This is a genomic window from Pseudomonas sp. K8 (genome assembly GCF_014889455.1).
In the GTDB taxonomy this organism is placed as follows: domain Bacteria; phylum Pseudomonadota; class Gammaproteobacteria; order Pseudomonadales; family Pseudomonadaceae; genus Aquipseudomonas; species Aquipseudomonas veronii.
This window is the reverse complement of the sequence record NZ_VJWO01000023.1, coordinates 1-57,671: the sequence shown is the minus strand read 5'-3', so window position 1 is coordinate 57,671 and position 57,671 is coordinate 1. Positions and strand designations below refer to the sequence as shown.

The window sequence follows — 57,671 nt, the reverse complement described above, 5'->3', positions numbered from 1 at the left end:
TGCAGCAGGAGCGTCAGGCGGCGTTCTTCCTGCCCCAGCCGCCGGCTGACCTGAGTATCGACCTGGTGGTGGTTCGCACATGATCAATCCCCGCCTGGCTGACTGCTGGATGTCGAGTTTCGAGGCTGCCAAGCGCGGCTTCGTTGATCCGGCACAGTCCTATGAGACGCTTGCGCCGGCGCTCATCGTGCAGCTCGATGGCGCCGCCAATCGGGCCCGCGAGCTGCACTTTGCCGAAGCCGAAGTGCGCGAGGCGCTGTTCGCGGTGGTCGCCTGGATCGACGAGGCGGCCATGTCCGGCGAATGGCCCGGGGCGGCCGAATGGCGGCGGGCGCCGTTGCAGCGCCACTATTTTTCCACCAGTCGGGCCGGTGTCGAGTTCTTCCAACGCCTGGAGGCTTTGCCCGAGGCGGCGGTCGGTGCCCGCGAGGTCTTCGGCCTGGCCTTGCTCGGCGGTTTCCAGGGGCGTTACGCGACCCGCCCGGGTGGTGAACTGATGCAATACCGCCGGCTTTGCCTGGAGCGGATCATTCTCGATCGGCAGATGGTGCCGTTGGATGCCAACAGCCATCTCTTCGAACAACCCGAGGACCACCTGCCAACGCGCCTGCGTGTGGTGCGCCGGGGCTTGCCCGGTCTTTCGCTGCTGTTGCTGATCGGGGTGCCGTTGATTCTGTTGACCGTGCTTTACATCAGTTTCGATCTCTCGCTGGGTCGACAAGTCAGCCAATTGCTGGAGATGCGCTGATGTTGAAGAAAGCAGGGGTGTTGTTGCTCTGGGTGCTGCTGCTGGCGTGCATCGTGCTATTGCTCTGGGGCCTGGCGCTCTACAAAAGCTGGCCATTGTGGTACGTGCCGCTGATTTGCATCGTTACGCTGTTGGTGGTTTTTTGCCTGCGCGGGGTAGGGCGACGCTGGTATGCCTGGCGCTTGCGTCGCCGGATGAACAGCGAGTTGCCCCAGAGTCGTCGCGATGAAGCGCCGGCGCTTGATCAGGACTGGAACAGCGGCGTGCAGATGTTGCGCCAGTCGCGCCTGAGTCGATTGGGTTCACCGTTGTATGTGCTGCCCTGGTTCCTGACGCTGGGCGAGAGTGGCAGCGGCACCCGGCGCTTGCTGGGCAACAGCGGGCTGACCTCGGCCTTGCGTTCGACCCGCGGTGGAAAGCCGGCGGCCTCGACTGGCACGCTGGACTGGTGGTTCCTTGAGCGTGGCGTGATCATTGACCCCGCCGGCCGCATGGCGGAGGGCAACAGCGACGCCGGCCCGGAATGGCGACGGTTGCTGTACTGGCTGTTGCGTTCGCGGCGCCGCGAACCCCTCAACGGTGTACTGCTGGTGATCGACTGCCAGCGCTTGTTGAGCGACTCCGATGCGCGCCTGGCCGAGCAGGGACACAATCTGCGCCGCCGCCTGGATGATCTGGTGAAGGTCTTTGGTGCCCGTCTGCCGGTGTATTTCATCATTACCGGTGCCGAAGCCTTGCCGGGTTTCACCCAGTGGGCTTGCGCTCTCACGCCGCCACAACGCGAGCAACCGTTTGGCCTGCTCAGCCAACAGCGCACGGGGGCGGCGCAGGTGTTTCTCGAAGAGATGTTCAGCGGGCTTGGCCAGCGTCTGTTCGACCTGCGCATCGAGTTGGGCGTGCGTGGCCTGCCAGATGAAGAAGCTTTCAGCCTGCCGGAGCGCATCGTTGAACTGCGCTCGCGTCTCCAGCATCTGCTGTTACCCGCGTTTGACGCCAACCCCTACAGTGAGTTACCGCTGCTCTGCGGGCTGTTCCTGACCGCGCAAGGGCAAGAGGCAGACGGCACAAGCGAAGGCTGGTTCAGTCATGAGTTGCTGGGCAGCCTTTTGCCTGCGCAACGCCACGCCTATCAACCCATCGATAGCTGGCATCGCTGGCGCAGGCTGTTGGCCCACGCCGCAGTCATCGGCTGGCTGGGGCTGTGTATCGGCTTTGGCGCCTTGCTGGCGTATGCCGACCACCACACTCAAGCTGTGCTCACCGACGCGCTGGACGAGCCGCCAGCGGCCGAGGACTTCAACGGTGGGCTGGAGAGCGACCTGGATGCGCTGCGCCGGTTTCGCCAAGCGTTGATCAGCTTATCTGACCAGCAGCAGGGCGGATGGCATGGTTTGCTGCCGTTCTCACGCCATATCGAACAGGTCCAGGAGCACTATCGCTCTGACTACGTGAGGTTGTTCGACAGCGAAATACGCACGCCGGTATTCGATGGTTTCATTTCGCAGAACCTGCGCGGCGCGTTGAACAGCGGCGATCCACGGCTGATTGCCGCTTATGCCGAATTCCTCGTGCGCCGGATCAACCTGCTCGATGCCCGCCTGAATAACCAGTCGATGGATAACTTGCCGCTGCCGGGTTCCGAGGTGGGTTTCCTGAACTTGACCTACGGTTCCAAGGAAGCGACCAGCGCCGGGCAACTGGTCACCCTGGGGAGCAGCTATCGCTCCTATCTGGAGTGGCAAACCGATATGGCGCAGATGCAGGGCCAACGCGCCGCCTTGCTGGGCCAGCTGCAGAGCATGGGGCTTGAAGGACGCCCCCTGACGTGGCTGAAAGCCTGGGCGGAACTGCAGGGCAATCTGCAACCGATCCGGCTGACGGAATACTGGAGCGATAGCGATAACCCAGGGTTGAGTCTTTCCGGTGCCTATACGTTGCAAGGGCACAGCGCGATTTTTGCGTTCATGGATGAACTCGGCCTCGCCAGCCGTGACAGCGCGTTGTGGAAGACACAGCGGGTGAAATTCCTCGATCAGTACCAAAGCGATACCCAGGACGCCTGGTATCGGTTTATCCAGGGCAGCCTGCTCAGTGCACAGACACGCTTGAAGACGCGCAGTGACTGGCAATTGGCCCTGAGTGTGGTCGGTACGCCCAATGATCCGTTCCTGAAGCTGTTGCATCGCAGTGCCGAACGGTTTGCCTTGATCCCGCCCGAACAGCGGGCACCTTGGGCGAGCCGCGCGGTGTCGCTCGATCGTTTGCTTGAACTGGCCAGTGACAACGATCTGCATGCCGAAGCGGGGGCGCTGGGCAGTCTGAAAATCACCAATGCCCTGGGCGGCGACATGCTCAAGGGCGTGGCCAGTGGCGGTTCGATCGAGAGTGGCGTCAACGGCTTGCGCGACGAGTTGACCCAAGCCCGTGCCTTGGCCAGGTTCCAGCAGTTGATGAAAGGTGTGGTGGCCGATCTGCAGAAAAGCGATGCGCAAGCGTTCCAGGTGGCCGTGGAGACTTGGGGCTTCGGCGCCGATCCTTCGGTGAAGTCCGCACCGCTCTGGGAAGCCGACAGCGTGCGCAGCGCCTTGATCCAGGCGCTGAAGGGGCCGGACCCGCGTGAAGATGCGGTCTGGGCGTTGGCCACCGGCCAGTTGGATTTCTCCTCGCATTACGCCGCCGAAGTGGCGGCCTGCCGCCTGCAAGGCGACTGGAGCGGGCAGTTGCTCAGCTCGATTCAGGGCGTGCAGGACCCTGTCATGCTCAACGAGCTGCTGTACGGCGAGCGCGGTCAACTGCCGGCCTTTATGAGCGGAGCGGTGAAAACCTTCGTGCAACGCGATGTGCTGCGCTACAGCGGACGGGAGGCGCTGGGTGTGCAAATTCCGCTGACCGGTGCGTTCTACGCCTATGTCAGCCGCATGCAGCATGCGCGCAACGATCTGCTCGGTGCCGAGCGACAGAGTCAGGCCCAGCAGGCCACGGAGCAGCAAAGCCGACAGGCACTGGAAGCCGAGCAAAAAGGCCTTGTGGCGCAACGGGCGGAGCTCAAGCAGAGCATCGCCATACTGCAGGCCACCGCGGCGGTGGTGGAACTGTCCGCCGCGCCGTCGCAGGTCAACCTCGGTGCCCGTTCGCTGCCCCAGCAGACGCGCCTGACGCTGCAATGCAGTGGCCGTTCGACGGTACTGGACAACTTCAACTTCCCCACCAGCGCCAGCTTCGTCTGGGCGCCGGGGGCCTGTGCCGATGTCGCCCTGGAGATCAGCTTCGCCAACTTCAAGCTGACCCGGCACTGGACCGGAGACCGGGCGTTCGTGGACTTCCTGCGGCTGTTCCACGGTGGGCAACACACCTTCAGCGCCGACGATTTCCCCGGCCAGCGGAATTTGATGGGCAGTGAGAATCTCATCGGCATCCAACTGACGTCCCGCCAGGAAGGCGAACAGGTGTTGCTGGACAAGTACGACCAGGCCGACCAAATGCAGCGCCAGGCCAATCTCATCGATGCACGCTTGAGTGCGACCGCCGAACAGTTGGCGGCGATGGATACCCAGGCCGCCGCGACGAATGTGCGGCTGGCTGCCCTCGGTTCACCGGTCGAACAGGGTGTCGCGAGTATTCAACCGCCGACCCAGATTGCCTGGTGCTGGACGCCCCGGCCCGTGGTAACGGGGCTGTCGGCAGGTGAAGGGCTGCGCTTGGATCTTGGCACCTATGGCAACGAGACGCGCTTGAAGAACCTTGAGGAACAGCTGCGTATCCTCGGCTTGACCAGCCGGCGCGAAGCCACGCAGGCGATAACGGGTGACAAGGTGACGCGGTTGCTGGTGGTGGCGCTGCGTGACGACGCGGCTGCGCAACGGGCGATCCGCGATATTGGGCGCAAAATGGGCGTGGCCGCCACGCTCGACAGTGCCGCCGCCAGTAAGGTCGACCTGTAGTGAAGGGTGGGCACGCGTCACTGGCATTAAGTTGGTGCGTGGCCGCCGGGCTTAGCGGCTGGCGCAGCGGAGGAGGGCGCCAGACGACTGATGTCACCAGGCCCAACGTATTGCCAGGATGGCAGATGCTCGCAATATTTGGTTATGCGCTAGTCTCCAGTCTAATTCTGAACGACACTTTGAAGGTTGCGTTGAGCAGATGGCGAGTTGCCAATGCAGCTTCAAGACAACCAGTCACCGCGCCGGCGGCACCGAAAGGCGGAATATGAAAATAAATTCGGCGGATTTTAGAGTACGGGAAGGCGACAAGGTCAATCTCCACAAGTGGCCGACCAAAGTGGAACCTTTCTACAAGTCAAAGCAACAATATCGCAAACTTCTGAGAGCGCATGTTGCGCAATTGAGCGCGCAGCAACAGCTTCTTTACGCATCCAATCGCTATGCCATTCTGCTGATTTTCCAGGCGATGGATGCGGCAGGAAAAGACGGTGCCATTAAACATGTGATGTCAGGGGTGAATCCGCAAGGTTGCCAGGTATTCAGCTTCAAGCATCCCAGCGCGGCAGAACTGGAGCACGATTTTCTATGGCGAACCACACGCAATCTACCGGAGCGCGGGCGGATTGGCATATTCAATCGGTCGTACTATGAGGAGGTACTGATTGCGCGTGTCCATCCGGAGATTCTCCGAAGCGAGGGCCTCCCGGATGCTCTTGAAAACAACAGTACTGTCTGGCGGGAGCGATATCGTTCAATCTCCAATTTGGAGCGCCACCTGTCAGGTAACGGAACACGCATCATCAAATTTTTTCTCCATCTGTCGAAAGAAGAGCAACGAAAACGCTTCCTGGATCGCATCGACAAGCCGGAAAAAAACTGGAAATTCAGTGCTGCGGATATCGAGGAACGCAAGTATTGGAAAGACTATATGCAGGCCTACGAAAAATGCCTTAGTGCAACGAGCACGACTGAGACGCCTTGGTATGTTGTGCCTGCCGATGACAAGAAAAATGCCCGACTGATCGTATCTCAGATATTTTCAGATGTGCTGGATGGGCTGAAAATGTCATATCCAAAGACCAGTGAGGAGCGTCATCAAGAACTGCTGAATATTCGCAAGCAGCTTCTGGAAGAATGAATGAACGGTGCCGCTTTATCAGCATGCATGAGAGGCTGATGGATGCCAGTTCAAAAAAACATGCTTTGGGACCTGGTTGAAAATCTGGCAGAACTTGGCAGGCTTAGAATTGAGCAGTGTGGTTTGTCCCGGAGCTGGTCGCTCATCATTCACTTCATGGGGACTCAGCGGACATCTCCATCTCTGGGCTGAGTGTGCCGAGCCAGGCAACCAGGCCCATAATGATCACCGCGACCGAGAACTCTAGAATCATGCTGCGCCGTAAAGCGTTGATCGCGACGGTGTGAGTATCTGCCTGAATGGATCGCTCAAGCAGCGGGCTCAGGTGAAAGCGGTTTACCGCCGCAAATACCAGCATCCCCGCGAACAAGAAGACCTTCAAAGACAGCAGGGCCCCATACGTGCTGGAGGTCAATGTCTCGAATGCTGGCCCGACAACCATCAGATAGTTGACGATCCCGGTGATAGTCAGGGTTGCGACGATAAGCGTCCCCGCTGATTCGAAACCAGTCAGCGTTCGAGCCAGCAACCGTATCTGCAGATCGCCTGTGAGGTTGGTTGAGCGCAATAACAGCGCAAATGCAGCGAGAGCGCCCAACCAACTGCCTGCACCCAGAAGATGGACAATATCGCTGGTGAAGTGCAGGTAGCGTCGACTGCCTTCATCCATGGCGCCATGTCCCGTCCAGGCGAGCGTCGCGAGGGCGATGGCCCCACACAATGTGGCCAGCCAGAGGCTCAATGCCGGGCTTCGTCGATTGAGAGTCGCGGCGATGACCGCCAAGGTCAATGAGGCTATTCGAACCATCCAGGTCAACCCGACGTCAGTGTCCATCAACATCATCTGCAGGATGTGGTGATGCAGCTCCATGACGCTGGACACGCCGCTCATCGTCTTGGCCATCTGTAGCATGGCCACCATCGATAGCAGTATGCCGATAAGGGCCGTTCCCACCAGCAACGACCCAAAATTCAACACGGCACCGTCTGCACGTTCCTTTCCTCTGAGACTGTACAGGCCAAACAGTGCCAGCCCGAAGAGCAGCATCAAGTCGATATAGAGCGCGAAGCGAAGGCTAATGTAGATGGAGTCGTCCATGGATCACTTGACTTTAAAGGTCACGGTACCTGTGATCGGGTGGGTATCGGAAGAAACCGCCCTCCACTCGACCTTGTATGTGCCAGGTGTGAGCGGCGCTGCCGGGGTGATGACCATCATTTTCGGATCGTCGCTACCCGCGACACTCGCTTTGACACCCATGGGGGAGTGGGCGGACATGCCCGGCATTTCGGTCATGATCAATTTCGCGCCGGAAAACTGGGTGGTGAGCTTTTCCGAGAAACTCAGTTCGATTTTTGCCGGTGCAGCCACGGTGGCGCCATCGACCGGGGTGGAGGACAGTAGTTTTGGATGCGCCTGGGCGGCAGTGCTCAACAACAAACCGATGCTGAGTGCAGCGACAGCACCGAGGGCTTTAAACGATGACATGCAAGGCTCCTGACGGCCTGGGCCGTGGGTGGGGTGTTACTGTTAGAATGGATGTATCTTTCGGTCAGGTTTAGAACCACATTCGCACACCGACGACAAAGCGCGTATCGCTCTGGTCTTCGCCTTCTTCGAGGCGGTAATCCGCCGTTTTGCCGTAGGCGCGGTTCCAGGTCACGCCGATGTAAGGTGCGAACTCGCGGCGTACTTCATAGCGCAGTCTCAGGCCGACCTCGGTGTCCGACAGCCCTGAGCCTGTGGCCCGTTGCGGGTCGTTTTTGCCATAGAGGTTGATTTCTGCAGTGGGTTGCAGAATCAAACGGTTGGTCAGCAAAATATCGTAGTCACCCTTGAGCCGCAGCGCGGTCTGGCCGGCCTCGCCCAGGTAAGCGGTGGCTTGAGTTTCAAAGTCGTAGAGCGCCATGCCTTGCAGCCCCAGCGCCGCCCAGGTCTGCGGTGCGCCAGGTTTGAAGTCTTGTCGCACACCACTGACCACGTCCCACCAGGGACTGACGGCGTGTCCCCAGAGTGCCTGAAGCTCAGCGCTTTCGGTCACGCCATTGGTTCGCTCGCCTTCGGTACGCAGCCAGAGACGATCCGTGTCGCCGCCAATCCAGCCGTTGGCTTCCCAACGTAATGCGCTGCCCTTGTCAGCGTCTTGCCATTCGAGTTGATCGATCAGGAAAAATGAGTTGATGGCGCTGTCGAGCATCTGGTGGCCGGCATGGCTTTCAAACACCGCCGCGCGATCGGCATCGGTGAGCGCCGGAATGGGTGTACGGCTTTGCTGGAGCGCTGCGGGTTTCATACCCTGCATCTGGGAGTGATCCATCTCCTGCATCTGGTTGCCGTCCATACCTTGCATGGGCTCGGTCTGCCCATAAGCAAGCGTCATGACACCCATCCCGAGGATGGCCAGGCCGGCGAGTAGCGGTTTAGCGGTTCTATCGAAGTTCATGTCTGGCTCCTACTCTTGTACACGGACTTCGCGGAACATGCCCATTTCCATGTGGTACATCAGGTGGCAGTGGTACGCCCATCGCCCCAGGGCGTCGGCGGTCACGCGGTAGCTGCGTTTGGTGCCGGGCGGCATGTCGATGGTGTGTTTGCGAACCATGAAATCACCGTTTTCATCCTCCAGGTCACTCCACATGCCATGCAGATGAATGGGATGCATCATCATGGTGTCGTTGACTAGAACCACTCGGATGCGCTCTCCATATTTGAGATGAAGTGGTTCGGCGTCCGCGAATTTGACGCCGTCAAAAGACCACGAGAACTTTTCCATGTGTCCAGTCAGGTGCAGCGTGATGGTGCGGCTGGGTTCCCGACCATCGGGATCCTGGAAGGTGCTCTTCAGGTCTGAGTAGGTCAGCACCCGGCGACCGTTGTTTCTCAGTCCCATGCCAGGATCGTTGAGTTTCGGTGTGGGACTCATCGTCTGCATGTCGACCAGCGGGTTATTCGCTTCCGAGGCCGGGTGAGGCTCCATCGAGTCCATGCTGCTCATGCCCGGCATCGAGTGCCCCGACGTGTCTGCCGAGCCTGGCGTCTGACTGTGATCCATGCTCTGCATGCCGTTGTCCTCGCCGGTCGCCATTTGGCTGTGATCCATACTCTCCATGCCTTGCATCGAGTCCTGGGTCATACCCGTCATATCGCCATGATCCATGCCGGCCATATCCCCCATGCCCATGTCGCTCATCGTGATCAACGGACGTGGATCCAGGGGCGGCACAGGGGCCGAGAGCCCTTCATGTACAGCCAATGTGCCTCTCGCGAAACCGGTGCGATCCATCGACTGGGCGAACAAGGTGTATGCATTTTCGGTGGGTTCGACGATCACATCAAAGGTTTCGGCCACGGCGATGCGGAACTCATCGACGCTCACCGGTTTCACGTACTGCCCGTCTGCGGCGACGACAGTCATTTTCAGCCCAGGAATACGCACGTCAAAGTAGCTCATCGCCGAGCCGTTGATGAACCTCAGGCGCAGCCGTTCGCCGGGCTTGAAAATGCCTGTCCAGTTGCTGTCGGGAGCCTGTCCGTTGAGCAAGTAGGTGTAGGTGGCGCCGCTAACGTCGGCAAGATCGGTGGGGTTCATGTTCATTTCAGCCCACATTTTCCGATCCGCGACGGTGGCAGACCAACCGTTCTTGCTGACGTCATCAATGAAGTCGCCGACGGTGCGCTTGTGCAGGTTGTAGTAACTGGATTGTTTCTTGAGTTTCTTCATGACCCGCGCTGGGTCTTCATCCGTCCAGTCGGACAGCATCACCACATAGTCGCGGTCATAGCTGAAGGGTTCGGGATCCTTTGCATCGATGACCAAAGGGCCGTAGACGCCGACCTGCTCCTGGAACCCGGAATGACTGTGATACCAGTAGGTGCCGTTCTGTTTGACCTTGAACGAATAAACGTACAGGCCGCCCGGTTCGATGCCGTGAAAACTCAGACCCGGTACACCGTCCATGTTCACCGGCAGAATGATGCCGTGCCAATGGATCGAGGTGTTTTCCTTGAGCCGATTCCTGACCCGCAACGTCACCGTATCGCCCTCGCGCCAGCGCAGTATTGGGCCGGGGAGGCTGCCGTTGATGGTCATGGCGGAGCGGGGCGTGCCCGTGAAGTTCACCCCCGTTTCACCGATAGTCAGATCGAAATGAGTGCCAGCGAGCACATTCGGCTGCCCCGGACTGGTAATTGCCCACACCGGGCTGCGCCACAGCCCAAAGCCTGCGAGTACCCCGCCTGCCGCCAAGGCTTTCACGAAAGTGCGTCTTGATGTTCTGGAATGCATGGAGGGGTATCCAGTCAGTCGGAGTCCAGGCAGATACGAAAGCGCTGCCACAGTAGGGCCATGGCTCGCTTCAGAGAGTCGGTGCCAGCTGCCATTTTGCGAGCAAGATGTCACATCATCAGCCCGCGCGTGATTACATTTCCGTCAGGTTGGCGGCGGCAATTTGGCTGCGCTGCGATAGGGCAGCATCGATAGAGTTGTCTTGTTGTGATAGGCCGTGTCAGGTTAGCGCTGACGTAGTCGTCACAATCGGTAAGTGCCATGAGAAAAAAACCAGAGCATCACCTTCAACTTCGAGTACGCGAGCTTGGGCAGTTGTTTAACTCGATGGATCCGACACCTTTTCTTAACAAGGATCTCGATCGCGAAGCTGAAGCGTTCATTGAGACTTGGGCGGCGGAATTTTCGTCGGACAGCCGGCTTCGTATCACAATCCACCTTGAGCACCTACCAGCAGAGGGCGATCCAAGTGCGATCATGATCGAGGCAATCCACAATTACTTTGATCATAAGGCAGGCCTCACGCGCAGTGAGTTAAAACACCTCCTTCGAGATGGCCGCATCAGCCTGGTGATCGGCATCGCCTTTGTTACCCTTTGCCTGATTGCAGTCGATGTCATTGGCCAACTGGGCACTGGCGCTGTAGTCGGCACAGCGCGCGAAAGCCTGATGATCGTTGGCTGGGTGGCAATGTGGCGACCGCTGCAGATTTTTCTATATGACTGGTGGCCGCTTTTAAGATTGATGCGTGTCTACAAAGCCATCAGCCATGCACATGTTCGAGTGGTGCAAGGTAAATAATTTCTGCCGTAAGCCGAAAGAGGCCGGTATCGGCGATGTATCTGCTAGTCCACATTTGCCGCTATCAATAGTTGAGCATCTTTTCTAGCCCCTGGATGCAAATAGGCCGCCAATGACTGTAGGGAGGAAAGATTGGGAATGGGATGAATGGCCGCGTCATTGGTGAACCCGCGCTAGAATCTTTGCGTGGTGCATTTACGTTTAGCAGACGTACTGGGTGCTAGCGAGTCACCAAAGCTTCAGATACGGAAACGGAGATTCCGTGACAGGGCGACCTAAGGGCGGGTGTGAGAATGGAGCGCCAACAGCGCTGATTTTTCAGCAACCGGGGTTTTGTGGAAAAGCGACTGCACCAATCGCGATTTAAGTGGAAAGCACCAAAGTCCCGTATTTCCTAGGCCAAACCGAGCCCTTCGATAAATGAGTGGAATCATTTATGGTTTTTCCGCTGAAGAAACAAAATAAATCGTGATTTTCCACCAATTATTTTCACCAGATTCGTGATTTTCCGCTGATTGATTTAAGCGATTTTTGAACCAATATGTACGTAATTCGCGTGAAGTTTTCAGCTGGACGAGATGGGGTAGAGCGGGTCACTGCCACGCTTTTCCCGGAGCTGGCTTCCATCTCCCAGTGATGACATTATTTCGCCATCTATAAATATCGTTGGTGGAGAATGGACTTGCTGGATCTTAAGGATGACGAACAGCTGAGGACTGGGTGTATTAGCCTCCAGGAGCAGGTAATGTCCTTGACTGGTAATCAAAGCTGGATCGCCGAATTCCAGAAATGGTTGGTGCGTGTCAGGGATGTGTCTCATGAGGAGTTCCTAAGCAAGGACTTCCAGCTGGCGCTCTGGGACACCGAGGCTGTTTCGGCAACAGGCATGGGGCGCATCAACATTTCTGCGGTCGCCGATAATCCGGCAATCGCAGAGAGCCTCTGGCATCTGAAGCAAAAGTACGCGCAGACAAACGATTCTTCTGAGAATGAGATGCTCATCGCTGACGCCTGGGCTCAAATTGCATCCGCGGTTGCTGGGCTGACCAAAAGAAACCCTCGACTCAAGATGTACCGTGTTTTCGCATTGCTTTGTCCTGGCGCTTTCACGTCGATAGCGCATCATCGAAAACTGCGCGAGCTGGCTCATGCCTTGGGGCTTCCACTGAGCGGTCAGAGGCGTCATCTGCACCGCCTCGTATTGAACCGGTTAGATGACGTGCTGGGTGAGGTGGCTGACGTCTATTCCAGGGAGGGCGTCTCACGTTTGACGCTGCCTTGGCTACTGTTTGTCAACTATGTTCAGAACCCAGAAGGCGAAGCCACCGAAATATCCGACCTGGAGACAGGTGACGAAGTACTCAAGCCCTTGCCTCCTGAGAGAAGGAGGCGCGGTCTGCTGGCGATTGGCGGAGGCACAGCCACCATTCAAAGCATGATCGACTTTGCAACAGATGGATGTACACGTGAAGACTTCATCCAACACTTGCAATCGATCAGCCCTCAATCGAAAACGTCGACTTGCAATACTCAGCTGAACGCTCTGATCGCCGAGTGGGGCGTGTTACGTGCCAACGCAAATAACCTGCAATTAACGCCTCGCGGCGAGGCATTTCTGGAGTCGGGTGATCCAGATGAGATCATTGACTGGATGATCACCCGCATCTTGGGGTTTGACTATTTGCTAGCGGCATTGCGTGACTCACCTTTATCTAACCGTGATGCCATCCTTACACTCAGAAAGGCGAACCCTGGATGGACGTCTGACTTTGCCCCATCAGCAATTATTGGTTGGTTCAGGTACCTTGATCTGGCCACGATTCACGAGAAAGTGCTCAGCCTCACCGAAAGGGGTAGGCAGTGGGTTAATCGAATTGACTGGGAGCCTAAGGGCCTTGCGGGCATTCCAGGTATCGGCCCGTCCTTGGCTCAAGTACCCCCAGTAAAGCTCGATATCGTAATTGAGAGGCCGAAGCTAGGCGCCCTGATTGCTCGATTTGATCAAGAGTTTCGCTTTCCAGAAGAGCTGATCGGACAGCTTGATGCTGGATTGTGGGGGCATCCGAGGCGTCATTTCGCGGTGCTCACAGGCTTGAGCGGTGCGGGAAAGACGCAACTTGCACGTAACTATGCGCTGAGTCTGTGGCAGGAGGATCCTGAGCCAAGTGAAGGCTTGCTGATTGTGCCTGTCCAGCCAGGCTGGCACGACTACACGAGTCTGCTCGGTTATGTTAATCCGTTGGAGTCGGACGCGTATGTTCGTACCGGCGTTCTGGATTTCCTCCTTCAGGCAAGCGCCAACCCGACGAAGCCTTACACACTGGTTCTTGATGAAATGAACCTCTCTCATCCGGAACAATATTTGGCGCCTCTGCTTTCAGTCATGGAGACCGGCGAGACGATCGTTTTTCACGGTCAAGTCGACGAGATCGATGGTGTTCCTCCGGGCATTCCGTATCCGAGCAACCTCGTGATTATCGGCACCGTGAACATGGACGAGACCACTCATGGATTGAGCGACAAGGTGCTGGATCGAGCCTCTGTGATCGAATTCTGGGATATTGAGGTCAAAGCATTTCCTGGCTGGCAGAAGAGCTCTCTTGATGATGAACAGATTGCGCTCGTCAGAAATCTCATGTCCTCACTCATGGATGTGCTTCGTCCAGTTCGACTGCATTTTGGGTGGCGCACGATCAACGACGTGATCGGCTATCTGCAGCAAACACAGGCCGGTGGTGTCATAGAGTTCTCACGTGCACTCGACCATGCCATTTATTCGAAAATACTCCCCAAGTTGCGCGGTGAAGACAGCCCTCGACTGCAGGAGGTCTTCACATCGCTCCATACCACGCTCAAACAGGCTGGTCTGGAAATGTCTCTGCGCAAGGTCAAAGAAATGGCTGACGACCTGGCTCACTCCGGTTCGACCAGATTCTGGCGGTAGACCATGTCGATCATCTTGCAGGTAGAGCACGGGGATGCTCGATTTGAAGTGCACCCAGGTCAGTTGAGCCCAGGTTTCATGGAGAAGAAGGCTTATCGTTTTACCGCGCTTCAAGGCTTTTCCTTCTACATTGATGACGTTTTGGTCGAGGCGGTCGACCAAAACGGGGCGTGTGCGTGGTTATGGTCGCCAGGCTTTTATGCGGGAGAGGTCGCGGCCGAGCTTCTGGATGGTCAGGGGCGGACTGCCGCCAGTTACCGGCTGGACGTCTCAGCAGCTGATAATAAGCTTGGAGGACAGGTATTCGCTGCCATGGTTGAGGCGATTCTGGATTTCGACCCGGCTCTCGTTCTGGGGACAGAAGAGGCTCAGTTTGGAATTGGCCATGATGGAGCACTAACCAGCCCGCATCTGCAGTATGCGAGGCTGAGACGCTATGGGGATCGACTACACCGCGCGCTCAAACAGATATCTCAGCGGCCGTTAACAACCTTGAAGAGCGATCGCACGTCGGTGAGTGCGCACACGGTCAAGCGGTTGGATTCCGCATCCGTGCGCAAGGCACTGAGAGGGCCGACCGGGCAGGCACTGTTGCATCCTGCTAGCACTCAGCGTCCGGTCTTGAACACTGTTCGCTTTGAGGTCAGCAGATCTTACGAGGAAGAGGACAATCCCGCGAATCAGACCGTTGGGCTTATTCTCTTTGATGTACTTAGACGTTGCCGGCAGGTGGTGAGGGGGCTTCAGCACGCAGCTGCCACTGAAGTGGTCAGTGATACCCGATCAGCGTTAACGCCAAGGCTCGTACGCCGAATCGCATTCACCGAGTCGCTTGCTCGCAAGCTAGAACGTCTTCAACGCGCAAGACCTTTCTGCATCGTGACTGCCAGACGTCTATCGGCTGCGGGATTGAATGCGATCTCTGCTCACCCTGCATATGCACGAGCTTATCGGTTTGGTTGGTACGCGTTGCGTTCAGGGTGGTTGGGGAAGGATCCTGATGAGACTCTGTGGATCAGCCCAACATGGGAGATCTATGAGCGGTGGTGCTTTGTGACGGTTGTCTCACAGCTGCAACGTCAGTTTCCTGAACTCGTATGGAGTCGTGAATATCGATCGTTGGGGTTAAAAGAAATCGTATGGCGGGGGAAGGCGGCTGATGTGACCGTTGAGGTGTGTTACCAAGTCCGATGCCCAGCGATTGATCAACCTGCGCATCGCGGTTTCCAAAGCTTATCGCGAGAGCGATATCCGGACATCGTCGTGACGTTGGACTCGCCTTCGGCGAAGCGCTTCGTGGTTTTCGACGCGAAGTATCGCAGCGCCCGCGCCAGCGTCCTGGATGCAATGGAGTCAGCGCACATATATCACGATAGTCTCCGGTGGAAGGGCATCAAGCCTGACGTTTCGTTGCTGCTGATCCCTCGGGCAGACAACGTAACGCTGCTTGCCAGCCCGACCTATCATGCGGACCATGGGGTTGGAGCTTGGCAAATCGGAGCTGAATCAGAAGGGGAGGCGCTGGGGGTCGAGATCAAACGTATTCTGACTGCGGTACCAATCGCGGCCGCTCCGGTGTGTTCGATTGTTACTGGAGCGACGACGTAAGCGATCGCGCGCGCCCAGCCTGAGTGCAAATTCCTACCGGCTCCTGTGAGAGCTCAAAATACGTCTTCGCGCGGACGACACTGGGCAACGGCTTGATGCGGTAGCGGGTGCACCGGATACCGATCTGCTCTGTCCATCGTCTTCTTTGCCATCAAAATCGGGCAGGATGTTCAGTGTAACGGCAGCAGATCAGATCTGCGCAAATGACAGGGATTAGTGCTCTTCATGCACGGGGCTCTTGAGGATCTCGGCGCTTCCAGCCGCCGGGATATCTCATTCTCGTCCAGTGACAGACCAGGCTGAATACGGTTGCGCCTCAGTCGCCCTGCCAGGGAATTGCTGTCGCTGAACCCATTTGATTTCGGAGAGTTCTACTCCCCATAGGCAACCCTGTCTGAGAGACGGAAAGGGACTGAAGTCGAGGTAGATTGGGGGCCTTGCTGGGCCTTTCGGCCGCCCCAATGCTCAACTGCAGCCTCGATTCTATCCCGATCCAGCACTATGCCCTTGGTGACTCGTACGTCCATAAGATTCGTGACATCACGGGCGATATTCCTACAGTCTGAGCAAAGGATCTTCATCATGAGGTCTTGGAGCTGGGGCGTGGGGTTGACCAATTCATTGAGCGTGACCTAAAGGAAAATTTTAAGCAATGAGGTTGGACGGTCTCCGGGTGGCTGCAGGATGGAGATCATTCAACGGTCGCAAAATTGCGAGGGAAACATTTCAGGCACTCTGAAACCTCTGCACAGTAATCAGGGTTGGCCGCAATGAAAGCCTGCAATTTCTTGGGAGTATCCAATTGCGTTGGAGAGTTATCCGGGCCGTACAGCACTGCCTCTGAAGCATGCAGATTCTGGACGAACACATAGGGAAAGAAGCCATGCTCCTCATACACTGACTCGTACCTGTCCTGGTCAACGGCGCTCCCGATCATATGCCATAAGCTCGGCAGGTTTCCGTATGTCTTCTCGATATTGGCGAGGGCATTTTGAGGTCGAGTAAGTCCATCCCACATCCATCCACCTTCAACTGTGACGTGAATGTCATTATTTTTTATAATCAAGCCAAACGCTGAAAGTTCTGCACCGGGGTACTCAGTTCCCTGATGCACTGCGTAGTAGAAATGCCTCATGTCATAGCCCTCAAACTCAACAGTGGCGTCGTCCGGAATTTCCGAAGCTATCTGTTGGTACATCGATAACCAGAAAGGGGTATGTCCGATGAAGGATGCAAAGGCTTCTGATGCGTAACTCCAAGCTTTGCCGGTGGATTTGCTGGAGGCCTTGCTAAAACGGTATCGATTGGAGCGAGTCGACCTTGCGTCTACATCTTTGGCTGTTAAGCAACGCATGATCTCATCAAGGTTGTTCACGAGGTCATTGCGAGGCCAGTCTCCCAGTTTCACGAGTTGAGCATAGTGATGGTGAACTTTCTGATTCTCGACTTTCTCAGGGGTTGCCCGAGTGTCCGAGTAGAAAACGAACTCGGCTTTATCGCTCTGATCTTCCAGCCAGTCGCAAAGGTCGGTCTCAATCTCCCAACCTGGATGCAGGTAAATTTCTTCCTGGAAGTCCGGATTAAATATCAGCTTTTTCACATCTTCAATGGCCCTATCGGGTACTCTCCAGACGCACAATAGGGACATGCGTTCGCGTTTGCCAATCGGTTCCATGACGATCACGGCAGCTCGTACATGCTCGGCGTTGCTTAAAGCCCGTTGAAGGTCAGCGCTGAAGCTTTGTTGGTTTTGCGCAGAGGCGAAATAATAGAAACGCATGTCTGGTGACAGGCGAGATTGTAGGCTCACTTTGGGCAGGACTCGTTCTTCAGAAACAACAGCCTGATTCTCCAGCGTAATCTCAAAACCCTTCACCTGCACCGGGCAGTAATCAGCGAAGAACGATAGGGGGATATCCAGTTCGTGCCAGTGTGTTGACAATACGAAGCAGCGGATTCTGTGGCTATCCACTTTCTGATCTTCCATGAACAAAGCGATGTATTTGCTCAACTCATGGAGGGCTTGTCGTGCAGCCTGCTCGCTGCGCTTGACTTCAATGATCACAAAATTGCCGAAGCGGTCTTTAGCCAGTATGTCAAAGGCGCCGCTTGCGCCTGCTGGGTTTTCGACAACAAAATTAGTGGTTATCAACGCGAGCTGCGGCTCAACAATTGTCAGGCGCTCTGCTAGGTGATCACGCAGTTCGTCCTCATTCTTGAAAAGCCCCAAGACAGGTTTTGCTCCCGGCATACCGAATTTCCTTAACAGCGTGTAGAGGCAGGTCTGAATTTGCCGACTCCATGTGAACCCTGCATAGCGTTCTTAAAAGTCGGGCGGTCGGCGTTTGATTAGTGAAGTGTGAAAAGACCTTCAGCCGAGGTGACGCATCCGGTTGAAGCGCGATGAGGGAACGTCCCATGTGATCGGCTAGGCCACTTAGCCTGAAGCGCAGCGCTCGGATAGACAATCGACGATACCGGTCGCCTTTGAACCTGCATTACTCAAGCGGATCCGCAGCTGCCGGCCGTTCTCAACCAAGTAATCAAAACATCGATTACAGATCGGATGCATCCAACTCCCCCTGTCACCGATGGTCGGTGCGCGGATAGCCCGGGGCCAACTCTAGGTTATGAACGCCATACAGAGCCCCAGGATTTTTCAGCCACAGGCGAAACTCCAGTGGGTCGAGTGAGTGATCAGGACTGCAGTCGACTGACCACTGGCGCAAAGCGTAGCCCACTACCGCTGAACGAAGCCGGATTCGCAGGGTAGCGCTTTCATCCATATCGAAGTCGAGGAGCGCGGTCTCGGGCCTTGCCAGTTTCGGGTGGGGGACAAGCTCCAGCTCCACTCGGTGGTTCCACTGATCATCTTCAGCCATTAGTTCGTTAGGGAGGATTGGGCCCTGGGCGCTACTCACGCCAGTGATGCGAGTAATCGCGAAATCTCTGAACTGACCGCTTTTGCGGTCATAACCGCGCACGTGCCACCGTTGTCCGTTGTCGAAAAGCGCATACGGAACCAGCTCCCGCTCGCTTCTCTCGCGCAGGGACTCATAGTCAATCCTGACTGCATGACCTTGCTTAATGCCCCTGCAGATGGACGCAAGGATGTCGAGTCGAGGCTTCGCAAGTTGGGGTTGAGCCAAGCAAGGGATACCTGGAGTCCAGCTCGATGGCTCGGCATCGCCAAAGCCCCGACTGACCCATGTCAACACATGTTCGGAGGTGAACTCAAATATCGGCGTGAAATTTTCGGCGGGGGCGTATGCCTTGGTGCGACTATCAAACACCAGATTGTCCGGTGCCAAGCGCCGATAGAGCGCCAAGTCACGCGTAGCTGCGGCCGTTTGCAGCTCGAAGCGCTGAACGATGTCCTGTCGCGACACCGCGCCACAAAACCACGCCTGCAGCTCGATGAAAGCCAGTCGATCGCGCTGTTTCTGTGACAGCTGCGGAAGTTCTTCTCGCAAACCCACTGTATAAAACCTCAGTTGCAAGCTTATCTTAGGATCGTTATCGTCCGACATTGAGATCATTTTGATCTCTTTATGCGCTCATTCTAGCCATTCAGTCTAGCCCTTCGCTGAGGGGTGCGCCATGTGACTCGTTGATCAGAGGTTTGCTATGTCACGTTTGCTCCGCATCGTTCTCATTGATTCGCTGTGTGCCGGCGACAAGGCCGAAGTGCTCGTTGATGCCAATACCTGCCTCACAGGTACCAATGGCATCGGTAAGTCGACCTTCCTGAAGCTGATTCCGCTGTTCTACGGCGCCAGCGCCGGAAGGATGGTAAAGGCGGGGACAAACACCTCCAGCTTTGCCGACCACTATTTACCCAGCTTCACCAGCTACATCGTTTTCGAATATCTGAATCATAAGAATGAGCCGCGGTGCGCCGTGCTTCATCGCTCACACTCGGGATATGCCTACCGCCTGGTCAGTTGCGCGTGGAACCCAGAGCTTCTGTATGTAGATCAAATCATTGGTCTTTTAGTCGAGCCGAGCAGTCTACAGCGTCGTGCAATGAATATGCGAATCGACTGCACCCCCGAGCTCACCCCTCGTGATTACCTCAGAATAATCCAGTACAACACAGGCGTAGCGGATCTTGAGGGCATCAATTCAGTCGAACGCAAGCGCATGATTGCAGGACTTCGGCGCTCCTATTCACTGGCACCACTGCGGCATCACTTCGGCGGCATCGACAACCTGATGTTCTCGCTTCTGGAGTCCAAAGGTACCTTCGACTCCATGAAGTCGGCGATGAAAGAGATACTCCAACAAGAGACAGGCGTTGAGAGTGTCGATCTTTCCGGGATGGATCTAGCCGCATTCACTGGAGCGATCGACAGCCGCGCAAGCTTCTTGATCATGGAAAAACAGATCAGACCCATGATCGATCGTCTTGCCCAACTGCACCCCAGGTTGGTCACCAACGAAGGTCAGCAAGGCCGCCTCAAACGAATCGCAACTGATCAACAACGGGACGCTCTAGCTGCCAAGACAACCGTCGAAGCGGAGATCCAGGAGGCCAGGGCACGCGAATCCGCCGCGTCCGACCTTTACAGCGAAAGAAGCGAGGCCATTCACGACCGGCTTGGCACCGCGCGTCGTGCAGAGAGGGAGGCCCTGCGAGATGTCGAATCACTGATCCGCCAACGGGACAGCTATGACCAAAGCAGCCTCCCGTCGCTGATGAAGGACTATGCTTCCATGAGTGCCATGGAGGAGGGACTGCGCGCTACGGCAGGCGAGCATTCCATACTCGTCGAGCAAGGCCAAGGCATTCAACAGCGGTATGACAAGCTTCAGACAGAGCTGACCCGTTCAGTGCTCGAGCGAAAACAACGCCGCAGCCAAGAGGCCGAAATACGGCAAATGGATACCCGGGCACAGGCCCAAGCTCAACTGGATCACCTGGAGCAGCAACTCGAATCTGCCCGGGAAAAGCATAGCAGTGAGCTTGAAGACCACGAGCAGAAGCATACCTTGCTGGCCACAGCGCTCGTAGAGCTCAAAAGCCAGGCCGCTTTCCTGAGTGCCACTCGGTATCTACCGGAAACCGCTGATGCGATACAGAACGAACAGTGGTCGATCGACCTCATCCGCGCCGAATTGGACAGCGCAACGATCGAAGTTGCCGAGCACGGCGCCGAGCAGCGGCGATTCGCTCATGAGCAGCAAGCGGTAGCCGATGAGCAGGAGCAGGTCGTAAGGCGTCGTGAGCAACTGCGTGACGAAGTCGAGACGCTCAAGTGTCAACTCAATCCAAGCGAGGACACGTTGCTGGCATTTTTGCGCTCAGAGTGCCCAGCTTGGGAGCAATCGATCGGTAAGGTCATCGACCGCGGGCTCCTATTGCGCAATGACTTGTCGCCCTCACGTGCGCTCGAATCGTCCACCCTGTTCGGGATTCAGCTTGATCTGAATCGGCTTCAACCAGTGGCAGAGTCTGACAGGGAAGCAATAGAGTCAAGCTTGGCTCTAGCAAATCACCACCTTACTGAGGTCGACGAAGAACAGCAGCGCCTGACCCGCAAAGCCTCCGTGATGCTGGAACAGCGCAAGCAGCACCAGTCATTACTTGTCGAGATCCTCCGTCGCCAGAACAAGCATCAGGAGAATCTCCAAGCACTGCAAGGCCACATCGCCACGTTGGAAGAAGAGGGTAAAGAGAACATCGGTCGCCTGCGATCTCAATGTGCCCAATCTTTAGCTGAAGCTGAGCGCAGCCTGGAAGCTCATGTCATCCAGCGCGAAGAGTTGAAAAGGTCTCAGCAACACCATCTGGCGAACCTCAAAGGGATCGTGGACAAAGTCAAACAAGAGCTTGCGGTTCAGTTGGATGAAATTGAACGGGCGAAAAAGAACGCCCTCGACGCGCTTGATAGAGAGCAAGCCGAGAAAGTGGATGGCTACACGGCTGCTCGACTCGCTGAGCTCACAGAGGCCGGGGTGGATAGTGATGCCATCAAAAACCTTGAAGCAGCGATGATTGCATTGGAGTCGAAACTCGCCACCCTGAATAACCACTTGTCCGACATCCGAAACTACCAGCGGTGGCTTAATGATGACCTGCCCAAGCTCCCTACGCTCAAAGCCACGCACCTCCAGGCTTCAGAGCTGGCCAGCCGTATCCAAGTTGAAGTAGAAGCGTTCCAGCAAGCCAGGACTGAGCAACTGAATGCCTTCAAGGCCGCCTCGGCAGTGATCTCTGAACGCCAATCTGTGCTCGGTACGAAGCTATCGACACTGGCATCGGTCATAAAGCGGCTAGAGGACACCCCCGTGGTGAATTCGGATCTTGATAGCCTGCGCAAGCTCACGCCGGCCGATATCGAGGCCGAGGTAGGGCGACTGGAGCGCGAAGCCAGGAGCCAGCGAGAAGAAGGCAGGAGCTTATTCAGAAAGATTGAGCAAGCCATTATGGCCGGCCCACGCGATACCGCGGAATTTGACGCGATCCAGGACATCGCGATGCGCTCACGCCAAGCGGATGGCACCGGTGAGAAAGTCTGGTTCCACGCCACGCCTGAATTGCAGGTGTACATGGCAGAAGGTCATGACGTGCAGCGCAGCAAGCTGATCACCCGTGTCAGATCTCTATGTACCCAGGTCGCCGAAAACCAGTCAGTGCTCAATGGACTGCATCGCTCCATCATGGATCTCGGCCGCAAGGCCACCAGGAAGGTGAATGAGGTGCTGGCAGCGTTTCCTCAGTTTACCAACTTCGAATTTCGAGTGGTTTCCAGGATCCACGACATCAGTGCATGGGACGAGATCGAGGGGTTAGTGGAGCACTTCAACCGCTGGCGTCTCAAGTCTGGCGAGATCCCAACGGACGCTCTCAATGAACGACTGATGTCCATGCAGCGGCGCATGAAGGCAGGGGGTTGGCTCTCCCCGAAGCTTGCGGACTGCTTCGACGTTTCGTTGAGCTGGATGGTCAACGGTGTTCAGAAGGTCGCTTTCAACACCGCAGACTTGGGCGATGGGCTCAGTACAGGCCAGCTCAAGATCATCGTCGGGATGATTTACCAGGCGCTATTTGAGCTCATTCGACGTGATGCTGACTTCGATCTGCTGTTGCCGATTGATGAGGCGTTGGAGCTCGATGTGAACAATGCGTATACCCTGCTTAAATACTTCAACGCTCGTAACTCACAGCTGATGCTCGGATTTCCCGGTGGCGCCCCTGAGCTTATCCGTCACTTCACGCACCTTTATGCCCTTGACCGCCGGCCTTCGGGGGCCGTGTACGTCAAGCAGTATCAAGCTCCCGAAACCGACAGACTTGCTGATTTGAATGATGAGCTAGAGCTTGATGATGGGCTCGATCTCAATGGCCCGGATATCAATAGGCCGCATACCAATGGGCCAGATATCGATGGGCCGGGGGCATTTGTATGAGAGACACTTTGGAAAGCCTGCTGGGCGGCCGCTTCATTTGTCGCTACTCAAGTCCTGAGCTGTACAGCCAGCTCTGTGACGCCAGCTATGCCCGCGCTGTCGACCAGGCTCTGCAGCCATTGGGTCGGACACTTGGCTGGCTGGGCAGTATTGAGCAACCAAGCGCGTTTTTCTCGCGCTTCGTGAGCCTCTCCTATGCGAATGATCGCATTGCCGCTGCTGAGGAATTCAAGCATATCCGTGACGCCATTTGGCCTGTGGTGGAATTCATCCAGCTCTGTGCCCGGGCTGGTAGGGGAGACGTCTGCCTGGCTCCTGGGGAGGAAGTGCATACCGCGCAGCTTCTGGCACAAGTTGAAAACAGCTCGATTTGTGGAGATCAGTTGCGCGATCTTGCGGGTCACGCTTTCTTCCGCAAATCCAAGCGTGGAGACAGCAACAGCGAGAAGCTCTCCGTCGTGCTCAAGACCATGGAAGAGGCGGGCTTCCTGGTCAGGAAAGGGGTTGGATCATCCATCTTCGTCGCCACGGGCAAAATGACCTATATCTATCGGGCCATGTCCTGGATCGTGGAGCACCAGAAGTTAGTTCCCGACGACGAAAGCGATGCTGCCTCCGACACACAGAGCGAGTTCATCCTGTGAGAGCCGAAGATTGGGCAACGCTCGGAAAGCACCTGGTCGCAAACGCCGCCACCCTTGAAACCATTGTCCAGGCGGATGAGGAGGGTGCCGCCAAGCCAGAAATGATGACCCAGGGCATTATGTGGCTGATCAAGCAGCACCTGGTCGATGAGTTCGAAGGAAGCCTGCACCCTTCCTCCCTCCTGATCGACCTCGGTGTACGAATCAGTTCGCAACGCTTCGAGCTATCCGCACCGGATCTTGAAGAGTTGCTGGTCAAGATCGAGCAGGCTTGCGAGCGGTATCTGGCAGCGAAGGACTTATCCCTAGCCGATGCTGATAAGGAGCAGCGATCAATCTGGCTGGCCGTGCGCCAGGTCGTGACGCACCTGCGCGATGAGCATCGAGCAACGACTGAGTTCATCGAAGGCCGATACGGCTTTTCGCCCCGGTTTGAAGACCGCCTGCGCGACATCCGGCAAGCCGTGGAACGCCTGGAGCGTCTGTCCAACAAGCTGGACGCTTTTGAGTACGACAAGCTGTCAGGCTGGTGTAACAATGACCGGACACTGCGTCGGCTGCTGCTGACAACCCTTCACAACGCAATTATGCGCCAGCGCACCCGCCTGGGGGACTTGATCACCCGGCTCGACCAGCTGGGAGTAACGGTAAGAAAACGTAACCGATTGCGCCAAGTGGTGCTGGCCGTTGAAAGCTGGCTCCAAGCCGGCAATGTCCCGGATCTTGAGGGCATTCTGGATCGCGCGGATGCGGCTGAGTGGGTATGCGCATCGCCCTTATCTCTAGGCGGCTATCTGCACCCTCCCGTAGAAGACTCCCAAGCGATTGACGATATGGCGCTGCTCATCCACTCGTTGCCCGCACCGAGGGTGCGCAAAGCCGTTGAAGATCTTGCGGCCCGGCCAGCAGCACGTGTGATCCCCACCGAGCTGGAAGTCGTCGAGGCCCCCATTCCATTTGCTCAACCGCACTTGGAAGCCATGCTCTTAGCTTTGAAAGAGCATCGTGTGCCGCAGAGCGCCAGCCGTTATTGGGAAGACAATGCCGAGAGTGAATACGGGGTGAATGTCTGGCTTTACGCGCTAGATGCCTATTACCGAAACCTTGTGCTGGTTGCGCAGAAAACTGAAAAACCCCTGCGGTACGTGCTTGAGCCAGTAGCTGAGCCCATGCCCAGAGGCATCGCGAACCAACTCGTGACTGACCTTACCTTACGTATCAAGAGGCGGGGCGAATGAGCAACCACAGCGTGTTACGCAGCAAGCGAAGTATAGAGATGATCAGCGCGCTCGTGCGTATGGGCTTTGAAAGTGTGGCGCTCGGCAAATTTTGGAAGACGATTCACCGCGACTATGGGGTCGGTGAAGTAAGTGGCAGTAAGCTGTTGCTGAGCCCTGCTGACAGGCAAGCACTTAGAAGCCTGCTGATCGACAAGGCCAACTGGGATCCGGTTGAGTCCAGGAAGGTCGAAGGCTCACGGCTCGCGCTGGCCAGCCATACTCGAGTAGAAAAAGCTTCCAATGAAGCTGTCGGCCGCTTGTTGGTATTGGTGAGTAGCCCTCAGGGGAGAGTGGACTTGGGTGGTTCCCGCTTCATGATTCCACCCGGTGGATCTTTAGCGCTCCCAGTGGAGGTGCTGGCCGGCATTGACCGGTTCGTGATGGTCGAGAATCTTGCAGTCCTGTTGGGCGCTCATCTGTATCAAATGCCTGAGGAGCTTGCGGGAGTTCCGTGGGTCTTCAGGGGGTCGCCACAATTTTCACCCGCTACGGCTGCGATGCTGGCCGAGGAGACGCCAAATGTTTTCTATTTCCCAGACACCGATCCTCAAGGTTTGGCCAACAGCTTGAATGCAGCCAATTGCTCTGGGGTCATAAGCTGCAACCTTGATGGACTTCGTGAGCTCAAAGCTGATGGCTTGGATAAGCCGCATGACTACATGAACCAACTGCAGATGATGGATGGCCTAACCAGGTCGGGTCATCCGTTAGCACTCGTCCTCGGCGACCTTCGTACCGGGTTCAGTCAGGAATCCATGGCGAGACGGCAGCTGAAGATCTGGTGCAACGTTACCGCTGATTGAAAGTGTAATGCGTAGGTGCCCGTTGTAGGCACCTGTTGTTGTTATCTTTCGTGGATACCTAGGGTCGATAGCCTTGCTGCCCATGTATAGACCGTGATTGTTTCCCGAAGAAGGGACTTCCAGGTAAGCGTCCGCTCAACACACATCGGGCATCAGCACCTACTGGCCTTGTTCAACTGGTACTAGCATTCCCCTGACAACCGTGTCGCCACGATGCTTGGCACGCGCCTGGAGCTCGGAGCATAAGGACTCGATAGGCCAAATATCTCTCGAAATAGCGCGCCGGCAATCATTGGCCCAATACTGAGAAAGCATACAGAGCCGGATCGCCAGGCCGAACCTCACCACGCTGCTGCGCCTGGGCCATAATTCCGGTCATCAGCCGCAGCATCTATGCGACCACGTTGTCGTGCCAAATTGTCGCCAAATCAGGAAAGGTTCGACTTTCGCCGATGATGGGTCGGGCCAACGCTGGAATTTGACTATTCCCCCATGCGGTCGGCTGCAGTGTTGAGGATCAAAGGTATCAATTCACGAAGTGTCCTCTGCGAACGAACGCAACACACTGGCCTACAGGTGCTCAGCAGGAACGAACATGACGAATCGCTCAGTTCTCCGTAACATGTTGGCAAATCGCCATACAGGAGTTCAGCGTAATGCCTACAGCCTCCATCCCCGCCTACAAGGCAGTTTCACCCCTGCTCGCAAGAAGCGCTGTGCCGAGAACAGGTACCGACAATCTGCCAGGTTATTACTCGACTCAGCACGATATGTGGGTTGTTGAGACACCTAATGGTATTCAGCCCGTTATTGCTCGCGGAGCGTTGGACGAGCTTCTCACCAAGACCAAGGTCAACAGTGAAGAGGATGACGACTCGTTCGTGACGCTCGAAACGCTGACAAAAACAAACTCCAAGCCCGAAAGTGACGACGATCTCATCTCCAAGGGGCAGGCCTCTCATCTGCTTCAACTGATGACCAAGACTGATACGGTGATCGAAGAGGATGACCCGGGTGACAGCTATGCCATGCTGGAGCTGATGACCAAAACCGAGGCAGAGCTTGAGCACGATGATCCAGGGGATATGCAATTCGGCCTCGACGAGCGTTTTTACCTGGATTGAGGCTTTCCACTATGTTTCTGCTGGTCACTAATCGCCGCGACATAACGATGGACTTCGTCGTCGCAAAGCTCCAACGGCTGGGCTTGCCTTATTTCAGGCTCAACACTGAACTACTCCCTCTATCTCGAAGCACGTTGGGCGTGAGTGCCATGGATGATTGGGCAATTGAGCTGGAAGGGAAACGAGTTACAGGGCGTGACGTTACTGCTGCCTATTTTCGCAGGCCTGGCGCGCCACAAGCACCTGAGGCAGTCCTGGATGCGGGTGAGCGTGCCTACATTGAGGCGGAATGGAGCAGCTTCCTGAAGAGTCTCTATTTCCGATTGGAGGGTTGCTGGTTCAGTGACCCTACTCAGATCTTTCTGGCTGAGGATAAACCGCGACAGCTCCTGATTGCGCGGCACCTCGGTTTCAATATCCCGGATACTGCCATAACGAACCAGTTGGAGCCCGCCGAGTTACTGACGGCAGAGGGAAGGGCTGTTGGGAAGCCTCTGCGGCAAGCGGTATTGCCGGGCGCGCTGGAGAAGGTGATGTTCACCTCACGGCTGCAGCCATTGACCGAAGCAGATGCGCCTGCCCTTGGCCTTGCCCCGTTGATCATTCAGGCTGAAGTGCCAAAAAAATATGATGTTCGCGTCACGGTCGTTGGCGCTCAGGTGTTCGCCACTGCCATCTGGTCTCAGGATAACGAAGAAACCGAAGTTGACTGGCGACGGGGTAGCCGCCCTGACTTACGCCACGAGGCCATCAGCTTGCCCGATCAAGTGGCTGCTCAATGTCGAGAGTTGGTGCACCGTCTGAACCTGCGGTATGGCGCTATTGATCTGGTGTGTGACCCAGATGAAAAGCTGTGGTTTTTGGAGATCAATCCAAACGGTCAGTGGGCCTGGATCGAAAATCAAACCGGATACCCAATTGCTGCGGCAATCGTTGATGAGCTGGAGATGATCCGAAATGGCCCGAGTTGATAGGCAATTGTTTTGGCCGACCCTGGTTCCACCTACGCCTGAACAGGTTGCCGCAAATGACCAAATGCGCGCCGGGTGGAAAGCATCCGTCAACGACGGCAATTGGGATCTCCAGAGCGAAATAGCGTTGGAAGAGGCGCGCCGGATGTACGACGCCGAACAGGAGCGTCGTAGAGGTGCTGACACGAAAGCAGGGGTCTATCTTGCGGCAGTAACCGCACTCATCCCGGTGTTGGTGTCGTTATTGCCGACCCTTTGGAGCGACAAGACCAATAAAGTCCTTGGCGCCCTGTCGCTAGCGGTGTTTGCGCTTGCAGTGGCGTATGTCCTTCGAGCAGGGTACAGCGCGTTCTGCGTACTGCGCGTGAGCAATGCCCACATGGTGGGGGCCGACGATATTTCACGCTGCTGGAGCACGCAACAACCCGCCGCGAGCTTGGCCAAGTCTATCGCCGTCAAAGTCATCGAAAACTACCCGGGCAACAACGCCAAGGTGAGCTATATCAAGCTGGCGCATGACTACCTCCTGCGGGCGTTTTTCGTTTTCACCGTGCTGCTGGCTGTACAGGCGCTGTGGCCTTGCGCGACATGGGTGGTAGAAGAGATTTCCAAGCTGATGGCACCTGAGGTGAGGCAACCGCTAATGATGTGCTTTTCCTGACCAAGCACCACAAACGAGCAGACCTGGCTCGATGTCACTGTGATAGTACAGGTGGCGCGGCTCAAATCCGGCTATCTAGCAATTTATGAAGAAGGGATGCTCATGTATTTACGTACGCTGGATGTTCAGGGCTTCAAATGCTTTGGTGAGCCGTTCACCATCGAATTTCGAGACGGGCTGAACGTGCTCGTGGGAGAGAATGGGGCCGGCAAGACTGGCGTGGTCAGTGCAGTGCGCCAGCTCTTCAACGACTCGGAGTCAGGCAAGCGAATCATTAGTGAGCGCGATTTCTACCGGGGTTTTGAGCCGGGCGCGGTCGCTGCTGAAAGCATCCAGATTCAGGCGACGTTTTCAGGTCTGGATGATCAGGACGCCATTGCGTTCGAATCCTGGTGTGGAAATCACGACGAGGCCAAGCTGACTTTTGAGGCCCGCAATCAAGAGTCTCGCGGGCGCTTCAGGCACCACACCTACGCGGGGCACGAGCATGCCAAACCGTTCGAGTCCGAGACGCTGGACTACATCCATTGTATTTACCTACCTCCGCTGCGCGATGCCGAGAACAAGTTGCGCGAAGGTCGCCAGTCCCGCCTTGCCCGGCTCATGAAGGCCCTCTGCCGCAAAGAGCTCGCTGAGGCCAGGAAGGCACAGACTCTTCACCCGCTGGAAGAGCATGTCGGAAACTTCAATCGTGAGCTTTCACAGAGCGACGAATTTGCGATCAAACAAGCCAATCAGCGAATCGGAGACAACCTGAAGGCAGCGCTGGGGCTCAATCTCTCTCAGGGCACCATGATTCAGTTCTCAGAAGTCAGCTTCTCCCGGATCGTGGAGGGCTTGCGGCTTCTGTACTTCCCTAACCTCAGCGAGGCTGACACGACCCAGTTCCGATCGCTGGAGGAGAACAGCCTTGGCTACAACAACCTCCTGTACATCGCGTCGATCCTGGCTGAACTGATCCTGGAGGAAGAAGAGGATCGAGGCGAAGAGACCTATCTGCGGCTCCTGTTGATCGAGGAGCCAGAGGCGCATCTTCATCCTCAGCTTCAACTGCGCCTGCTGCGGCATTTGAAAACGGTGGCTGAAGAACGTGGCATCCAGGTCATCATCACCACGCACTCAACGGTCATCTCTGCCGCCGTCTCCCTGGATCACCTCATCCACATTTCAAATGACGCAAGGCCAGTAGCAATACCGCTCAGCGCGTGCGGCCTTCCTGAGCACAGCCGCCGCTTTGTGGATCGCTGGTTGGACGTCACAAAATCCAACCTCCTTTTCTCCAAAGGGGCACTGCTCGTAGAAGGAATCGCTGAGGCGATGGTGCTGCCAGAGCTGGCGCGTATTGTCCTGCGCCCCTACGGAGAGGGGAAGAACTGCCTGGACGACTACGGCGTCTCGGTGATCAATCGTGGTGGCATCTACTTCAATCATTTCATGCAGCTGTTTTGCGATGTCACGGGCGGCCAGCCAGGCGAGAATGTCCCAATCAGGTGTGCAGGGCTTACCGACAATGACCCACCGAAATCTATCAGGTCGGTTGCAGGCGATGACGGTAAAGAAATCCCCGTTCCGTTTCTTCCCCATGATGATGACCTCCTTGTAGGCGACAATCCGGCCTTGGCATTGATAGGGCCGATCAGCCAGTCGCAGTTCGGCAGGTTGTTCGCAGGTAAGTACAAGACCTTCGAGTACGACATCGCGATGGAGGGTAACAACCTCAGATTGATGTCGACGGCTGCGGCCACTCTCTGGCCTGTGCAAGGCGGGGAAGTGGTGAGGGAGCTGACAAGGCGGGCTGGACTGGACTACTCGACCATGAGTTCAGGGGAGAGGGCGCCGTACGCGAATGACATGCTTGATCGAATCGAAACCAAAGAAATTGGCAAAGGGTTCTATGCGCAGGCATTCGCGGACGCGCTGGCTAACGTGAGGGATGACTTTATCGTGCCGGAATACATCCGCTTAGCCGTCCTCTGGGCTTGTGGGATCGAGGAACAAGCCGAATGACCCGGGTCAGGCCTGAAGGCTCGAGGCCGAAGGATGCCAGGCGATGAACTTCACCAAGGAGCAGTTGGAATACATCGCAGCGCCGCTTGATCAGCACAGCTACCTGAAAGCATGCCCAGGTAGTGGCAAGACCGAGGTGGTGGCTGCAATGGTCTCGCAAACCATCCAGGTGTGGTCACGTTCGCCTTCGGGTATCGCTGTTCTCACGTTTTCTAACAGTGCGACCGACGAGCTCCGGAGTAGGGTGCACAAGTACTTGGGCGGGCCTATCGGCTTACCCCACAGTATCTCTACCTTCGACAGCTTTGTTCTCACTAGGTTGGTGGCCAGCATCGCCAGCGAGCTGACGGGCTATCCAGGCAAGGATGGCGATTTCCGTATCCGTATCCTTGAGAAGGAAGCGAATATCTTCCAGACCCAGCAACGGATTTGTGGTCGCCGCATCTCAGCCTGTCGGTACAACTATGACTTGGAGGCGGGGCGCTTCAAGTTTTCGACCGGCGATCGAGCGCTCGATCATCAGCTCAACGCCGTGGAGGTTACTGACAATATGCATCGGGATCTCGTAGCCACGAAGAGGCGGTTCTGGCTCGGTGGTTACGCTACCCATGGTGACATCGATATGCTGGCGCTTATGGCCTTCAAAGATCACCAGTTTGACCGCTACTTCTCCCGAGTTGCCCGTCGGTTTCCCGTTGTGATCGTGGATGAGTGCCAGGATCTCTCCGCTGAACAACTGCAAATCGTGAGCAAACTCAGCGGCTTTGGGATCAAGTTTCACTTCGTCGGTGACCTAAACCAATCGATTTATGGGTTCCGCAAATCGAACCCGGCCAACGTCAACAAGCTCATGGGCGTACTGCAGTTCAAGCAGTACGAACTGACCACCAATTGGCGCAGCGGCCAGGCCATAGTCGACCTCTGCAGCAACATCGTCGGTACCGGGAAGGTTTCGGGGAATCCTGAAATCGCATCCATCCAGCCCAAAATTCTCGAGTACGAAAGTTGTCCATCCGAGCTGCTGCCTACGATCCGAAACCTGACAGCTGCATACAATGAGGTGGTACTGGTTGCCCGAGGGCATGCAACCCTTCAGCGCCTGCGCAACGGGAAGACCTTTGAAGGCATTGAGCTGCTTGCAGTCGCCTGCATTGGCGCCAGCTCAGGGAGCCTGAGCGATCTCAAAGTGAGTCTCAGGACATTCGCCCAGTGGCTTGCAGGGAAGCTAAAGCTGGAGGTCACCAAGACGGGGCCCTATTGCCCAACCTCAATGGAGTCGAAACTGGCCTGGCGTAAATTCATCCACCAAAGCCTGAGGTTCATGGTTGCCAGCGGCGCCGGCAACTCCGATCAAAATTGGTCAGCGTGGGTACGCTGCGCAAAACTCGCACTGCGACAACTCCCTGACCAGGCGTTCGTGCCCGATGAAATTCTTAATGAATTGCAGGAATTGAGAGGACTCAACCTCGTCACCAAGCGTGGTCAAGGTGATAAGCCAGTGTCGATCCGTCTCTCGAGTCAGGATATCCAGGATGGCGAATCGGAGACATTGCGTTACGAGACGATTCACCAAGTCAAAGGTGAGACTCACGATGTCACTGTGGTTGTGTCCTCACGTAAACGCGGCAAAGGTGAATCACACTGGGCCGACTGGCTACAGAACCGTGAGTCTGAGGCCGCCCGTTTTGCCTACGTCGCGAGCTCAAGACCTCGGCACATGCTCATTTGGGCAGTCAAAACGCTGAAACCTCGCGAGCGTCCAACCCTGGTCAATTTGGGCTTCCAACTGCCGTGAAGGACTTGAGCGTGCCTTCAATGACCGGAAACCTGTTCAATCCCACGGGCAACGAGCGCCCTATCATCGACGGCTCAAAACAACTGATTGAGTGGATCTGATTTCAATGACGTTATCGAGCGCGGTGTGCTTTAAATGCGTACACGACACTTTTCTCAGTACATGGGTCACTGAAACTGGGGCGCTCGACCACTGTAGCCTCTGTGGTGACATGGCCCAAAGCGTCGCACTCGTCGAGATCACTGCGCGGGCGCGTGCCGTTCTCGACCAATACATCTGGGAGGCGCGGAATCATCGTCATTGGGGTTCCGACGGTTCAAGACTGGAATCACCCGGCGAACCATTGAAATACTGGGTCGCCGAAGTCTTCGCTTGTTCCCCTGGTGCACCTATCGTTCAGGCAGTTTGTGGTGGACTGAGTGAGGAGTGCGACGCACTGCCCATTTTTTCCACCACCATCCACTACAGCATTCGTCCGGCTGGGGTTAAAAGTGCGCTTAATCGGTGGTGCGACATCCAGGAGGGCATGCGGCACAGCAGTCGGTTCTTCAACGACGAGGCCAGGCAGCTTCTCAGCTGGCTGTTCGACGACCTGGGCCAATACGCAGAGTCAGCCGAGGCTGACCATGTCGTGCAGACCCTCAAGCCGGATGATTGTCCCGCAATCTACCGCGCGCGGCGCAGTCCTGCTGAAAAGGTCGAGAGGATTCGGGACAACCCCGACACTGAACTGGGTTCACCACCAAAAGAAGTATCGGGCGAGGGTAGAATGAACCCTGCTGGAATCCCGGCGTTCTACGGTGCATTCGATCGTCAGACATGCATCGCAGAACTGCGCCCGCTTCCACAGGACAGCTTCATCAGTGGGCGATTCCAGCTCATCCGCGCGGTTCGAGTACTCGACTTCGAACGCTTCGAAGGCGCTAATCTAGGGCCGATTCCAAGCTTCTTCGACCCTGAGTACTTCAAGCACCTTGATCGCCAAGGTTTCCTTCGCAAAATTCACGAGGAAATAAGGATTCCAGTCGATGAGGAAGAAAAACGAAACTACCTGATTACCCAAGCTGTAGCCGAATACTTGGCCCTCAAGTGCTCCCCGCGCTTTGACGGCGTCATCTTTCGCTCTGCTCAACGCGCTGAGGGGCGGAACATTGTACTGTTCTCGCATGCCGCCGCTAAGCCAACGTCATCCACGGTGCGTTTTGCAACCGGATACCGGGTGAGCGGCGCAAAGGCGGGTGATCCATTGAGTATCGAGTACGTGGCCGGTAGCATGATTCTTCACACCATCGATAAAGACAATGTGGGCACGATGGATTAGGTGCTGAAAGAAACAGAATCTTCCAACGCCATACCCGAGGCATAAATAGCCCGGGCTGGTAGCAGGCACAGCCCAAACAGGTGAGGGTGGCGCCTACACTACGAAAAGTACAAGACCATCATCCATACTGAAACGCTCGGAAAATCAGCGAGACCAGGGAGGGCGAGAGATGAAATATGCCCACGTGGGCGACACCCGAATGGAAGCCGAACCGAAGCTGCGCGGGGTTTGCCCATCTTGTGAATCTGAGGTGATATCCAAATGTGGCAAACATGTGATCTGGCACTGGGCACATCGATCAAAACTCAGCTGTGACCCGTGGTGGGAAAACGAGACGGCCTGGCACCGGGAATGGAAGAATCGATTCCCAGCAGAATGGCAGGAGGTCATGCATCAAGACCCGATCAGCCGTGAACGCCATATCGCCGATGTGAAGAGCAGTCACGGTGTCGTAGTTGAATTCCAGCGCTCGACGATCGATCCCGAGGAAGTGACAGCGCGAGAGCAATTCTACAAGCGGATCGTTTGGGTGATCGACGGGACACGCAGCGAACTGGACAGCTCTTTTTTCAATCTTTCACGCAGTGGAATCTCCACTGAGGGCTACGCCTACTTCAAGTGGCTGGGGCGTAGCCGCCTATTCCACCGCTGGCATACCCGCACACCCGTTTTTGTGGACTTTGGGGGCGCGGGGTTTTGGAGGGTGTGCGCGTTCGACCCTACGACCAAAGAGGGAACAGTCGGAATTGTTGATCGGGATTTGTTTTGCCAAGGCTTAATCCGAGGCGAGACCGATTTCAGCCGGGGTGGTGGCCCAGCCGGGATGCTTTAGATGCATTGCGCACCTGAACGTATGGGCAACACCACACGCTCATGGCTCAACGGCTTCCTTGATGCCGGGGCTTGTCGCAGGCGAGCTAAGCGCTCTACAGCTTGCTCGAGGCTCGACCGTTGCCTGGAGGCTAAGGTGTTTCACTGATTCGAATTGCAAACCTGAGATCCGACGCAGTGATTTCGAAAGCAACCACCTGCGCAACCTGACGGCCATACTCTAGTGAGTGGCTCCAAAGTATCCGTGCTGGGCCATGGTCACCCAGATTTCTTGCACACGATTACCCGTCGGATGATCGTCCGGCCAAGGTCAAGCCGAGGTTGCCTCAGCACGCAGTGCTCCACCATGAGACCTACTCGGTCGCCGGCGAAGCTGATGCGCTCGCTGAATACGACGAGCGCCTTGGTGCGTTCTATCAACGCGAAGGAATGAAGGCATCGGGCTGGTCTGAGCAGGTGGTCAGCAGGCTGCGGAGCGTCTCGAGCCTGCACGGACGCGAAGAGCTTGTCGGAGAGCTTAAGCGAATGGGGTTCGGTCTACACTAAAGCAACCTTGGCCACAGCCGTGCACGCATCGAGGATACTCAGGAACAACTGCACAAACGTTTCCACACCCATTTATACCCATTTTCAATGGTCACTGACGATTCGGTAGGTCGTCCAGGTGCAGCCTTCAGAAGGACAAATGCTTACAGCGAAGGCGTTGCTGGCGTTGATGCCGTGGCGCCCGGTTGATTCCTGAGCAACCTGAGCTCTGAAGGTTTAGGATCAGAGCTTCGTTGGCGCATGGAAATCCCGGTGAAAATGGCGATCGCGTCCGCTTAAAAATACGCGGACACCATCGCTTTAAAACGGGGCTTCGGAAGGTTAGTTCGCCGGACGCTTACAGATCATTCAGCCCAAGACCACGTGAACGGGGGTGGCTATGGCAGTGGTGTTTTTTCTACCTTGGGTAGCGGCTACCGAGGAGCTTCGGATCGCAGACATGCGCCTCATCCCTTACGAGCGCGGTCGACTCCCTGGCGAACTGCTGGGCATCCCTCAAGCAGCATTCGACGGCGTTCTAGGTAACTATGGCGACCGGGGAATTGGCTCTCACCCCGCTCAGCCAATCAATCAAGCGACACTCATCATCTGGGACGAGGACACGCCGGGCCTGGAGGCATCCGATGCCCAAATCCAGGAGCGATTGGTTCAGGGCTCCTACCTTGCATTCTCAGCCTTAGCTAAGCGAAAGTTTTGCTCTACGTCTGAATACTACAACGCAGACACCCTGCAGGTCGTGGCGCAGCGGTTTGATGTCGGCACGCCTACTTACTCCTGCATGACCACGCGCCGGCGTGACGGCAATACGCAAAACATGCTGGCAGGGAGCGGCGGGCTCAAGTTCGTTCGGCCTTACCATGTCGACAACCGCACTCGCATCTCACTCGATGCGCCACTACTGGAAGCTTTGCTAAAACTCCCTGACGGAGACCTGAAGGAGCGCATCGACGAAGCAATCGTCTCTTACCTCAGGGCCAACACTGATGCTTCATCCATGGATGAGCGATCAGAGCTGATCCTGATGAGGCTCGCCATCGACACGCTGCTGGCCGTCCCGCATGACAAGGCAGCCTTTCGCAGGGCCATCAACGAACACTTCGACGAGCTACCGAACCCGCCCACTTGGTACAACGGCAATTTGGACGAGCGCTGGTGGTGCACTCACTGGGACAGCAACGTAAGCCGCCCGCTCGACGCCTGGGTACACGATTTCAGTGCCGCTCGTAACGCTGCCGCCCATGGCCCTGGTACCGGTCAGAAGGGAAGCATCTGGCCACGCTATAACCACCTTATTTTCTCTGCATGGTTGCTGCCCCTGATCGTCAAGAAGCTGCTCGCCGAAGCAGGGCTTTATGAGCTCAGCGCCGAAGACAAGGTCGCCCGGGCAGGATTTGAGGTCTTTCTGACCCACGATCTGCTGGCGCTTAGCGACGAGCATGAGAACACGGTTTGGTGGCAGATTGCCGAGTCCGAGCTTTTGCTGCCTCTCTTTGCTGAGCAATTGCACCGAGCATGCGAATGACGAAACCATGGTGTTGTGGAATTGAGTCAACGCGTGCTGATACGCAGGGGATGCGTGGAGGCAATCCGAGAGAGAAGTGAAGATATAGCTTGAAACCGCCCTCGACACGGTGTGTAAACCAATTTTTTGATGTGTAAACCACAGCGCTTTACACGTCAAAAAACTGGTTTACACGTTCTATAAGACGCCAGCCTCAGGCCAACGTAACTACCTGCCGGCATCGTAGTAACAGGCACGCCTGAAACTGGCACCAGGCTCGCCGATGAGGGGAGACAGTGAGCGGATAGCGATGGTGTAGGATAGAACTAGACCGCCGCAGGAGCGTACTCATGAGCACTTTGCCCCCCGATCAACAGGCCCGTTATTTGGAAGTGCTCGACGCCGCGAAGCGCTTGTATGGCGGTGATATCGACGCAGCCATGCACTGGATGTCACGTCCGATAAAAGTATTTGGCGGCAAAGCCCCTGCCTGCATGGTCACCAGCAGTGTGGAGACTGAGACCGCTGTCGAGTATGCCAGGCGTTTGGAGCATGGATTCGTTGCCTGATCGACCTCGGTTGAAATATTCAAGCATCCATCTAGCCAATGGGCCGGGCCGACCACCACTGTATCGCACGCTCCGATGCTCACGCTGAAGCCTGAGCTTGTCGACAACCGGGGACACCTTTTCTCGATTGGTCTTGGACTTTGACCCCGAAGCAATCTCAGCACTAGCTACTCGGCGAAGCACAGCTCAGCTTGAGGGGAAGGGCGAGCAACCTCCAGCCGCCGGGACTGAGCGGCCTTTTGCACATTGATACTTGGGAGTGAAGAGACCCCCAGTTGTTTGAGGGCGCCATGGGCCTCAAGGTCTGCCACGTCAGCCTTGAGTCGCTGCACCAGGCTATCAATCGGCTGTCCGCTCTCCACACTCAATGTCAGAGTAAAAAGTGTCAGAGGGCTCAGCCCCAGCGTGTCACTGATGGCAGTTAGTTTGTCGACGGTAGGGCTTGATAGCCCCTGTTCCAATTTCGACATGTAGCCACGGCTGCTGGCCTCGGCCATTTGCTTGTGCGTTAGGCCTCGGCTGATCCGCAAAGTTTTCAGTACGTTGGCAAAGCCTGTTTTGAGCGACATGTGAACACCTGACCAGGGTGAGCCGAGCAGGACTCCCACACGCCTGCAGCTGCGGAAAGACCCTACGTAGAGCATCTGAGCGTATCACAGACGCCCTAGCACCAGCTTGGCTGGAGGAACGGGCTTACTCGGCATTCTTGGAGCTGCAGAGAATCAGCTCGCAAGCATTCCGGTGCGGCCGGATGCCCGAGCTGATTGAACAGATCAGCTAACTTAGCTTGATTAGTCCATCGTTTCCCTAAGCACCAAGGCAGCTCCTTTAGCCAGTCCACCTATGGATACTTGACCCTTGGGCGTCCAGGGAAGGTTTTTGGTAGGATTGATATAAATACGCAGCTCAGTCTCGAATCCCTCCTCCAACCCAGATACGATCACTAGGTAGAAATTGGCTTTGCTTGCTTCTGCGCGACGGAACTCGGTTTCAGTCAGAGTGATCTCTGAAGGAGCTGCGCGGGCGAACGACTTCATCTCGATGAAGGTGCTCTGATCCAGAGCCCCGTCAGCGCCGATTCCTCTGTAGGACTGTAAATCCACAAGCACAGCATCATCCCGCTGCATCGAAGCTTCCAAATAAGCCCAAGCCTTGGTCTGCAATTCTGCTGATGAGTACTGTTTGTAAGCGGTTTCTGGAGCCGAGGGTGGAGATGGCCTTTTGGGTGTAGGAGATGGATTCAGCAGCGGGCTGGTTTTGCGCGGCTGCGGCCCTTTGTGTGCGAGATCGCTTCCATCAACGGCTTCGACGGTGAATTGGAATTCGTGAGGCAGGGCCTTGAGCTTACGGGTTTGAATAGGGCGCTCAGCACTGTCCGTAGTAGCCATCGTACCAGCATCCCGCTTGATTACCCGCTTACGATTATTGCCACTCAACCTTTCCTGTTCCGCGATCAACGTATCAAGACTGGTCTCCACAGCATCAGTCGCTAGGCTGATGTCGGGAATGTATTCACTGTCTTCACTGGCAGCCCAGGCAGACACCCAGGCAAGCGCAATCTCACGCATGCACGCTCCATCTCCCAGACCCGCGATCGCGATGCCGCCATGCTCGCTCCTCCCGATGAATTTTTCGTCGTCGAAATGCACCGCGAGGCCGGAATAATCGGAATAGGCGTGAAGCTGAACTGGAATTTGCCGCGCCCCCTTTGGGGCGGCGTTAACGATGAGTTGACCTGGTAGGTGCATCTTGAGTCGGGCGTTGTCGAAACGACTCCAGGGCTCCATCGCCTTGTAGGAGCGTTCATCTTCTCTCGCAAGGTCAGCCTTGAGCATGCGAAGCGCAGCTTGGAAACGAAACTCGAGCACGTCAGGGGTCGCGTTCGTTATCGCAGGGGCGGCTGCAGCGAATGGGAGCCTCTCCAGCCCTGCGGCGTTTACGAATCGAGAAATGGTGTCAGCCGCACAAGGTGGCGTCCACAAGGCGATCCTGTCGGATTTGAGGTTTGAGTAGTGTGAGAAATACAGTGGGCGCTTTGTTGTCCAGGTATCGCCCGATCGTAATGGCAGGAGGCTCAGGCTTCGTCTATCTGCGGCAGTCGCTTTATCCAGCTGCCTGTCCATGTGCCGATAGATGTCGAGCAACAATGCGTCCTGCTTGGGGTCGTAGGCGGTCTTGGCCAAGGATTCCAGCTCTCTGATACAGCTTTTCAAGTCCGGGTGAATGATGCCCAGTGCGTTCCATAACGGAGTGACGCTGCGGTCATACAGAACGAAAGGTTGTCTGCCATGAAAGATGTCTTTGCCGGCAAAAACCGCTCGCATGCTGAACCACTCCTTGCTGTGCCTAGCGGTTGTGACGCACGGGGCAATGAGCCCTTTATGTGAACGCTGAATGCCGAACTTCCCACGCAGACTCCCGGCCTGCATGTCGCCTATCATCGCCTCATGCGCGACGGTGGAGGCGCCCTGTGGGCAATGGCCAGCCAGGGCCTTGTATAACCTCATCAGGCTGACTTCGTCAGATGAAGATGTGTTTCTGGCACGCTCAAGAGCCGCCACCAACTGTGAAACGGGCGGATTGACGCGCATCCCCAGCGCACGCGCAAATTCGCTATTCGCGTCAGCTTCGGTCAAGCCACTGGCAAAATCCGTGTGATGCTCATACATCGCGAGCGTGACCTTCGTCTCAACAATGAGGGTGGTTGGTCTACACGGTGTCCCTGCATAGTTGGGATACCACGCATTATCAATCAATCTCGCGAGCCAAGTAGTGGGCACTGGTGAGCTATCACTCCTTCCGCTTTCTCGGTAGGCAAAGGTTCTGCTGTACGGCTCGAAGGTGATCCAGTTGCTGTCGATACAGCGAAAAAGTGCTATCGCTCTCTCAACGGCCGTGGGGGCGGACGCTTGCGCCGACTCACGGGATTTCCGTCCTCTCCGTGATACCGGCTGGATTGGGCTCTGGCGAATGTTACGGATGACGGCATCAAGATCGGGCGAGACGAAATCGCGCGCTAGTCCACCACGCGCCCGGCCCAGGAAGCGGCGAGCTGCACTCTGAGAGGCAAGCACGATGTGTGCGGAGTCCGTGGCGACCTCAACGAGGCGAGGAGAAACCTCGGCGCCAAGCAATGACAGAAATCGCTTCACGCCTCGCTTCCGAGTTGTGGTGACTGACTCGCCTTGGATGCCCCTTTGTTCTGCTCTGCTGATTTTGAACACCTCGGCGTAGCTGGCAGACGCCCACAGCAGCTCAGGAGTGGTGCCCGCCGCCTTCGACCATGTGTCCTGCGAATCAGCGATGGATGCTGGCAGGTACACGCTAGTCGGGGAGGCGAGCACCTTCGTAACGGTTGATCGACCATCCTCGAGTGCAACATGACTGAACGCGTCGATTAGCAGTGCCGCGCCCACCTCCTGGCCCAACTGACTGTTCTTCGTGTCGACGTGCTCAAACAGGTCTCGCAGATCGAGGAGGTCTTGCTTATCGGCTGCAATCGGGTCTTGCGAGAAGCGCCTGGCAAACGCTTCAAGCACGTCCTGGGCGACTACGTCTGCCTTGTAATTTGCGCTCTCTGATAGCCATGCGACGAGGGGCGCATATGGCGTGGAGAGAAGAAGAGGGTGAACCACATTTGTCAGATGATGGCGGGCTGCAAATCCAATCGCGGGTGGCTGCCCTGTTAGCCAGGAGTCGGCCTCGTCTTCGGCCTTGGCTTGTGTACGTTGCCCGCTTGCAAGTGGTACCCATTGAGAATCCAGCAGCAGGTAGTCCTCGTCCAGTTCAAGGCATTTTAAAGCCATGTCCAAAAACCATGACGGAGACTTTTGCTCGAATCGCTCACAGTGTTCGAACACATCCTCGAGTTCCAGCGAGTGTGAAACGGAGAGGGCTTCTAGGACGACCCGCCAACGCCCGTCACTGTCCCGCATCCACTCGGGCAGCATTGGCCATCCGCTCACCGCGAGGTGGTCAGCTTCTGTCAGCATCCCGTCGATCGACTCATCGCAATAAGAAATCTGACTCAGCGCATAGCGGCCATCGATGAGAGTCGGACAAGCTTTGAAGGCCTCTATCACTTTGCTCCATTGTTCATGGAACAATTTGTTGAGCCAGTCCGAACTGCTGTCTGTCTTCGCCCCGACAGGAACGGCTAACCAAGCAAGGGTATTGCGTTGCTGCGCCAGATAAATGGCCAGCTCACCTAGAAACTGGCCGGATGCTTCGGTCAACCACTGATTCCACGCGCCATGAATCATGTCTTCCCGAGAGGTAGAGGGGTCAAACTGTGCGTCGAGAGAGAATGCAGCATTGGTGTGGATCTTGGTGGGTAGCGCCACATGGATCCGTCCTTGAGCACTCCCGTTCACCGGTATCGCCACACCAATGGGTGTGAAATCGCCAGTCGCCTTGGCTGCACGTGCCTTTCCAGCTGGAACCCTCACTTCACAAACGAAGCGCTCCCATAGACCGTCGTCCACCAGGAAGGTTGAGTGGGTGACACGGCTCTGGTGCTTGCCAAGTACTAGGTTGAAGTGGCGATCGGATTGAGTCTGCTGGATCGCCAAATGCTTCAGCGAGATACCCGCATCTAGGTCAAGCAAGGTGATAGCGCGAACGTTATCCAGGAAGATCAGGTCGCTGGGGGCCCAGTCATCGAACCAAGCTTCTAGAGAGTCAAGGTCATAATCTGGATAGAGGTCAACGCTGACCATAGTGTGGTCGGCGTGGGGATCGTAGAAATCCCTGATAGGCTCGGCTTCTTCCACCATGGCCACGTGGTCGTCACGTGAGCCGAAATGGAAGGGCGCGCTATGGACTGTCAGATTATCGCCGAGCTGCGTTAGGGTTTTCAGGCCGATACCGAACCGACCTTTGAGCTCAGCTGATTGCTGCTTGGTGGAGTAGAAGGGGTAGATCATTGGTAGCACGTGAGGCAGTTCCACGGGCAAACCGTTATGGACGATGACCAACTGCTTACTGCCGTGAACAGTCTGTACACCAAATTGCACGGAGGTGGCATTCAGGTCATCAGCATTCTGGATAACCTCACGAAGCCCTTGGTAAGGGTCAGTGTTCAGCCGTTTGGCGCCCTGATTTCCTCCCTTGAGCAGGGTGGTCAGGATCTCGGGCTGCTCACGTTGAAGCTTTACAAACTCGGTGAGTGCAGCATTCGCATACGCTTTGCTGCGCAGCGTCGGCTCCTTGAAAGTGGAGGCCGAGTTAAAGCAGGCTGAAGCGTGTAAGCGTCCGAGTTGCTCGTCCATGATGGACTACTCCATAAAGGCATTTTGAGATCAGCCGATCATAGACTCGCTTCGGTGCCAGTTCCATGGATGGCTAGGGTTCGGAGCGCCGCCTGTATACCAGTTGGGTGGCGGATAAAGCAGATACGTCACGCCTTAGGTGGAGTTACGGGTTCCCGAGCTAAGGTGCACTTCGCAATCTGATGATCGTGCTTATCTGCTGGCGCCGGCTGCAGATCTTGCCCCTCCATACCCGCAACAGCAGTGGTTGCGCAGATCAACGGGCACTCGATAACATTGGCCATTACAGAAAAAAGGACTTTGGAAGCATGTATTCCCCACGTCAGCATTTCGCGCTACTGAGCCCCATCACCGATCGCCAATTGGAAGAGCTTCCTTCTAACCTTGCCAGCCTTTTTAGCAAAGCCGCCTTGGTAGAGGCCGGTTTAATGGCGGAACACGAAGAGCTTGAATTTGAGACCAGCGCTATTGAACGGGATGGCGGCTTATGGGCTTTTTTCACTGTCGCAGTCTCAGGTTGCGCCCCTACTGAGAATTTGCTGACTGCCTTGGTATCTGGTTTCGAGCGCAGTGCTAACAGTGGCTATATGATTGGTAAACCAGGTAGTGGATATGGCTTGCAACCAGGTGGGACACTACTGCCCGAGTGGGAATGACTATATCGGCTTTCGGTGGGCTCGACCGAGCGAGGCTGCGAGCTTAAAGGGAAGCGGTGCATTGCAAGGCAGCCAAACGGCTGAAATTGCTTGCCAGGGTGGCGCTCCTTCACCCTTGGGCCTAATCGTCACGTCCCAAACACTCGGGAGAGTAGGGTGCTCGTGTTGAGTAGAGTGCTACTGCTTCAAAACCTCAGAGATCCAACGCTCCATCTCCGCTTCAAACCCATCCGCGCAAAAGTCCAGGTTTGGCCAGTAGTTTTGGTACACCTCGTAATCGAGCGCGGCTGCGTTCGCGCGGTTCTCGGCATTCAGGGCATTCCAGGCCCGGTACATCCGGTGCTGCCAATCGGTCTCCATGACCAACTGGTACGACGTGTCCCATGACCAACCGTCTTTCATGAGCGTCGTCACGAAGAAATCCGCAGCCGCATTCGCACAGCTGGCGTTGTGGGCAATCATCCTGTCCACGATCGTATAGGAAATGCCAATGGCCTGGAAGATGGATTCCCCTTGACTGTCCAGCTTGTCACCGAGTTGTGGAGAATACGTGGTCTGAAGCTGCTGCGGGATGAAGATGAAAATTTCCGTGGTCGGGGAGGTCATAGGTCTGCCCTTATTGTTGTTTGATTTCATGATGCCCGTGGAGCAACCGTCGCTGCAACGCGTTGCATGGCGTCTGCTCTGCATTCCTCAATCAGTGAGCTCCAGCCTGATTCTCCAGCGGGAAGACACGCGTGGATCTTGTGGCTAAAATCAGTACGCCCGTACTGGCCATAGGCAATCATTGCGTTGATGATCCGCCACTTCAGGAATGCTTACAGGGGGATACATGGAGTCAGTTGTTCCAAGAGACCGGTCGATATCCGATCTCTTATCGCGTGCCGCAACAGCGGATCTGGAAGTCTTGGCCGACCTGATCACCGACAATGGCAAGGGCAGGGTAGCCCTCGACAGCGACGCGAAGGCAACCATCATGACCCGGAAGGTGCAGGGCCGCTTGCAATCTATTTCAGGCCTGCTTGAAAAGGAAATTCGTGCGTTCGGAAGCAACACCATTGCCTCCGCATTTCGAACGGAGAGCATCGACTACCTCGAGCTTGCGACAGATGTCGCCAAAAAGCTGGACGGAAAACCCTCCGCGCAAGATGACATTTTCGCCATTGAGGAAATCATCATCCGCCAGGCCATGGACAAATACATGGGAGACGAAGCGCTCAAGGACTATCTGAGCGGCGGCAATCTCGCTGGCTACATAAATGAAATGGTGAAAACGCTGATGTTGTCTGCCGGTAGCCTGGGCGGTATGGCTGCTACTGGTGGCGGGGCGGGCTTTGCCAGCGCATTAGGAGGCCGGGTGCTCTCAATGGTGGCAGCGCCGCTTGCTATCGGAGCCGCAGGACTCGCGATTTACCAGGCTTCGTCGCCGGCGTTCCGGATCACCATTCCTGCCGTGCTGCAAATCGCCAAGCTGCGGCGCGCACGTTACGACCAGGACTTCGAAGCCTACACGGAGAAACTGAAAGCATGTTTGTAAACGTTGACGCGCTTGTACGCTCCTTGCCTGATATCCCAGATGTCCTGGCCAAACTGCATAGCGGAGATTACACGCTTTGGGGTGGCGTAGTCCGACACTCAAAGGGAACCGAGAAGGCTGGCCAGATCGTCGGGCACCTCCTTTTTCCGGGCGACTCAGGGCATGTCCAAGAGAGCCTACAGAGCCTGCAGTCCACCCTATCAAGTGGCCTGGGGTCGCTCCAAACCGGCATGGATCAGGTGCAGCAGAGCTTGAATGTGCTTCAGGGTCTGCAGTCGGCCAATCTCGTAATGAGCGGCCTCAACCTCGCAGTGACAACTGCAGGCTTTGTCATCGTTTGCAAAAAACTCGATAAAATCAGCCAAAAAATAGACGAGCAATCAAAAACGATCACACATACATGGCAGTTGGTGAGTGAGGGGCACGAACGGAATCTACTCGCTGATGAGGCTCGCTTTCGGGGCCTGCTAGTCACCGCAATGCAGTTCTGCGAGGAAGGTGATGTTCCGCAGCTCAGGCCATTGATTGGATCGTTCAATGAACAGTATCAGTTCACCAGGCTTCTCCTGGAACGGCATTCGCGGAATGCCACCAGTAACGTCGTGCTCTTCGATCAGATTTCATTACTGCAAAACCGATTGGTAAACCTTGGCTTGATGATGTCCCACGTTCAGTTGAAGGCCGGTTCTCACAAGTACGCCCGACAAAGCCTGACGGAGCTTGCCACCGACATCGCCAGCCTCAACGCTTCACGGGTAAACGCTTTGTCCAACGATCGCAGTGTTGCGTCAACGGTCACTCATGAGCAATTCGCGGGTCTGACTCGTTTCCTGCAGGACGGAACACAGATGACGCCGTCTCTGACCTATCAAGCTGATCTCATTGAGCTTGAAGTGAAGCATCCTGGGCTGCTTCAGCATGCGACCGAGGCGCGGGAAATTTTGCTGATAGCCGCGTGAGCTATTAATCCGGTTGCCGTCAACGAAACGCGATGCTCGACGCTGCCATTAATGCCGGGGAGGGCAGTTGCAAGCGGAGCGCGCAGGCCTTTGGCCGTAGGCACGAGGATGGAAGCCCGCAGGGCCAAGACCCCGATTCAGTCGGGGCTTGGTTCACGACAGCCGTGCCGCAGGCCGTGCCCAGCTAGGTGTTCCTGGGTGTGATGTCACCGGTGGTGCATGATCGCCGTCAGAGCGACGGCCCACTTGCATGCTTGCGTAGCCACTGAGACGCCGGCAGATGCTTTCGGATTCCAATATCTGGCCAAATAGATTCATCTTGATGTAGCTCATCAATACGCACTGCGCTCGGCACCCATCCAGCCGCCTTCGCCGACTTCCTCAGCTCGAGGAACGTGATTGATGCACCGGGCTGAAACCGCGCGCAACCACGCCAATCGGCGTTCTCCGCGAGCGGACTTTGCTGCAGACGCATCAAAATGGCGGTCGTGAATCTGCTGAATAGCTCGAACATGGTAGGACTCGCGTAACCACCACTACCATCTATCAAAGGCAGAAGCAGGCTTTGCGGGGAAAGATCCGAATTCTGGCTGTGCCTGAACTTGGCATATCGGCGGAAATAGGCAGCGAACTCAGAAGCCAGCGGATAGCGCAGGCGAGGGTAGTGAGGACTCTCAAACCAGACCGGTGAGGTTTGCCCTGTGCTTGCCTTTGGGGAGCCGGCCTCGTCGGCTTTGAAGCTTGAAAACCGCAATTTAAGGGCCGATGTTGACCCCAGCGCACGCAGTGGAACGTCAGAGTAGATGGCCACGGCCGCGACGAGGAGCCATGGCTGCCACTGATTATCGTTCTGGGCCAATGACGTGGCTGTAGACATCAGATCAGCCAGTTGTGCCGGTGTGAAAGTCGGCCGGGCTATCCCTTGGCGAACCTCGAAATCTCTAGGCTTTAGGGCACCGAACGGATTAATTAGAGTTGTAATTCGCAGGGCGCATAGGTAGTCGAAAAAATCCCTCCCACCGTGCAGGAAGATACTGCGGTGCTGGTCAGTTCCGAGTGCGAAAGTCGACGCGGAATTGTCCGCCAGCTGCTTTCTGACTATCGGACGCCAATTGCCATTAATTGGCTTAACAGCGAATTCCGTCTTGGTCTTCAGCAGGTAACGCGTTCCGCCAGTCCTCGAAATCCATGACATAGGTAGGCGCATGACGAAGTGCATGAACTCCCTAGCATCCGTTTCTCGCCATTCTTGTATCGGCTTGTGCCGAACAGACCAGCTCCAATGCATCATCGTTTCGAGCACTGGACACATGATCTTGTAGTGCCTGGGGGTGAATTCCGGCCGTTGGCACTGCTTGGCCAGAAAGTCGATGCCGAGGCGCCAGGCTTGGAATGCTTCCAGTGCGGGGTCTAGGGTACCGAGCCGTACGCGGACGTCGTTATTGATTGGACGCTCCAGGCCTTGGTGGTCGGTTAGGAGCACAATGGGCGGAAACAACGGATACGGCACGAAGGAATCCGTGGGGTCGGCTGGCTCTGGCGATTCGCACGGCTGGCTCGACGCAGGCTTAGGACGTGGTTTGCGCGCTGGGTTCTTAATCGATGTCCGCGCTGACTTCATCATGGCGCAAAGCTCCTCATCCGTCGGTTGAGCGTCTGTTGAAGGACAGCCCTAATCGTGGCGGTGGCCGTAAACACGCTGCGGCCACTAGGCACGCAACGTGGTCGGGTCACCGGCTGCGGCTGCCTGCAAGCGATCTAATCTGGCAGCCTGGCCCAAGCTGCAGGGACGCCAGCACTCGGCCGTGGAGTGCCTGCGCATGGATGTAAATTGTAGACGCCGAGGGATGCTGGCGAATGCGGAATCACATTTAGGCCGCTGAGGCACAGGGATCAATTGTGGTTAGGCTTGGGGCTGACTTGAGTGCAGGTGCCGATTGTCGAGCAAACCACCGGTATGACAGTAGAAGACTAAACTCTGCCAATCGTCGGCGCAGCTCAGTGAAGCTTCAGTTTCAACCGTAGATCGAGAGCGTTGACTGAACTAGAGGATAGAATTTCGGATGGGATCTCTAGCTGCTGGATTATGGTTTTCAAACCGGGCGATCAGGGGTGGTGGGGCCGGTGAAGCTGAGGAGGTACTGGAGAGATGGAACGTAACGGGTTGATTCGATGGGTGTATGGTCAATTCAAGCAAAGTCTGGTTTTCGGGGGCTGGTGACAAATCCGCGGCTTCCTAACCTGGCACATGATTTAACATAATATACATTATGCGAACCGTCCTATACGGAGCTGGGGGCTCTCTCGGTCAGATTTGAAGCTCTGGCTCATAGAGTCTCCAGTACTCGGAACTGAAGATTCATATAAAACGGAAACTAAACGGTCGAAATCCCGCTACCTAAGCCATTTCTGATTTTTACTGACATGACCTGAAGCTTCTTCCTCCATTTCAAATCTTCGCTGGCCTAATCACAAAAATCCTCTAGAGCGTGATGTTAGCGCTCAATGCTGATGCGGTTTGGCAGATCATTCTCCATTTCAAGTCTTTACTGGTGCAAATCGAAGCACCGCATCCATTTCTAATCTTCACTGACCTGATTGACGTTCAAAGTGCGGCCAATCATTTCTAGCCTAGGGGCCCGTCAGCTTGTTGTTCAACATGCGGCTTGCCAGCCCCAGCCGTTGATACGACGTTTCAACGTGCTTGTCCCGTCGATGGGCACCACGCCTCAATTTGGCCTACAGATTGAGCATCCTCATACCAGTTGTCGCCAGGGAAAGCTCAATGCGATCCGAATGCCTACTGCATCAAAAGTTGCGTCCGCTCAGGACTGCGTTCGCAAAACCACAACTTATTGAAACGCTCGCCCAAAAAGAATCCGTTTCCCGACAAACAGGTATTGCCCGCTTGAGCCAGCCGGAGCGGTTTTGATGTGGCGGCATCGCTGTGGCAGCGTCCTCGCACGCCCTGTGCCTGAGCGACACTAAGGCGCAAGCCGACGCTGTCAAGCCCATTACATCAGGCTTGGGTGTCTGGATCGTCAAGTTGTCTAGGTATGCTGCATGGTATGAGGCTTTTAGAGTTAAAAGCTGCTTGAGCAAAACTTACAAAAAGGCTATAAAGGCAGGACGCGGCGAACTAACATCATAAAGATCAATATAATTCTTGCTGGCAAGCCAGTTCTGTCTTCTAGCGTTAGAGAGCTCGCTATTTGCTATATTCCGCCCCGCTTCGCTATGTTTGAGTTGTTGCTTCGAAGCCTAACTCAACTAAATGGCTATTTAGTTGAGTTAAGTTTGATTTTTCAGTGGCATGCTCCACGCCAGATACCCCGCCCTTCGTCGTTCTAACTCCATCAGGCTTCGGCTAATTCTTCAGGGGTGAAGCAACCAGTCGTATCTCGACCGACTAAACCGCTCCTCTTTTCAAAAAGAGCCTTTCAGGAGGCCTCGCCAACGTTTGAGCTATCGACCATTTTCAAGGAGGAGTCTGGGCAGCCACGCGACAAGGGTACGTCCATCAGGCCCTCTCGGCATGTGTCCGTCATGCGGTGATGATGCATACTCATCTGTATTACGTATCCAGCGGTCGACGCTATGAAAAGAACCCTCGCCGTACTTGAGCTCTTCGCCTTTGGTATGGACTCCATGCTGGCTGAGGCCCTTCAGGCCGATGGCTGGACACCTCACAAACTGCGCCAACGAAGCGATTGGGAACTGATGCACCTCGGCCTCAGCCCCGAAATCAGGCAGTCCTTGCAGGACATCCAGTCCCCATCGATCCCTATTAAGGAGCTGATTGAGGTATTGGATGTCAACCACAGCATGTGCTGCATTTGCAGGGTGCCAGATCAACCCATCGTCGCTCACAGCATCAACCCGTTGGCTGCCGGCGAGCTTCCTTCTGCAAAAAACCTTGCGATTCTCTGCATATATCATCAGATCGAGGCGCAGAGCACGCGACTTACCACACACGCCAGTAGAAGCCTACCGGCACCTGAGTGGCTAGTTGCTGCAAAAAAAGCCTGGGAGGTGTACTACGACGAACCGGATTTGATCTCAATCAAGCAGGCTGAGAGAAAGCCTGGCGAGGTCAACTGGTGGTACTTCAACCTGACGGGCCTTTGTGAAGTCGTGAAACCTAGTGTTGATCTACAGCAACTGCCAAGCTTCCACTCTGTCTTCTCGAAAGACCTTTGTGACAACGAGGGGTTTCCAGTCTGGGCCTGTGGCGCCCCCTCCCCCTACCAAGGCCTTGGTGGCTTGACTCTGCACTCATACATGTTCGAAATTCTATTCGAGCTCTTGGGGTTGCGTTCTTTGAGGATTATCTATCCAACCGATCGGCAAGCCTCAGTGATTGGAACTGTGCATTCGGGAGATCTGATCTGCTTTCATGGTGACCATGTGTTCGATGACGTCCTACCCAGAAAAACCGACCAAAACCTCATGCAGAGCACATGCAAGTTTAGGGCAATCGGAATCAGTTTTGTATTTGACTTAAGGGAGGCGACATCCAAGTTGGCACGATCCACTTTGCTTTGTGATCAAAGTAGATTGGCTAGCATTCTACTGGTTAGCAAGGTCGGCTGGGTTGAAGATAAGTACTGTATTCTTGGAACTGTGATGGCGATACGGAGTGCTAATGTTTAGGGCAGGTTTTGGGCGGAATCATGAATCCGAAGACGCCGCTCCTCGATATCAGCGTTGCTCCATTCAACAGCCCTCCTTTCACGCATGGACTTGAACTCTGTTTTTCCGTGTAACCAGACGTTGCCGGTGTTTCAGCTTGCTGAACCGAGTTTTTCCTTGATCATATCGAGGCTCAGTCCATAGCCCAGCAGGTAGGAGCGCGATTTCTGGGCCGGGTTGATACCGAGATCGTCCCCGTAGAGCCGCCTGGAGAGCTCTGCGTAGCTTGGGCAGTTCATAGCTACACGGATCACGAAGTCCAGCTGATTTTGCTCGAACAAGTTAAGGTTATGGTCAGGTAGAAGTATGGCAACGTAATTATCCGTAGCGCCAGTGACTGGGCTCGGTGATCCCTTCCGTCCGAGGCGTACGTGATCATTGAAGCCCAGCGAAGACCATTTGGCTCGAAGCGTTGTGATCTCTGCGCCAACAACCTCTTCTGAGATGATTTCGCTAACGGAGCGCGTAATCATTCGCTCCACGGAGGCGGAAAGGTCTCGAAAATTCGCCAGCCAAGGTGCCTCGTTTGACAATGCGAATGCAAGGTACTGCCTTAGGGCCTTTGCTGAAAACCGCTGTATATGAGGAAGTGTGTTTGTCGATCTCTTTAGCTCGTACACGAGGTTTGGCTCTATATCTTCCGGTCGCTCCTGCAGAGACGGAAGCCTGAATTCCCAGGTTGAGAGCCGAGCCAGAAGGTCGGCTCGGAACTGACCGTTCCTGACCATCCCCTCAAGATCCTTATTGGTCGCAGCAATCAGCTGGAAGTCGCACTTTACAGGTTTACCGGAGCCCAGCGGGGTATAGACCCGATCCTCCATTGCTTGCAACAGCATCGCCTGCTCAGGCAGTCCAAGCTCATCAATGTTGTCGAGGAACAACATGTCGTTGTTTGAAAGTTGGAGCTCACTTTTCGGGGCGCCGGTGACGCCAAGGAGTGCCTTGCCTTTATGGCCAAAGAGCGCGGACATCGCAGGCATCGCGGACATACCCTTCAAGGCCATGCAGTTCACCTCGACAAATCGGTCGGTGAGCAACGCGGTGCGTGCTTTGAGCTCATGCAGCCGACGCGCCATGGCAGTTTTTCCGGCACCTTCAGCGCCCCTCAATAAAATTGGGTGGCGCGACCTCAGTACAGTCCCCTGGATGTCTTCGATCATCTCGTTGTAGGCAATATTTCGCGTTGCTATGTTGTCCTTGAGCAGGTTGATCCCCTCAGCGTTCCCCATTGGATACTGGTTGAGGATGACGTCGTAACGCGAGAGATCCAAATCGATGACTTGCACCATGGAAGCCAGGTCTTCGGTCTTTGCATTCAGGCACTGCACGAGTTTCACTGGCCATCGGCGGGACTGGGCAATCGTGCAGAAGCAAATCTGCTGGATTGGCGTGCAGGTGGTTATGTTCAGGTAGTACTGCACTGCAGGGTCAAACTGGAGAACATCACCGAGGCGAAGCACCCTCATATAGGTCGCGCTTATGTTTGACGAGCTTGGGGCGGTCTCCATCAACTGAACATCAAAGCCGTCGCGCATGCTCTTAGCGTCCTCGGCAACGAGGGTCGCCAAGGCTTCATCTCCTTTTTCGTATAGAAGAACCAGTCGGTCGATCTTTGGCTCGCTTGCCAGTGCTATCCCGGCGTTTGGACGCCACGCGGTGCGGCGCCGGTCGGTGCTACCACCGTCCAGCGAGGTGCTGAGAAACGAAATCATGATCGAAGTGGACATATACCGCCCTGATTATCCCTGAGGCTGGTGCGGTTGAAGTTAAGCATGCCGAGAAGCGAGCTTCGTAGCGTTTTCTCGCGATTGGCAGGCTAAGCAAGTCTCGGCGTCGGCCAAGCTGACAGGCACCTCTACACTTCACCCATGCGACCGCCGGCCGCTGGCAAGTGGGCCATGAATTTACTGAATGTTGATTCTCTGTTTATTGGCAGAAACCACCTTAGCCAGCCCCCTACCCTCATCAACGCTTATCCTTGCTGCTGCAGGTCATTATTAGCAGGCCTGGCTCCAGTCAGGCCGCGGAGAAAGCCCGCTAGGCCATGGCTCAGCTTAAACTGCAGAAACAGTGGCGATCCGAAAGGGATCTTGACGTCGTAGCCACCACCCGGTTTTCCTTCTTTCTGCAGTGAAGGAACCTCGGGGGCAGCCACGACATGAGCGCCAGGCACCGTGATGAGCTCGTTGGTGAAGGCGAAGCCGTAGGAAAACTCTGACATCTCGGGTTTCATTGTTGCTGCGTCCTTGCTGTTGGTCATTCATGACAATGCATCTGGTTTTAATGTCCGCGAGTGGCAGTCGGCGACTACGGGACAGGCGCTGGCGCCGGAAGCTCCAGAATCGACCAGCCAGCTTTCTCAAGCGCAGCCTTGCGTTTTTCACCAGTAGCGCCCTCCCCCAATGAGCTCTGGCGTATGGCCAAGCACAGCATGTGCGACGGACGGGTCATCCCGACATACATTAGCATCATGTCTTTCTTCGCTGTGTCCTGAGGCCTCTTAGCAGCTGCTTTTTTGCCCTCAAGACATGGCATGAGTTTCTGGATGAAGTGGCTGCCCCTGAAGGTCTCCAAAATTATCGTCGCTGCGTGTGTCTTGCCCTTTTCCGAGTGAATGGATGACATCCGGATATCCACGCCGGCGGAGACATCCTGGAATCGATAGGTGTTTACAAGGGATCCCCCTGTCTCTCCGGTTTCGGTGGCAACCGGAGCAGGCTCGAAGGCAAGGTACTGGCGGCCTAAAAGTTCAGCTGCAACACCCTCAGAATCATAGAGCGCGGCAGCAAGAGTCATGAGTTTCGGTGCGATGACCTTAACCCAGTCCTGCTGCGTGATTTCGGACGGCACAAACAGCATCTGCTGGAGACACTCGCGGTACCGAGCGAAGGCTTCGGGCTTGGTCGTAAATTTCTCACGCACAGCGGCTTGGTGCCGACCTCGCATCTGAACCAGGCTACGAGGGAAAGCCAGCTCACCGAGGTTGATCAGGCACAAAGCCAGCAGCTCAACGGCCGAATTGGCCGTGGGCTCCTTCATCGCATAGCGGCGTGCCACATGCGCGCCCTCCGCGAACGTGCGGGGGTTGAACGATGTTTTGGTCGTGTCAGACCGATAGGATGACCAATAATGCTCCAAGGCCTTCGGGTATTGATTTGGTTTGAAGTTTTCAAGCCGATGCACAGCGCCAACCGCGAACACACCCTTTTGGCGGATATCCGCCGGTAGATGTTTCAGCACCAGCTTGCCGAATTCGTCTAGCACTCCGGTCGCATCCTTGTCCGGAAAGACGATGATCGTGTTAGGGACAGTGTTGGGTTCCCCTTCAGCCCGTAGACCTTTCAAGCCATTCGTGATCGGGACATAGGCAAACGGATTGGCAATCGATGCAATGGCCTGATCAAAGCGGAAGCTGCTGGCGATCTCCAACTGACGCTTTGGGTCAGGGAACGGGTCGGACAGTGGCGTCTTCTTCTCGAAAATTTCTTGGTTTGGGTCGCCGACGCGGATGACCCGAACGTCTGGATCATCGTGAGGAAAAACGCGCTGCAGCACAGCGGCCTGGTCAGGTTGAGTGTCCTGCATCTCATCGATCAAAACGCACGGGAATCGGAGGCGCAATGCGCCGCCCACAGCCGGCTCTTGGTCGAGTAAAGCGTGACCCAGCACAAACACCTCATCGAAGCAGAAGTAACCGGCCTTGGCAGCGCCACTCAGGGATTTCACCACACTCTTGTAAGTGGCGGTGTGTGGCGCGAAACCAATATCTACATCCCCGAGCGGATGATCGAAATCGGCAGACCAGACTCGCAAGCTGTGGAGATTTTTATGTTTCACCTCGAAGGCAGCCTTCGCACCGAAATGCTCGCTGTTCGTCAGCGCCCTTCGGCGTGCTTTGTGAGTCAGCTCATCGTCAATGGCCTGCAGTGCGATACCTTTCGAGCGCAACCACGGTGAGGCTAAGAATCGGACGGTGAAACCATGGATGGTGTCGATACAGTGAGGGAAGCGCAACAGGCGTTGACCTACCTCGGTACCGCCGAGGCGCTTCTCAATCTCTTCCCGAGCCGCGTTGGTGTGCGAGAGCACACAGATACCCTGCATACGGCTCTTCCAATGGCGAGCCAGGATGGCCAATTTCGCCACGACCAGGGTTGTCTTGCCGCTCCCCGGGCAAGCCGCAACATCAATGGTATCCATGGATTTCAAGAAACCGCGGCGTGGCTCGTCCAGCGCTTCCAGCCCCATAAGATTGATGACCCAGTCCACATCGGCATCAGTGATGGGGGCAACCAGTTGGCTAAGCATCATTCGGAGACCTGTTCCAGCGGATCAGCAGAGCCTTCCGGTGCTGTCGGCACCAGGAGGGGATGAGCCGGGCTGGAGGTTGTGCTCAGTGCGGCACCACCCGTTGCGTACTCGATCGCGTGCACAACATAAGTAGGCAGTAGCCCCCGCAGAGTCGTGGCGTCCAGGGTACTGGCTTCAAATCGCTCGTCGATCAAGTCGATCAGGTGCTGCGCTGCGATCGCTTTAGAAGCCCTTTTAAACAGTTTGTAGATCGCGGAACACCGAGCATCCTCAGTGGCATAGGTGGTCTGGATCTTGTCGAAGGCTGTTTGCGCTTTCTTCAGCAGCGTGACCTTGGTCTCCTTACCTTCATCGATTTTTTCCTCATTGATGGCCAAGTATGCGGCGTGGTGGACTTCCTTTGAAAGCCCCTTGAACGCCAGGTCGTACTCAAGCGTCCAGTGATCAGCAACGAACGTGCGCACGCATTGCCCATCGCTTTCTGCTCGCTTGTCGCGGTGCTCCTTGAGGCCTTTTTCAAGGTCAGGTGCAGTGGCACCGAAGTCTTTCATCGCGCGCCAGCGTCGATCGGCTTTGTCAGGCCATACAGCTCCTTTTACTCCCTTCAGGCTCAAAATCTCGGGTGCACAATCCGGCATCACGTCCATGTCCGTAATGCAGGCGGTAGGCACGGATATTTCCCCTTTGGAGGTGTCTTTTCGCTGCAGGATTTTCGAATACCGGCGCAGGCCGACGCCTCCCACGTTGATGATCGATACACCATGCTTGGTGAGATCTTTGCCAAGTCGCCGAGCGAGCGACGGCAGTAGAATGGACTCGGCATCGCCTTCTACGACCAGCAGCCCCTTGGCGAAGAACAGACCCGCTTTGGTAACGTCCAGGAAACGGCTGAGGAAGCGATAGTCGTCAGGAGCAAGGCAGGTTTGATCTTCCGCGAGAGAGAACGCCTGCTGCCGCTGCATCAGAACTAGGTTCTGCAACGGAATTTTCGAGCTCAGGTTGGGGCTGTGCGTGGTCAATATGACTTGAACCGGCCTCAAGCCTGTAGCTGGCTGAGCCGCAGCCTCAAGAAACTCCATCAACTGGAGCTGGCGCTGAGGATGTAGGTGTGCTTCTGGCTCTTCGATGAGGAGCAACGGAAGTCCGTCGGGCTCTTTACCGAGCAGCAGTAGCTCACAGGCCATGAACAGCACGTTGTTCGAGCCCAGCCCATAAACGCCGCGGGCTTCACCTGTGGCGTGATCCAACAGCCCCAGCTCCAAACGCTCCAGGATCTGTTTGAGTTTGGCTGGATCCGTTCCCGCCTCACCGAAACCAATGCGACTCGTCAGCGGCTGGCCAGCAAGCGACAGCGGACGCAGGTAGGTGTCGTTGATTTCCTTCTGCGCGGAGATAATTGCGCCATGGCTGTTCACCAGGTGGCGAAGATAGTCGCCCATGCCAGCAATACTGAGGGCTTCAGCGTTAGCGAGGTCGGCGGGGAGCGCCGCCGGATCGAATGCGCTGCCGGCGTCAATATTCGGGAAGCTGCTCAGTACTTGAGACAGGCGTGAGTTTCTGCCCAGGGACATCTCACGCTCTGCGTCGCGCAGCGGTTTTAAGTATGCGGTGGCCAGTAGTTGTCGGACACCCACGTCCAAAGACGGGCCTTCTCCGTTTTCACCAGAGCGAACCGAGATGTCGACCCATTTACGGGTTGAGGCAGAGGCGACGATGCGGCGAGCCGACCAGTGAACGTATAGCCTCCCAACGCCACCTTTGTAGGTCACGTATTCAGCGAAAGCGCCAAGTTCGGTAGGGGTCAGTCCTTCCAGCGTACACCTGAGGGTGATGACCTCCGCCTGGGTGCCATCGTTGGCGATGTGAAAGTCCTCGATCTGCAGCCTGAGATACTCAGCATCACGTGTCTGCAGAACGTAGCGAATCGCATCAATGACTGCGGTTTTCCCCGCGTCGTTTTCACCTACGAGTGCAGTCACGCCTTCATTGAACTGAATGTTCAACGCATGACTGCCTTGGCCGAACTGGCGGAAATTTTCGATTATCAAAGCCGAGAGATACACAACGTTGCCCTCACCTGGTTCAGTGGTCAGGAGAGAATTGCTGAGCGTCAACATGGCCGACACCATCCCTCCCTGGATGTGCTAGCTATATGCCATGAAAAATCCATTGGTGCTAGACGATTCACCCGATTGCTGCCGAAGCGTGGTCATTCGGCATACTCGCGTGGGCGTATAGCCGCTGCGAGTATCAGTGCGGCCCAAATTGATGGCGGCGTAGCCCGCGCAAGACGCCAAGTTTCATTTACCATGCTGTCGGCCCAGGCCGGTTTCGATCAGGCCGAAAGCGTCAATACGTGTAGGAACTTTTCGTTTGGCAGCAAACCACTGACGGCTCGCGAGGCCTATCAAATCCTGTGGGACATCGCCCTAGGGGTTCGCACCATGCGTCGTTTGGGCGGACAGTCTTGGTCTGAGATCTACTGCGGTCAGATGACCGTTGAAGCCGATGGCTGGGTGCTCACGTTCTACAACGATTGCGACATGCTCGACTATTGCGACAGCTGCTACAGCCCGGAGGGGCGCGCCTACGTTTTCGACTCGCTGCAGTCGTACAGTACAGACCCTGTGGAGCTGTTGAGCACTTGGGAGCAGGCCCCGTTAGAAAAGTTGCTGAGAGACGCCTAGACGCCCCGCAATCAGCATAGATCGAGAAAGAACTAACCTCACCTAGGGCGTCTGAGAAGGCGCACGGCCAATTGGCCCGGTGGGCGTATGGAGGTGGGGTGTAAACCAGTTTTCCATACTGTAAACCTTCGTGGTTTACAGTATAAAAAACAGGTTTGCATCATTAGGGTGTGGCTGACTTGGCAGCCCTGAGCAGAATGAGGCTCGACATCTGACACGCCTCGAGAGCGCTGCTTGACGACAATCAGGCCACAAACCCATGCTCCAAACGCCTGATAAACTCGATGGCCGTATCCGCTTCCAGCCTGGTTGCGATCATAGCGGCAGGAACTTTGCCGCCAAATGCTTTTACCGGACGTGACATCCAGTGCATGGCTGCGTCGATATCGTCGCCATACAAGCGCTTCGCGGCGTCGAGCACTTCCAAATAACGGGCCTGTTGATCGGGGGGCAAAGTGCACATGAGTACGCTCCTTCTGCGGTCTTATCCTAGACTACACTGTAGTGGTCAACTAATCCCGGACACGACGTTAAGTTTTTTCTCGGCCTGAGCCGGTGGCAGCCCACCATTAAATTGGTGCGGTCGAATCCAGTTGTATCGGTGCATCAAAAAATGACTGATATCCC

The 57,671-nt window shown here is 55.9% G+C and carries 40 protein-coding genes (1 of these 40 running past the window's edge); 25 read left to right on the top strand and 15 right to left on the bottom strand.

The annotated features are described in order from the left end of the window. From tssK to INT12_RS16910, 4 genes are all read left to right on the top strand, one after another. Positions 1 to 83, top strand: the end of a protein-coding gene (gene tssK, locus INT12_RS16925) for a type VI secretion system baseplate subunit TssK (RefSeq protein WP_017849110.1). The gene continues 1,300 nt to the left of window position 1, outside the view; 83 of the gene's 1,383 nt are visible here — the last part of the coding sequence; the start codon falls outside the window, past its left edge; its stop codon occupies positions 81 to 83. Continuing rightward, entirely contained in the window at positions 80 to 748 is a 669-nt protein-coding gene (locus INT12_RS16920; protein WP_046383451.1) for a DotU family type IV/VI secretion system protein, read from the top strand. The genes tssK and INT12_RS16920 overlap by 4 nt, the downstream gene beginning before the upstream one ends. Further along, positions 748 to 4,689, top strand: coding sequence for a type VI secretion protein IcmF/TssM N-terminal domain-containing protein (locus INT12_RS16915; protein WP_193058932.1), 3,942 nt, complete (start codon positions 748 to 750; stop codon positions 4,687 to 4,689). Before INT12_RS16920 ends, INT12_RS16915 begins: the two co-directional genes overlap by 1 nt. A 265-nt stretch (positions 4,690 to 4,954) precedes the next feature. Continuing rightward, entirely contained in the window at positions 4,955 to 5,827 is an 873-nt protein-coding gene (locus INT12_RS16910) for an ADP-polyphosphate phosphotransferase (protein WP_193040409.1), read from the top strand. 154 nt (positions 5,828 to 5,981) lie between these two features. On the opposite strand, the gene copD is transcribed toward INT12_RS16910, so the two are convergent. The 4 genes from copD to INT12_RS16890 form a co-directional block, all read right to left on the bottom strand. Then, complete coding sequence (gene copD / locus INT12_RS16905) at positions 5,982 to 6,926, bottom strand: copper homeostasis membrane protein CopD (RefSeq protein ID WP_057004126.1); 945 nt, start codon at positions 6,924 to 6,926, stop codon at positions 5,982 to 5,984. A 3-nt stretch (positions 6,927 to 6,929) separates the two neighbouring features. Then, complete coding sequence (copC, locus tag INT12_RS16900; protein ID WP_046489501.1) at positions 6,930 to 7,316, bottom strand: copper homeostasis periplasmic binding protein CopC; 387 nt, start codon at positions 7,314 to 7,316, stop codon at positions 6,930 to 6,932. A 70-nt stretch (positions 7,317 to 7,386) separates the two neighbouring features. After that, positions 7,387 to 8,271 (bottom strand): copper resistance protein B, encoded by an 885-nt coding sequence (locus INT12_RS16895; protein WP_193040408.1) that lies wholly within the window; start codon positions 8,269 to 8,271, stop codon positions 7,387 to 7,389. Between the two features lie 9 nt (positions 8,272 to 8,280). Continuing rightward, on the bottom strand, positions 8,281 to 10,113 hold the full coding sequence (locus INT12_RS16890; RefSeq protein ID WP_193040407.1) for a copper resistance system multicopper oxidase: 1,833 nt from the start codon (positions 10,111 to 10,113) through the stop codon (positions 8,281 to 8,283). Positions 10,114 to 10,374: 261 nt separating this feature from the next. Between INT12_RS16890 and INT12_RS16885 the strand changes: the two genes are divergently transcribed. The 3 genes from INT12_RS16885 to INT12_RS16875 all read left to right on the top strand — a co-directional run bounded on the left by INT12_RS16885 (position 10,375) and on the right by INT12_RS16875 (position 15,466). After that, positions 10,375 to 10,914 (top strand): hypothetical protein, encoded by a 540-nt coding sequence (locus INT12_RS16885; RefSeq protein ID WP_046489498.1) that lies wholly within the window; start codon positions 10,375 to 10,377, stop codon positions 10,912 to 10,914. 745 nt (positions 10,915 to 11,659) lie between these two features. Then, positions 11,660 to 13,858, top strand: coding sequence for an McrB family protein (locus tag INT12_RS16880; RefSeq protein WP_193039942.1), 2,199 nt, complete (start codon positions 11,660 to 11,662; stop codon positions 13,856 to 13,858). A 3-nt stretch (positions 13,859 to 13,861) separates the two neighbouring features. Beyond that, on the top strand, positions 13,862 to 15,466 hold the full coding sequence (locus INT12_RS16875; RefSeq protein WP_193039941.1) for a DUF2357 domain-containing protein: 1,605 nt from the start codon (positions 13,862 to 13,864) through the stop codon (positions 15,464 to 15,466). Positions 15,467 to 16,157: 691 nt separating this feature from the next. On the opposite strand, the gene INT12_RS16870 is transcribed toward INT12_RS16875, so the two are convergent. Further along, positions 16,158 to 17,717, bottom strand: coding sequence for an endonuclease NucS domain-containing protein (locus INT12_RS16870; protein ID WP_090404127.1), 1,560 nt, complete (start codon positions 17,715 to 17,717; stop codon positions 16,158 to 16,160). A gap of 334 nt (positions 17,718 to 18,051) precedes the next feature. Beyond that, positions 18,052 to 19,005 (bottom strand): WYL domain-containing protein, encoded by a 954-nt coding sequence (locus INT12_RS16865; RefSeq protein WP_226926230.1) that lies wholly within the window; start codon positions 19,003 to 19,005, stop codon positions 18,052 to 18,054. Between the two features lie 88 nt (positions 19,006 to 19,093). Between INT12_RS16865 and INT12_RS16860 the strand changes: the two genes are divergently transcribed. The 13 genes from INT12_RS16860 to INT12_RS16800 all read left to right on the top strand — a co-directional run bounded on the left by INT12_RS16860 (position 19,094) and on the right by INT12_RS16800 (position 36,932). Beyond that, positions 19,094 to 22,879 carry an ATP-binding protein gene (locus INT12_RS16860; protein ID WP_193039940.1) on the top strand — a complete coding sequence of 1,262 codons (3,786 nt, stop codon included), beginning with the start codon at positions 19,094 to 19,096 and terminating at the stop codon, positions 22,877 to 22,879. Then, a complete protein-coding gene (locus tag INT12_RS16855; RefSeq protein WP_193058931.1) occupies positions 22,876 to 23,523 on the top strand; it encodes a hypothetical protein in 648 nt (215 codons plus the stop codon). The genes INT12_RS16860 and INT12_RS16855 overlap by 4 nt, the downstream gene beginning before the upstream one ends. Next, positions 23,520 to 24,761 (top strand): hypothetical protein, encoded by a 1,242-nt coding sequence (locus INT12_RS16850; RefSeq protein WP_193039938.1) that lies wholly within the window; start codon positions 23,520 to 23,522, stop codon positions 24,759 to 24,761. Before INT12_RS16855 ends, INT12_RS16850 begins: the two co-directional genes overlap by 4 nt. Continuing rightward, entirely contained in the window at positions 24,758 to 25,606 is an 849-nt protein-coding gene (locus INT12_RS16845; RefSeq protein WP_193039937.1) for a hypothetical protein, read from the top strand. The genes INT12_RS16850 and INT12_RS16845 overlap by 4 nt, the downstream gene beginning before the upstream one ends. 656 nt (positions 25,607 to 26,262) lie before the next feature. Continuing rightward, entirely contained in the window at positions 26,263 to 26,730 is a 468-nt protein-coding gene (locus INT12_RS16840; RefSeq protein ID WP_226926229.1) for a hypothetical protein, read from the top strand. 11 nt (positions 26,731 to 26,741) lie between these two features. Further along, a complete protein-coding gene (locus tag INT12_RS16835) occupies positions 26,742 to 27,701 on the top strand; it encodes a hypothetical protein (protein WP_193039936.1) in 960 nt (319 codons plus the stop codon). Beyond that, positions 27,688 to 28,362: a hypothetical protein gene (locus INT12_RS16830; protein WP_193039935.1), complete on the top strand. Its 675-nt coding sequence runs from the start codon at positions 27,688 to 27,690 to the stop codon at positions 28,360 to 28,362. Before INT12_RS16835 ends, INT12_RS16830 begins: the two co-directional genes overlap by 14 nt. Positions 28,363 to 28,464: 102 nt before the next feature. Next, positions 28,465 to 30,369 (top strand): ATP-dependent nuclease, encoded by a 1,905-nt coding sequence (locus tag INT12_RS16825; protein WP_193058936.1) that lies wholly within the window; start codon positions 28,465 to 28,467, stop codon positions 30,367 to 30,369. Positions 30,370 to 30,412: 43 nt separating this feature from the next. Then, entirely contained in the window at positions 30,413 to 32,164 is a 1,752-nt protein-coding gene (locus INT12_RS16820) for a UvrD-helicase domain-containing protein (RefSeq protein WP_016981727.1), read from the top strand. A gap of 211 nt (positions 32,165 to 32,375) precedes the next feature. Next, positions 32,376 to 33,485: an RES family NAD+ phosphorylase gene (locus INT12_RS16815; RefSeq protein WP_226926228.1), complete on the top strand. Its 1,110-nt coding sequence runs from the start codon at positions 32,376 to 32,378 to the stop codon at positions 33,483 to 33,485. A 169-nt stretch (positions 33,486 to 33,654) separates the two neighbouring features. Further along, a complete protein-coding gene (locus INT12_RS16810; RefSeq protein WP_193039933.1) occupies positions 33,655 to 34,317 on the top strand; it encodes a competence protein CoiA in 663 nt (220 codons plus the stop codon). Positions 34,318 to 35,301: 984 nt separating this feature from the next. After that, on the top strand, positions 35,302 to 36,384 hold the full coding sequence (locus INT12_RS16805; protein ID WP_226926227.1) for a hypothetical protein: 1,083 nt from the start codon (positions 35,302 to 35,304) through the stop codon (positions 36,382 to 36,384). Between the two features lie 329 nt (positions 36,385 to 36,713). After that, positions 36,714 to 36,932: an antitoxin Xre/MbcA/ParS toxin-binding domain-containing protein gene (locus INT12_RS16800; protein ID WP_090208703.1), complete on the top strand. Its 219-nt coding sequence runs from the start codon at positions 36,714 to 36,716 to the stop codon at positions 36,930 to 36,932. Between the two features lie 167 nt (positions 36,933 to 37,099). Here the strand turns inward: INT12_RS16800 and INT12_RS16795 are convergent, their stop codons facing one another. Together INT12_RS16795 and INT12_RS16790 are read right to left on the bottom strand one after the other, a co-directional pair. Then, the gene (locus INT12_RS16795; protein ID WP_090208700.1) at positions 37,100 to 37,501 is read right to left on the bottom strand and encodes a helix-turn-helix domain-containing protein; all 402 of its coding nucleotides are present in this window, start codon (positions 37,499 to 37,501) and stop codon (positions 37,100 to 37,102) included. A gap of 222 nt (positions 37,502 to 37,723) precedes the next feature. After that, positions 37,724 to 42,202 carry a sacsin N-terminal ATP-binding-like domain-containing protein gene (locus tag INT12_RS16790; RefSeq protein WP_193039931.1) on the bottom strand — a complete coding sequence of 1,493 codons (4,479 nt, stop codon included), beginning with the start codon at positions 42,200 to 42,202 and terminating at the stop codon, positions 37,724 to 37,726. Between the two features lie 182 nt (positions 42,203 to 42,384). On the opposite strand from INT12_RS16790, the gene INT12_RS16785 reads away from it, so the two are divergent. After that, on the top strand, positions 42,385 to 42,858 hold the full coding sequence (locus tag INT12_RS16785; RefSeq protein ID WP_090208694.1) for a hypothetical protein: 474 nt from the start codon (positions 42,385 to 42,387) through the stop codon (positions 42,856 to 42,858). Positions 42,859 to 43,035: 177 nt separating this feature from the next. On the opposite strand, the gene INT12_RS16780 is transcribed toward INT12_RS16785, so the two are convergent. After that, complete coding sequence (locus INT12_RS16780; protein WP_193039930.1) at positions 43,036 to 43,464, bottom strand: hypothetical protein; 429 nt, start codon at positions 43,462 to 43,464, stop codon at positions 43,036 to 43,038. A gap of 301 nt (positions 43,465 to 43,765) precedes the next feature. Here INT12_RS16780 and INT12_RS16775 point away from each other — a divergent pair, with 301 nt between their 5' ends. Then, complete coding sequence (locus tag INT12_RS16775; RefSeq protein ID WP_193039929.1) at positions 43,766 to 44,395, top strand: hypothetical protein; 630 nt, start codon at positions 43,766 to 43,768, stop codon at positions 44,393 to 44,395. Further along, complete coding sequence (locus tag INT12_RS16770; protein WP_193039928.1) at positions 44,386 to 45,354, top strand: hypothetical protein; 969 nt, start codon at positions 44,386 to 44,388, stop codon at positions 45,352 to 45,354. The genes INT12_RS16775 and INT12_RS16770 overlap by 10 nt, the downstream gene beginning before the upstream one ends. A gap of 229 nt (positions 45,355 to 45,583) precedes the next feature. Here INT12_RS16770 and INT12_RS16765 read toward each other — a convergent pair whose 3' ends face one another. Then, complete coding sequence (locus INT12_RS16765; RefSeq protein ID WP_090208683.1) at positions 45,584 to 46,978, bottom strand: hypothetical protein; 1,395 nt, start codon at positions 46,976 to 46,978, stop codon at positions 45,584 to 45,586. A gap of 1,973 nt (positions 46,979 to 48,951) precedes the next feature. Here INT12_RS16765 and INT12_RS16760 point away from each other — a divergent pair. Then, positions 48,952 to 50,007, top strand: coding sequence for a hypothetical protein (locus tag INT12_RS16760; RefSeq protein WP_193039927.1), 1,056 nt, complete (start codon positions 48,952 to 48,954; stop codon positions 50,005 to 50,007). A 131-nt stretch (positions 50,008 to 50,138) separates the two neighbouring features. Here INT12_RS16760 and INT12_RS16755 read toward each other — a convergent pair whose 3' ends face one another. The 4 genes from INT12_RS16755 to INT12_RS16740 form a co-directional block, all read right to left on the bottom strand. Next, entirely contained in the window at positions 50,139 to 51,773 is a 1,635-nt protein-coding gene (locus INT12_RS16755; RefSeq protein WP_193039926.1) for an RNA repair transcriptional activator RtcR family protein, read from the bottom strand. A gap of 245 nt (positions 51,774 to 52,018) precedes the next feature. Next, positions 52,019 to 52,306: a hypothetical protein gene (locus INT12_RS16750; RefSeq protein WP_193039925.1), complete on the bottom strand. Its 288-nt coding sequence runs from the start codon at positions 52,304 to 52,306 to the stop codon at positions 52,019 to 52,021. Positions 52,307 to 52,353: 47 nt separating this feature from the next. Further along, the gene (locus INT12_RS16745; RefSeq protein WP_193039924.1) at positions 52,354 to 54,357 is read right to left on the bottom strand and encodes a UvrD-helicase domain-containing protein; all 2,004 of its coding nucleotides are present in this window, start codon (positions 54,355 to 54,357) and stop codon (positions 52,354 to 52,356) included. Next, positions 54,354 to 56,474 carry an ATP-dependent nuclease gene (locus INT12_RS16740; protein WP_226926225.1) on the bottom strand — a complete coding sequence of 707 codons (2,121 nt, stop codon included), beginning with the start codon at positions 56,472 to 56,474 and terminating at the stop codon, positions 54,354 to 54,356. The genes INT12_RS16745 and INT12_RS16740 overlap by 4 nt, the downstream gene beginning before the upstream one ends. A gap of 192 nt (positions 56,475 to 56,666) precedes the next feature. Between INT12_RS16740 and INT12_RS16735 the strand changes: the two genes are divergently transcribed. Further along, positions 56,667 to 57,044 (top strand): hypothetical protein, encoded by a 378-nt coding sequence (locus INT12_RS16735; RefSeq protein WP_226926224.1) that lies wholly within the window; start codon positions 56,667 to 56,669, stop codon positions 57,042 to 57,044. A gap of 244 nt (positions 57,045 to 57,288) precedes the next feature. Here the strand turns inward: INT12_RS16735 and INT12_RS16730 are convergent, their stop codons facing one another. Continuing rightward, positions 57,289 to 57,507: an antitoxin Xre/MbcA/ParS toxin-binding domain-containing protein gene (locus tag INT12_RS16730; protein WP_193039923.1), complete on the bottom strand. Its 219-nt coding sequence runs from the start codon at positions 57,505 to 57,507 to the stop codon at positions 57,289 to 57,291. Positions 57,508 to 57,671: the final 164 nt, after the last annotated feature.

Excerpts from the sequence above, each read along its gene's own strand:
- INT12_RS16920 (WP_046383451.1), top strand. The coding sequence starts at position 80 with ATGATCAATCCCCGCCTGGCTGACTGCTGGATGTCGAGTTTCGAGGCT.
- INT12_RS16915 (WP_193058932.1), top strand. The coding sequence starts at position 748 with ATGTTGAAGAAAGCAGGGGTGTTGTTGCTCTGGGTGCTGCTGCTGGCG.
- INT12_RS16910 (WP_193040409.1), top strand. The coding sequence starts at position 4,955 with ATGAAAATAAATTCGGCGGATTTTAGAGTACGGGAAGGCGACAAGGTC.
- copD (WP_057004126.1), bottom strand. The coding sequence starts at position 6,926 with ATGGACGACTCCATCTACATTAGCCTTCGCTTCGCGCTCTATATCGAC.
- copC (WP_046489501.1), bottom strand. The coding sequence starts at position 7,316 with ATGTCATCGTTTAAAGCCCTCGGTGCTGTCGCTGCACTCAGCATCGGT.
- INT12_RS16895 (WP_193040408.1), bottom strand. The coding sequence starts at position 8,271 with ATGAACTTCGATAGAACCGCTAAACCGCTACTCGCCGGCCTGGCCATC.
- INT12_RS16890 (WP_193040407.1), bottom strand. The coding sequence starts at position 10,113 with ATGCATTCCAGAACATCAAGACGCACTTTCGTGAAAGCCTTGGCGGCA.
- INT12_RS16885 (WP_046489498.1), top strand. The coding sequence starts at position 10,375 with ATGAGAAAAAAACCAGAGCATCACCTTCAACTTCGAGTACGCGAGCTT.
- INT12_RS16880 (WP_193039942.1), top strand. The coding sequence starts at position 11,660 with ATGTCCTTGACTGGTAATCAAAGCTGGATCGCCGAATTCCAGAAATGG.
- INT12_RS16875 (WP_193039941.1), top strand. The coding sequence starts at position 13,862 with ATGTCGATCATCTTGCAGGTAGAGCACGGGGATGCTCGATTTGAAGTG.
- INT12_RS16870 (WP_090404127.1), bottom strand. The coding sequence starts at position 17,717 with ATGCCGGGAGCAAAACCTGTCTTGGGGCTTTTCAAGAATGAGGACGAA.
- INT12_RS16865 (WP_226926230.1), bottom strand. The coding sequence starts at position 19,005 with ATGATCTCAATGTCGGACGATAACGATCCTAAGATAAGCTTGCAACTG.
- INT12_RS16860 (WP_193039940.1), top strand. The coding sequence starts at position 19,094 with ATGTCACGTTTGCTCCGCATCGTTCTCATTGATTCGCTGTGTGCCGGC.
- INT12_RS16855 (WP_193058931.1), top strand. The coding sequence starts at position 22,876 with ATGAGAGACACTTTGGAAAGCCTGCTGGGCGGCCGCTTCATTTGTCGC.
- INT12_RS16845 (WP_193039937.1), top strand. The coding sequence starts at position 24,758 with ATGAGCAACCACAGCGTGTTACGCAGCAAGCGAAGTATAGAGATGATC.
- INT12_RS16840 (WP_226926229.1), top strand. The coding sequence starts at position 26,263 with ATGCCTACAGCCTCCATCCCCGCCTACAAGGCAGTTTCACCCCTGCTC.
- INT12_RS16835 (WP_193039936.1), top strand. The coding sequence starts at position 26,742 with ATGTTTCTGCTGGTCACTAATCGCCGCGACATAACGATGGACTTCGTC.
- INT12_RS16830 (WP_193039935.1), top strand. The coding sequence starts at position 27,688 with ATGGCCCGAGTTGATAGGCAATTGTTTTGGCCGACCCTGGTTCCACCT.
- INT12_RS16825 (WP_193058936.1), top strand. The coding sequence starts at position 28,465 with ATGTATTTACGTACGCTGGATGTTCAGGGCTTCAAATGCTTTGGTGAG.
- INT12_RS16820 (WP_016981727.1), top strand. The coding sequence starts at position 30,413 with ATGAACTTCACCAAGGAGCAGTTGGAATACATCGCAGCGCCGCTTGAT.
- INT12_RS16815 (WP_226926228.1), top strand. The coding sequence starts at position 32,376 with ATGGCCCAAAGCGTCGCACTCGTCGAGATCACTGCGCGGGCGCGTGCC.
- INT12_RS16810 (WP_193039933.1), top strand. The coding sequence starts at position 33,655 with ATGAAATATGCCCACGTGGGCGACACCCGAATGGAAGCCGAACCGAAG.
- INT12_RS16805 (WP_226926227.1), top strand. The coding sequence starts at position 35,302 with ATGCGCCTCATCCCTTACGAGCGCGGTCGACTCCCTGGCGAACTGCTG.
- INT12_RS16800 (WP_090208703.1), top strand. The coding sequence starts at position 36,714 with ATGAGCACTTTGCCCCCCGATCAACAGGCCCGTTATTTGGAAGTGCTC.
- INT12_RS16795 (WP_090208700.1), bottom strand. The coding sequence starts at position 37,501 with ATGTCGCTCAAAACAGGCTTTGCCAACGTACTGAAAACTTTGCGGATC.
- INT12_RS16790 (WP_193039931.1), bottom strand. The coding sequence starts at position 42,202 with ATGGACGAGCAACTCGGACGCTTACACGCTTCAGCCTGCTTTAACTCG.
- INT12_RS16785 (WP_090208694.1), top strand. The coding sequence starts at position 42,385 with ATGATCGTGCTTATCTGCTGGCGCCGGCTGCAGATCTTGCCCCTCCAT.
- INT12_RS16780 (WP_193039930.1), bottom strand. The coding sequence starts at position 43,464 with ATGACCTCCCCGACCACGGAAATTTTCATCTTCATCCCGCAGCAGCTT.
- INT12_RS16770 (WP_193039928.1), top strand. The coding sequence starts at position 44,386 with ATGTTTGTAAACGTTGACGCGCTTGTACGCTCCTTGCCTGATATCCCA.
- INT12_RS16765 (WP_090208683.1), bottom strand. The coding sequence starts at position 46,978 with ATGATGAAGTCAGCGCGGACATCGATTAAGAACCCAGCGCGCAAACCA.
- INT12_RS16760 (WP_193039927.1), top strand. The coding sequence starts at position 48,952 with ATGAAAAGAACCCTCGCCGTACTTGAGCTCTTCGCCTTTGGTATGGAC.
- INT12_RS16755 (WP_193039926.1), bottom strand. The coding sequence starts at position 51,773 with ATGTCCACTTCGATCATGATTTCGTTTCTCAGCACCTCGCTGGACGGT.
- INT12_RS16750 (WP_193039925.1), bottom strand. The coding sequence starts at position 52,306 with ATGACCAACAGCAAGGACGCAGCAACAATGAAACCCGAGATGTCAGAG.
- INT12_RS16745 (WP_193039924.1), bottom strand. The coding sequence starts at position 54,357 with ATGATGCTTAGCCAACTGGTTGCCCCCATCACTGATGCCGATGTGGAC.
- INT12_RS16740 (WP_226926225.1), bottom strand. The coding sequence starts at position 56,474 with ATGTTGACGCTCAGCAATTCTCTCCTGACCACTGAACCAGGTGAGGGC.
- INT12_RS16735 (WP_226926224.1), top strand. The coding sequence starts at position 56,667 with ATGCTGTCGGCCCAGGCCGGTTTCGATCAGGCCGAAAGCGTCAATACG.
- INT12_RS16730 (WP_193039923.1), bottom strand. The coding sequence starts at position 57,507 with ATGTGCACTTTGCCCCCCGATCAACAGGCCCGTTATTTGGAAGTGCTC.